General features: G+C 39.2%; 61 protein-coding genes, 1 pseudogene, 1 riboswitch and 1 other annotated feature (1 of these 64 cut by a window edge). Of the genes and pseudogenes, 20 read left to right on the top strand and 42 right to left on the bottom strand.

Annotation, left to right across the window (positions count from 1 at the left end):
• From CZ487_RS26975 to CZ487_RS21235, 4 genes and pseudogenes are all read right to left on the bottom strand, one after another.
• Positions 1-718, bottom strand: a pseudogene (locus CZ487_RS26975) (hypothetical protein); the annotation flags it as partial.
• 183 nt (positions 719-901) lie between these two features.
• A complete protein-coding gene (locus CZ487_RS21225; protein ID WP_084783342.1) occupies positions 902-1702 on the bottom strand; it encodes a DUF1444 domain-containing protein in 801 nt (266 codons plus the stop codon).
• A gap of 92 nt (positions 1703-1794) precedes the next feature.
• Entirely contained in the window at positions 1795-2109 is a 315-nt protein-coding gene (locus CZ487_RS21230; RefSeq protein ID WP_077215414.1) for a thioredoxin family protein, read from the bottom strand.
• A gap of 153 nt (positions 2110-2262) precedes the next feature.
• Entirely contained in the window at positions 2263-2778 is a 516-nt protein-coding gene (locus CZ487_RS21235; protein ID WP_077214275.1) for a hypothetical protein, read from the bottom strand.
• 178 nt (positions 2779-2956) lie between these two features.
• Here CZ487_RS21235 and CZ487_RS21240 point away from each other — a divergent pair, with 178 nt between their 5' ends.
• Entirely contained in the window at positions 2957-3400 is a 444-nt protein-coding gene (locus CZ487_RS21240) for a YtoQ family protein (protein ID WP_077214276.1), read from the top strand.
• 56 nt (positions 3401-3456) lie between these two features.
• Here CZ487_RS21240 and CZ487_RS21245 read toward each other — a convergent pair whose 3' ends face one another.
• A complete protein-coding gene (locus CZ487_RS21245) occupies positions 3457-3975 on the bottom strand; it encodes a DUF84 family protein (protein ID WP_077214277.1) in 519 nt (172 codons plus the stop codon).
• Between the two features lie 375 nt (positions 3976-4350).
• On the bottom strand, positions 4351-5424 hold the full coding sequence (locus tag CZ487_RS21250; protein ID WP_077214278.1) for a M42 family metallopeptidase: 1074 nt from the start codon (positions 5422-5424) through the stop codon (positions 4351-4353).
• Between the two features lie 250 nt (positions 5425-5674).
• On the opposite strand from CZ487_RS21250, the gene CZ487_RS21255 reads away from it, so the two are divergent.
• On the top strand, positions 5675-5986 hold the full coding sequence (locus CZ487_RS21255) for a PepSY domain-containing protein (protein ID WP_077214279.1): 312 nt from the start codon (positions 5675-5677) through the stop codon (positions 5984-5986).
• 53 nt (positions 5987-6039) lie between these two features.
• Here the strand turns inward: CZ487_RS21255 and CZ487_RS21260 are convergent, their stop codons facing one another.
• The 5 genes from CZ487_RS21260 to CZ487_RS21280 all read right to left on the bottom strand — a co-directional run bounded on the left by CZ487_RS21260 (position 6040) and on the right by CZ487_RS21280 (position 11053).
• Complete coding sequence (locus tag CZ487_RS21260; protein ID WP_077214280.1) at positions 6040-7464, bottom strand: NAD-dependent succinate-semialdehyde dehydrogenase; 1425 nt, start codon at positions 7462-7464, stop codon at positions 6040-6042.
• A 70-nt stretch (positions 7465-7534) separates the two neighbouring features.
• On the bottom strand, positions 7535-8233 hold the full coding sequence (locus tag CZ487_RS21265; protein ID WP_077214281.1) for an alpha/beta fold hydrolase: 699 nt from the start codon (positions 8231-8233) through the stop codon (positions 7535-7537).
• Positions 8233-9399, bottom strand: a complete 1167-nt coding sequence (locus tag CZ487_RS21270) for an acyl-CoA dehydrogenase family protein (protein WP_084783343.1) — start codon at positions 9397-9399, stop codon at positions 8233-8235. The genes CZ487_RS21265 and CZ487_RS21270 overlap by 1 nt, the downstream gene beginning before the upstream one ends.
• A 32-nt stretch (positions 9400-9431) precedes the next feature.
• Positions 9432-10280, bottom strand: coding sequence for a 3-hydroxybutyryl-CoA dehydrogenase (locus CZ487_RS21275; protein ID WP_202617896.1), 849 nt, complete (start codon positions 10278-10280; stop codon positions 9432-9434).
• A gap of 8 nt (positions 10281-10288) precedes the next feature.
• On the bottom strand, positions 10289-11053 hold the full coding sequence (locus tag CZ487_RS21280; protein WP_077214283.1) for an enoyl-CoA hydratase/isomerase family protein: 765 nt from the start codon (positions 11051-11053) through the stop codon (positions 10289-10291).
• 244 nt (positions 11054-11297) lie between these two features.
• On the opposite strand from CZ487_RS21280, the gene CZ487_RS21285 reads away from it, so the two are divergent.
• Positions 11298-12122, top strand: coding sequence for a hypothetical protein (locus tag CZ487_RS21285; RefSeq protein WP_077214284.1), 825 nt, complete (start codon positions 11298-11300; stop codon positions 12120-12122).
• Between the two features lie 21 nt (positions 12123-12143).
• Here the strand turns inward: CZ487_RS21285 and CZ487_RS21290 are convergent, their stop codons facing one another.
• From CZ487_RS21290 to trmB, 3 genes are all read right to left on the bottom strand, one after another.
• Entirely contained in the window at positions 12144-12941 is a 798-nt protein-coding gene (locus CZ487_RS21290) for an enoyl-CoA hydratase/isomerase family protein (RefSeq protein ID WP_077214285.1), read from the bottom strand.
• 129 nt (positions 12942-13070) lie between these two features.
• Positions 13071-14444, bottom strand: a complete 1374-nt coding sequence (locus tag CZ487_RS21295) for a sigma-54 interaction domain-containing protein (protein WP_077214286.1) — start codon at positions 14442-14444, stop codon at positions 13071-13073.
• Positions 14445-14621: 177 nt separating this feature from the next.
• Entirely contained in the window at positions 14622-15260 is a 639-nt protein-coding gene (trmB, locus tag CZ487_RS21300; protein WP_077214287.1) for a tRNA (guanosine(46)-N7)-methyltransferase TrmB, read from the bottom strand.
• Between the two features lie 245 nt (positions 15261-15505).
• Between trmB and CZ487_RS21305 the strand changes: the two genes are divergently transcribed.
• Positions 15506-15784: a YtzH-like family protein gene (locus CZ487_RS21305; RefSeq protein ID WP_077214288.1), complete on the top strand. Its 279-nt coding sequence runs from the start codon at positions 15506-15508 to the stop codon at positions 15782-15784.
• A gap of 5 nt (positions 15785-15789) precedes the next feature.
• Here CZ487_RS21305 and CZ487_RS21310 read toward each other — a convergent pair whose 3' ends face one another.
• From CZ487_RS21310 to thpR, 4 genes are all read right to left on the bottom strand, one after another.
• Complete coding sequence (locus CZ487_RS21310) at positions 15790-16566, bottom strand: phosphotransferase family protein (protein WP_077214289.1); 777 nt, start codon at positions 16564-16566, stop codon at positions 15790-15792.
• A 332-nt stretch (positions 16567-16898) separates the two neighbouring features.
• Positions 16899-19046, bottom strand: a complete 2148-nt coding sequence (gene pulA, locus CZ487_RS21315; protein WP_077214290.1) for a type I pullulanase — start codon at positions 19044-19046, stop codon at positions 16899-16901.
• Positions 19047-19158: 112 nt separating this feature from the next.
• Positions 19159-20145, bottom strand: coding sequence for a nuclease-related domain-containing protein (locus CZ487_RS21320; protein WP_077214291.1), 987 nt, complete (start codon positions 20143-20145; stop codon positions 19159-19161).
• 85 nt (positions 20146-20230) lie between these two features.
• A complete protein-coding gene (thpR, locus tag CZ487_RS21325; protein ID WP_077214292.1) occupies positions 20231-20800 on the bottom strand; it encodes an RNA 2',3'-cyclic phosphodiesterase in 570 nt (189 codons plus the stop codon).
• A 232-nt stretch (positions 20801-21032) separates the two neighbouring features.
• Between thpR and cysK the strand changes: the two genes are divergently transcribed.
• Positions 21033-21962, top strand: coding sequence for a cysteine synthase A (gene cysK, locus CZ487_RS21330; protein ID WP_077214293.1), 930 nt, complete (start codon positions 21033-21035; stop codon positions 21960-21962).
• Between the two features lie 47 nt (positions 21963-22009).
• Here the strand turns inward: cysK and pepV are convergent, their stop codons facing one another.
• On the bottom strand, positions 22010-23428 hold the full coding sequence (gene pepV, locus CZ487_RS21335; RefSeq protein ID WP_139339597.1) for a dipeptidase PepV: 1419 nt from the start codon (positions 23426-23428) through the stop codon (positions 22010-22012).
• Between the two features lie 419 nt (positions 23429-23847).
• Here pepV and CZ487_RS21340 point away from each other — a divergent pair, with 419 nt between their 5' ends.
• Entirely contained in the window at positions 23848-24069 is a 222-nt protein-coding gene (locus CZ487_RS21340) for a DeoR family transcriptional regulator (protein WP_077214294.1), read from the top strand.
• 42 nt (positions 24070-24111) lie between these two features.
• Here CZ487_RS21340 and CZ487_RS21345 read toward each other — a convergent pair whose 3' ends face one another.
• A complete protein-coding gene (locus CZ487_RS21345) occupies positions 24112-24825 on the bottom strand; it encodes a pseudouridine synthase (protein ID WP_077214295.1) in 714 nt (237 codons plus the stop codon).
• Between the two features lie 102 nt (positions 24826-24927).
• Between CZ487_RS21345 and CZ487_RS21350 the strand changes: the two genes are divergently transcribed.
• On the top strand, positions 24928-25128 hold the full coding sequence (locus CZ487_RS21350; protein ID WP_077214296.1) for a hypothetical protein: 201 nt from the start codon (positions 24928-24930) through the stop codon (positions 25126-25128).
• A gap of 55 nt (positions 25129-25183) precedes the next feature.
• On the opposite strand, the gene CZ487_RS21355 is transcribed toward CZ487_RS21350, so the two are convergent.
• On the bottom strand, positions 25184-26800 hold the full coding sequence (locus tag CZ487_RS21355) for a putative polysaccharide biosynthesis protein (protein WP_077214297.1): 1617 nt from the start codon (positions 26798-26800) through the stop codon (positions 25184-25186).
• A gap of 221 nt (positions 26801-27021) precedes the next feature.
• On the opposite strand from CZ487_RS21355, the gene CZ487_RS21360 reads away from it, so the two are divergent.
• A complete protein-coding gene (locus CZ487_RS21360; protein ID WP_077214298.1) occupies positions 27022-28296 on the top strand; it encodes a BaiN/RdsA family NAD(P)/FAD-dependent oxidoreductase in 1275 nt (424 codons plus the stop codon).
• Positions 28297-28329: 33 nt separating this feature from the next.
• Here the strand turns inward: CZ487_RS21360 and CZ487_RS21365 are convergent, their stop codons facing one another.
• The 6 genes from CZ487_RS21365 to CZ487_RS21390 form a co-directional block, all read right to left on the bottom strand.
• Positions 28330-28515, bottom strand: coding sequence for a sporulation protein Cse60 (locus CZ487_RS21365; RefSeq protein WP_077214299.1), 186 nt, complete (start codon positions 28513-28515; stop codon positions 28330-28332).
• An 80-nt stretch (positions 28516-28595) separates the two neighbouring features.
• The gene (locus CZ487_RS21370) at positions 28596-28904 is read right to left on the bottom strand and encodes a rhodanese-like domain-containing protein (RefSeq protein WP_077214300.1); all 309 of its coding nucleotides are present in this window, start codon (positions 28902-28904) and stop codon (positions 28596-28598) included.
• A 129-nt stretch (positions 28905-29033) separates the two neighbouring features.
• Complete coding sequence (leuS, locus tag CZ487_RS21375; protein WP_077214301.1) at positions 29034-31451, bottom strand: leucine--tRNA ligase; 2418 nt, start codon at positions 31449-31451, stop codon at positions 29034-29036.
• Between the two features lie 158 nt (positions 31452-31609).
• Positions 31610-31833, bottom strand: a binding site (T-box leader).
• A 140-nt stretch (positions 31834-31973) separates the two neighbouring features.
• The gene (locus CZ487_RS21380) at positions 31974-33155 is read right to left on the bottom strand and encodes an MDR family MFS transporter (protein ID WP_077214302.1); all 1182 of its coding nucleotides are present in this window, start codon (positions 33153-33155) and stop codon (positions 31974-31976) included.
• Between the two features lie 148 nt (positions 33156-33303).
• On the bottom strand, positions 33304-33486 hold the full coding sequence (locus CZ487_RS21385; RefSeq protein WP_077214303.1) for a glycogen biosynthesis protein GlgD: 183 nt from the start codon (positions 33484-33486) through the stop codon (positions 33304-33306).
• A 13-nt stretch (positions 33487-33499) separates the two neighbouring features.
• Positions 33500-33763, bottom strand: coding sequence for a YtzC family protein (locus tag CZ487_RS21390; protein WP_077214304.1), 264 nt, complete (start codon positions 33761-33763; stop codon positions 33500-33502).
• 185 nt (positions 33764-33948) lie between these two features.
• Between CZ487_RS21390 and mnmL the strand changes: the two genes are divergently transcribed.
• Together mnmL and mnmM are read left to right on the top strand one after the other, a co-directional pair.
• A complete protein-coding gene (gene mnmL, locus CZ487_RS21395) occupies positions 33949-34917 on the top strand; it encodes a tRNA modification radical SAM protein MnmL/YtqA (RefSeq protein ID WP_077214305.1) in 969 nt (322 codons plus the stop codon).
• On the top strand, positions 34914-35486 hold the full coding sequence (gene mnmM, locus CZ487_RS21400) for a tRNA 5-(aminomethyl)-2-thiouridylate-methyltransferase MnmM (RefSeq protein WP_077214306.1): 573 nt from the start codon (positions 34914-34916) through the stop codon (positions 35484-35486). The genes mnmL and mnmM overlap by 4 nt, the downstream gene beginning before the upstream one ends.
• Before the next feature lie 70 nt (positions 35487-35556).
• Here the strand turns inward: mnmM and CZ487_RS21405 are convergent, their stop codons facing one another.
• Together CZ487_RS21405 and CZ487_RS21410 are read right to left on the bottom strand one after the other, a co-directional pair.
• Positions 35557-36636, bottom strand: coding sequence for a tetraprenyl-beta-curcumene synthase family protein (locus CZ487_RS21405; RefSeq protein WP_077214307.1), 1080 nt, complete (start codon positions 36634-36636; stop codon positions 35557-35559).
• A gap of 15 nt (positions 36637-36651) precedes the next feature.
• The gene (locus CZ487_RS21410; protein ID WP_077214308.1) at positions 36652-37455 is read right to left on the bottom strand and encodes an alpha/beta hydrolase; all 804 of its coding nucleotides are present in this window, start codon (positions 37453-37455) and stop codon (positions 36652-36654) included.
• 183 nt (positions 37456-37638) lie between these two features.
• Here CZ487_RS21410 and CZ487_RS21415 point away from each other — a divergent pair, with 183 nt between their 5' ends.
• The gene (locus tag CZ487_RS21415; RefSeq protein WP_077214309.1) at positions 37639-38151 is read left to right on the top strand and encodes a gamma carbonic anhydrase; all 513 of its coding nucleotides are present in this window, start codon (positions 37639-37641) and stop codon (positions 38149-38151) included.
• A 103-nt stretch (positions 38152-38254) separates the two neighbouring features.
• On the opposite strand, the gene asnB is transcribed toward CZ487_RS21415, so the two are convergent.
• Together asnB and metK are read right to left on the bottom strand one after the other, a co-directional pair.
• Positions 38255-40171: an asparagine synthase (glutamine-hydrolyzing) gene (asnB, locus tag CZ487_RS21420; protein ID WP_077214310.1), complete on the bottom strand. Its 1917-nt coding sequence runs from the start codon at positions 40169-40171 to the stop codon at positions 38255-38257.
• A gap of 206 nt (positions 40172-40377) precedes the next feature.
• Positions 40378-41577, bottom strand: coding sequence for a methionine adenosyltransferase (gene metK, locus CZ487_RS21425; protein ID WP_077214311.1), 1200 nt, complete (start codon positions 41575-41577; stop codon positions 40378-40380).
• 218 nt (positions 41578-41795) lie between these two features.
• Positions 41796-41989, bottom strand: a riboswitch (SAM riboswitch).
• Between the two features lie 337 nt (positions 41990-42326).
• Here metK and pckA point away from each other — a divergent pair.
• Entirely contained in the window at positions 42327-43913 is a 1587-nt protein-coding gene (gene pckA, locus CZ487_RS21430; RefSeq protein ID WP_077214312.1) for a phosphoenolpyruvate carboxykinase (ATP), read from the top strand.
• Between the two features lie 113 nt (positions 43914-44026).
• On the opposite strand, the gene CZ487_RS21435 is transcribed toward pckA, so the two are convergent.
• Together CZ487_RS21435 and CZ487_RS21440 are read right to left on the bottom strand one after the other, a co-directional pair.
• Complete coding sequence (locus CZ487_RS21435) at positions 44027-44269, bottom strand: DUF2584 domain-containing protein (protein WP_077214313.1); 243 nt, start codon at positions 44267-44269, stop codon at positions 44027-44029.
• A gap of 73 nt (positions 44270-44342) precedes the next feature.
• Positions 44343-45131, bottom strand: a complete 789-nt coding sequence (locus CZ487_RS21440; protein ID WP_077215417.1) for an alpha/beta hydrolase family protein — start codon at positions 45129-45131, stop codon at positions 44343-44345.
• A gap of 166 nt (positions 45132-45297) precedes the next feature.
• On the opposite strand from CZ487_RS21440, the gene CZ487_RS21445 reads away from it, so the two are divergent.
• The 3 genes from CZ487_RS21445 to CZ487_RS21455 all read left to right on the top strand — a co-directional run bounded on the left by CZ487_RS21445 (position 45298) and on the right by CZ487_RS21455 (position 47934).
• Positions 45298-46293: an ABC transporter substrate-binding protein gene (locus CZ487_RS21445; RefSeq protein ID WP_077214314.1), complete on the top strand. Its 996-nt coding sequence runs from the start codon at positions 45298-45300 to the stop codon at positions 46291-46293.
• A 71-nt stretch (positions 46294-46364) separates the two neighbouring features.
• On the top strand, positions 46365-47135 hold the full coding sequence (locus tag CZ487_RS21450; protein ID WP_077214315.1) for an ABC transporter ATP-binding protein: 771 nt from the start codon (positions 46365-46367) through the stop codon (positions 47133-47135).
• On the top strand, positions 47122-47934 hold the full coding sequence (locus CZ487_RS21455; protein WP_077214316.1) for an ABC transporter permease: 813 nt from the start codon (positions 47122-47124) through the stop codon (positions 47932-47934). Before CZ487_RS21450 ends, CZ487_RS21455 begins: the two co-directional genes overlap by 14 nt.
• A 19-nt stretch (positions 47935-47953) precedes the next feature.
• On the opposite strand, the gene ytkD is transcribed toward CZ487_RS21455, so the two are convergent.
• Together ytkD and CZ487_RS21465 are read right to left on the bottom strand one after the other, a co-directional pair.
• The gene (ytkD, locus tag CZ487_RS21460; RefSeq protein ID WP_077214317.1) at positions 47954-48442 is read right to left on the bottom strand and encodes an RNA deprotection pyrophosphohydrolase; all 489 of its coding nucleotides are present in this window, start codon (positions 48440-48442) and stop codon (positions 47954-47956) included.
• A gap of 147 nt (positions 48443-48589) precedes the next feature.
• A complete protein-coding gene (locus CZ487_RS21465) occupies positions 48590-48919 on the bottom strand; it encodes a hydrolase (protein WP_077214318.1) in 330 nt (109 codons plus the stop codon).
• A gap of 160 nt (positions 48920-49079) precedes the next feature.
• On the opposite strand from CZ487_RS21465, the gene CZ487_RS21470 reads away from it, so the two are divergent.
• On the top strand, positions 49080-49328 hold the full coding sequence (locus tag CZ487_RS21470; RefSeq protein ID WP_077214319.1) for a DUF6154 family protein: 249 nt from the start codon (positions 49080-49082) through the stop codon (positions 49326-49328).
• A gap of 96 nt (positions 49329-49424) precedes the next feature.
• On the opposite strand, the gene CZ487_RS21475 is transcribed toward CZ487_RS21470, so the two are convergent.
• Positions 49425-49862: a Dps family protein gene (locus tag CZ487_RS21475; protein WP_077214320.1), complete on the bottom strand. Its 438-nt coding sequence runs from the start codon at positions 49860-49862 to the stop codon at positions 49425-49427.
• Positions 49863-50025: 163 nt separating this feature from the next.
• Here CZ487_RS21475 and ytzI point away from each other — a divergent pair, with 163 nt between their 5' ends.
• Positions 50026-50199: a YtzI protein gene (gene ytzI, locus CZ487_RS21480; protein ID WP_077214321.1), complete on the top strand. Its 174-nt coding sequence runs from the start codon at positions 50026-50028 to the stop codon at positions 50197-50199.
• Positions 50200-50220: 21 nt separating this feature from the next.
• Positions 50221-51681: a cardiolipin synthase gene (cls, locus tag CZ487_RS21485; protein ID WP_077214322.1), complete on the top strand. Its 1461-nt coding sequence runs from the start codon at positions 50221-50223 to the stop codon at positions 51679-51681.
• 32 nt (positions 51682-51713) lie between these two features.
• On the opposite strand, the gene CZ487_RS21490 is transcribed toward cls, so the two are convergent.
• Positions 51714-52187 (bottom strand): S-ribosylhomocysteine lyase, encoded by a 474-nt coding sequence (locus CZ487_RS21490; protein WP_077214323.1) that lies wholly within the window; start codon positions 52185-52187, stop codon positions 51714-51716.
• A 130-nt stretch (positions 52188-52317) separates the two neighbouring features.
• Here CZ487_RS21490 and yidD point away from each other — a divergent pair, with 130 nt between their 5' ends.
• A complete protein-coding gene (gene yidD, locus CZ487_RS21495) occupies positions 52318-52548 on the top strand; it encodes a membrane protein insertion efficiency factor YidD (protein ID WP_077214324.1) in 231 nt (76 codons plus the stop codon).
• Between the two features lie 14 nt (positions 52549-52562).
• Here the strand turns inward: yidD and CZ487_RS21500 are convergent, their stop codons facing one another.
• Complete coding sequence (locus CZ487_RS21500) at positions 52563-53126, bottom strand: beta-class carbonic anhydrase (protein ID WP_077214325.1); 564 nt, start codon at positions 53124-53126, stop codon at positions 52563-52565.
• Between the two features lie 201 nt (positions 53127-53327).
• Between CZ487_RS21500 and CZ487_RS21505 the strand changes: the two genes are divergently transcribed.
• Positions 53328-54275, top strand: a complete 948-nt coding sequence (locus CZ487_RS21505) for a metal ABC transporter solute-binding protein, Zn/Mn family (protein ID WP_077214326.1) — start codon at positions 53328-53330, stop codon at positions 54273-54275.
• 43 nt (positions 54276-54318) lie between these two features.
• Here CZ487_RS21505 and CZ487_RS21510 read toward each other — a convergent pair whose 3' ends face one another.
• From CZ487_RS21510 to menD, 4 genes are all read right to left on the bottom strand, one after another.
• The gene (locus CZ487_RS21510; RefSeq protein WP_077214327.1) at positions 54319-55788 is read right to left on the bottom strand and encodes an o-succinylbenzoate--CoA ligase; all 1470 of its coding nucleotides are present in this window, start codon (positions 55786-55788) and stop codon (positions 54319-54321) included.
• A gap of 81 nt (positions 55789-55869) precedes the next feature.
• A complete protein-coding gene (gene menB / locus CZ487_RS21515) occupies positions 55870-56688 on the bottom strand; it encodes a 1,4-dihydroxy-2-naphthoyl-CoA synthase (RefSeq protein ID WP_077214328.1) in 819 nt (272 codons plus the stop codon).
• Positions 56689-56747: 59 nt separating this feature from the next.
• Positions 56748-57557, bottom strand: a complete 810-nt coding sequence (menH, locus tag CZ487_RS21520) for a 2-succinyl-6-hydroxy-2,4-cyclohexadiene-1-carboxylate synthase (protein WP_077214329.1) — start codon at positions 57555-57557, stop codon at positions 56748-56750.
• Positions 57554-57671, bottom strand: partial view of a 2-succinyl-5-enolpyruvyl-6-hydroxy-3-cyclohexene-1-carboxylic-acid synthase gene (gene menD, locus CZ487_RS21525; RefSeq protein WP_077214330.1) — the 3' portion only. It continues 1637 nt past the right edge of the window; the window shows 118 of its 1755 coding nt (coding positions 1638-1755); the start codon falls outside the window, past its right edge; it ends in the stop codon at positions 57554-57556. The genes menH and menD overlap by 4 nt, the downstream gene beginning before the upstream one ends.

Raw genomic sequence — 57671 nt, forward strand, 5'->3', positions numbered from 1 at the left:
CTGACTCCTCGGTGTTTACAGCTTCGTCAATCGCCTCTACTGGCTGTTGCGCCGGTTCTTTGTTTTCTTCAACCACAACCTCTACTAGCTCTGGAACCTGTTCCTCATTCAATTCATTCTCATTTATATGTTGTTCTTTTAATTTATTTTGATCAGGCAACGTTTCTTTTTGGCCTTTAAGATTAAAGTTACTTAATTCAAATTCAACGGTCTCTGTCTCTATCTCTGTCTTCACCTTGATTGGTTTCCGTTCAAATCCGTAGACAGGTGACGGGATTTCAGTTGGTTTGAATGGCCTTTTAGAATAATCATTCCGTTTGATCTCTGTTTGAGCTCTCTGTTTCTCTTTCTGTATCTTATGTACTTTTTGTTCTTTTTGTACTTCGCGCTCCTTAACCGGAGGCTTTTCAAACTTTTTCTCGGGACCTGCTTCTCTTTTCGGCCTTCCAGGTCGATTTGATGCAGCAGGAGCTGCTCGGCCTTCATCCTGTTTTTTCGGCGGTCTCCTTTCACGCTTACCTGCTTGTTCATCAGGAATCAGCGGAAACCTGAATTGTCCCTTCGGATATTGATAAACCACCTTCGCATCCATATCCCGGTTTTTATCATTACCAGGAATTTTTTTCGGTTGTTGGGGTTCATCGTATTGAAAGGCTTTCTCTATGTAGTCATCATCTTCTTTCTTAAACATTTGCAGTAGCTTCTTTATCCAACTCAAAAAAATCACTCTTTCCACTTTCTACGTTCTATTCACAATTTTATTGTATCAGTAATTTAGAAAAATTGGAGACAAAATAACAGAATGAGTATATTATAAGTCCTTCCACAATTATTCTGGGGCTTTCGCCTTCATTTTCCCATGATAAAAAGGGTACATATCAATGCACCCTTTCCTATAAGGCTAATCCTTTTTCTTATTTTTTCCTAAAATAAAGATCGGTTCTAATTCTCCTTCTTCAAACAAGAAGGAAAGAGCAGTAATCGGCACTCGCCCGCTTGCAAAAAAGCTCATCGTCATTTGAGCCAGAATGTCATAGCCCGTATCATTTTGGATATCCGCAATGATTAGCACATCCTGATGAGGTACTGCTACGGCCATAGAACCATTTAATTTCTGTTCCATTTCTTTTAAAAATGATACGTTTAAAATTCTGCTGGCATCGTATCCGTCATTTTTATTTAAAAAATAAAAGGTATTTCCTGCGACTTGGTCCGCCTTCATCTCTGTCGATAGAGATCGAACATTAAATAAGGCGATTTCCTTAATTCGATCGCGATTCCAGCCTTCCTTTTCAACTAGCTTTTCATCAATCAACCGATACGTTTTGTCCAAATCTAATGCATAATATATTCTTGTTTCGGCTGTATGCTCATCATGCAATAATTCCACTCCATCTTGAGCAGTTGGGAAAGAAGTAGAACGGATGACAGGAAAAATTCTTTTTTCATGGCCTTGGAGCTGAAGCTCTTCTGACATCGCCTGAAGCCCTTCTTCCACATAATAAACAACCGCATCAATTGCTTTTTCTTTCTGTTCTTCCCATTTTCCTACGATTCCAGGTAAAGAAATCGTAATTCCTTTTCCAGTTTCTTTATTTTCAATACGAAGCTGGTCATTTTTTTTATCATAAGAAAAACTGCGATTAGGATGCTCTAATCGTCTTTCCAGTTCTTTTCTCATTTTATTGCTATCCATTTTCATTTCCATTTTCCTCCCCTAATGTAGGAGTTTTTCTAAAACCTATAATACATGAAAAGTCCCTCCACCTCAAAAGAGCTGGAGGGACTGCTTTTTTAATTTAAGCCTTCAATAAATTTCTCAATTTCCTCTTGTGTTTTTCGATCTTTACTCACAAAGCGGCCCAGCTCTTTACCGTCTTCAAAAGCAACAAAGCTCGGAATTCCAAACACATCCAACTGAGCACATAAGTCAATAAAATCATCTCGATCAATATGTACAAAAGTATATTGATTAAACTTAGCTTCTACTTCCGGCATAAAAGGTTCAATGAACCGGCAATCCGGACACCATCCAGCAGAAAATAAAAATATATGTTTTCCATTATCACGCATCTGCTCAAACTGTTCTACACTCTCAAGCAACTTCATTTCCACTTTTTCCACTTCCCCCTGACTAATTAACCTAATAGTCATATTATCACACCTAAGGTACCAGGTACCACAAAAAGACATTGTCCACTGTAGGCGGACATAGAAAAAGTTAAGTTGGGTCGAAGTGCTCTTTTCTACCCAACTGAACTTTTAATCTTGTTTATTAACGACAGAGTTTGCGATTATCATCATGGTGCTTGCTTCGGATTTAATATTCCTAGCCTTTACTTCGCTGGTTACTTTCACTCCGCCAATCCCCACCGTTAATTCGTAGCGGTCATCACCGATCTCTTTCAGCAGGAAAAACCCAAATTTTTGGTCATCCTGATAGAGTTCATTCATATCATATTCTTTCTGTTTGATGGTAGCCTCATAGACGACTTCACTATCTGCTTCTTCTTGCTGATTATAAAATAGAATATATGTTTTTGATCCATTTTTTAAAATGATATTATTTGGCGTCGATTCATCTTCGATTTCAAAACCAAATGGAAGATAGTATTGAATATGTTCATTTTCATTATTCGCTTCTTTTGCCTTGCTGTTAAACGCTTCCTCTACAGCAGGTCTCGCTTCTTTCAGTTCCTCGTCAATAGAAACCGAGCAGGCACTTAATAGTAAGAGAAGCATCAAGAAAAGGAACATAGATATATAGCGTGTTTTCATCCCTCATTTCCTCCTTGCCCAGGAATTAAATATCCTTTTCTATCATACCCTTATCCCTATCAACTGACAACCCATCTCATTCGAACATAATGATGAGTACTTCAACTATCACAGCAAAGAATGTACAGTTTCTAAAAAAATGGTAATATAAAGAAAACTCTACTAGGAGGGCTCTAAAATGAATTTAACAGTATATTTAGCAGGAGAAATTCATAGTGATTGGCGCAATGAAATTAAAACGAAAGCAAAGGCACTACAGCTTCCGATAGAATTTGTAGGCCCAATGGAAAACCATGATCGATCTGACTTAATTGGAGAAGAAATCCTTGGAACACAGCCAGACCCTATCTATCGTGATGAAGCTGCCTCAAGTATTAATAATTTAAGAACACAAGTGTTAATGTCTAAATCCGACTTGGTGATCGCATTATTTGGAAAAGAATATAAACAATGGAACACAGCAATGGATGCAAGCGCAGCGGTCTCCTTAGGAAAGCCTTTGATTCTCGTAAGACCTAAGGAGCTACATCATCCACTAAAAGAATTATCGCGAAAAGCAAATGTCACAGTCGAAAATGTCGACCAAGTGATGAAAACATTATCCTATATTTTTGAAGAATAGATTTTATTATTATGGCGTGAAGAACGGCTCTCAACTAAGGGGGGCCGTTGCTTGCGTCATGATTTTCTTGCATTCCGATACTCAAACTGACCAATTAATAGTTTCACAATATGCGAAAACATTTCAGAGCGGTTCACCCATTGGTTGGTAAAAATCCCCACAGCTCCCTCCTGCTTGCGGACATTTTCTTTTTTGGCGAAATCCTCCATAACCGGTCCAAGCTCTTCTCCCGCTAACAATTTACTCGAAATTTCTTCAGGGAGCGGGATTCTGGCTCCTCCTCCAAAAAGCGGCGGCTTGCCTTCCTCTGCCAACACCCCCCAATTGCATAGAAATAGACCATTTTCATGCTGCTGAACGCCTCCTTCTAAGCCAATCCCAATATCCCCCTGCCCTGCCTCTAAAGCAGCCCATGCACGATTCATAGCCCCTTTCATTGTTTCTTCATCAGATAACGGCTGTTCACTCACCCCAGAAGGAACACTTAAAGCGATTATCTCCGGCTTATATTTTTCAAATACCTCTTCTACAGCCTTTATTTTGGCAGGATTTTTAGAACCAATGACAATTTTCATCTCTTTATTTCCTTTCTATGGTTGAATCCTTTTCACATTTTCTTTACTTAATAATAAATCGCTTGTCTTACAATGAAGATTTTTCCAATAAATTACACAATTTCATCCAAAATATCTTCATTAAACAGCTGCCTTCCAATATGTTACATATTTTCGTTGAAAAAGACTTTTATAAACAAAACATTCCCAATAAATGACATATTTCTATTTAAAAATCCTCTTTCCACAAAATTCCTCCATTTATCCCACTTAATCAACCATCGTTGTCAGCATCAGCTGTGGTATTCTCGAGCCGATAAAAGCACAGCACGCGGGTACAATTTTTATTTTAACATAACGAAAAGACAGCCCGCGGCTGCCTATCACTGAAATCATTTAGCTATTTTGAAGGATACTGTCAACAGTTGAACGATCGCAAGCTTTCACTAGCTTTACAATCATTTCTTTTGCGGCTGCATAATCATCCACATGAATGATTGAAGCACTTGTATGAATATAACGGGAACAAATCCCCACTACTGCACTTGGTACACCTTGATTTGATAGATGAACCTTCCCTGCATCCGTTCCACCCTGTGAAACAAAATATTGATACGGGATATTATGGGTTTCAGCAGTATCAAGAACAAATTCTCTCATACCACGATGTGTCACCATCGATCTGTCAAAAATCCTTAATAGTGTCCCTTTTCCAAGCTGGCCAAACTCTTTTTTATCACCAGACATATCATTGGCCGGGCTTGCATCCAATGCAAAGAAAAGATCAGGATTAATCATATTAGCAGCCGTTCCAGCACCTCTAAGGCCAACCTCTTCTTGTACTGTTGCCCCTGAGTAAAGGATATTTGGCAGTTTTTCGTCCTTAACATCTTCCAGCAGCTCAACCGCTAATCCACAGCCATAGCGATTATCCCAGGCTTTCGCCATAATCTTCTTAGGATTGGCCATTGGAGTAAAGGGACAGATAGGAACAATTTGCTGACCTGGCTTAATCCCAATTTTTTCTGCATCCTCTCGATCGTCAGCTCCAATATCAATGAGCATATTACTCATTTCCATCGGTTTCTTTCTTTTCGCTTCATCTAATAAATGCGGAGGAATAGAGCCAATGACACCCGTTACTGGTCCGTTGTCCGTAATAATCTCAACACGCTGTGCGAGAAGAACTTGACTCCACCAGCCGCCCAATGTTTGAAAACGAATCATGCCGTTATCCGTAATCGAGGTAACCATAAACCCAACTTCATCCATATGACCTGCTACCATAATCGTTGGCCCGCTTTCGTCCCCTCTCTTGACTCCAAAAATGCTGCCTAATTTATCTTGAACAATTTCATCACTGTACTGAGAAAGCTGTTCACGCAAAAATTTCCGGACTGCATGTTCATTCCCAGATGCACCTGGAAGTTCTGTTAATGTTTTAAAAAGCTGCAACGTCTTCTCGTTCATTTTCTCTACTCCTTTATTAAAAATTTACTAAATCAGCTGTTATCAAAAAGGAACCCGCTTAAATTTGAGCATTATCCTACATCTCATACAATATGTATCAATACCATTTTACATAACTTTTTTAACACTTACCACTTACAGCCATGAATCCTCTTTATTAAGCATACGCTAAGAATAACGGAAAAACTTATCTATCTTTATTATTTTTTGCTATGATGGAAGGAGACTCTTTTTGATAGGAGGTAATGACTTGAATTGGAAATCTTTTTTATTAGGACTAGGCGTGGGGATCATGAGTGGTTATGCAACGAAAGAATTATTATCACAAAAGACCTATGTTTCTCCTGAAAAAGCTCTAGCGAATGCTAAAGCGGCATTTAAACAGGCCGGACCAATCAGCGGTTCTTGGATTCAAATGAAGCCGGAATCTTATGTAAAACAAGATTTATTGTATACAGTTTATAAAGGCGGAATTTCTAGGTCGACTCATAACGATATCGAACAATTTGAGTTTATCGCAGACGCACATACCGGTTCGATCATTGAAACGGTGAGACTGTAAAAAAATCCCTCTTTAACAAAGGGATTTTTTTACGTCGGTCAGGCTATAGGAAATTAGATCGAAAACCCGCCAAGCTTCGTTTCCAAATACTCGTCGATGCCCTCACGGCCGCCTTCTCTTCCTAAGCCGCTTTCCTTCATGCCTCCAAATGGAGCTGCTGCGGCGGTGGGATTAATGTCATTGATCCCGATGATGCCAAAATTCAGCTGTTCGAAAGAAGATAATGCCTTAGAAAGGTTTTGAGTATAAACATAAGCAGCCAGGCCATAATGGGTATCATTTGCCATCTCTATTACTTCTTCATCATGATCAAACGTAATAATCGGGGCAACCGGCCCAAACGTTTCTTCCCTATAAATACGCATTTCCTTCGTTACCCCAGAAAGTACAGTTGGTGAGTAAAATAAGCCCTTATCTAAGCCGTTATCGTTCAGCCTTTCTCCTCCAAGTTTAATAGAAGCACCTTTTTCCAAGGCATCTTGCACTTGAAGATGAACTTTTTCAATTGCCGCCTCATCGACTAAGGGACCAATTGAGACTCCTTCTTCCAATCCGTTTCCAGCCTTTAACTTCCTTACTCTGTCCATTAAGGTTTCGGTAAATGTTTCCGCTATCGAGCTGTGCACAAATATCCGGTTCGGACTGATACAAGCTTGACCTGTATTTAAAAATTTCACCAATGATACGCCTTTCGCTGCATGTACTGGATCGGCATCTTCAAATACGATGAACGGTGCATGTCCTCCCAGTTCCATTGACACTCTTTTCACATTACGTGCAGCCATTTCGGCAATATACTTTCCAACCTCGGTAGAGCCAGTGAACGTAATCTTCTTAACATCCTGATTTGTCAACAGTTCTTCCCCGATGACTGCAGGCTGTGAAGACGGAATTAAATTTACCACTCCTTTTGGAATTCCAGCATCCGCTAACACTTTAAATACTTCAATTGCACATAAAGGAGTTTGCTCAGCAGGTTTTAATACGACCGTACATCCTGCCGCCAATGCCGGTGCCACCTTCCGGGTAATCATAGAAATGGGATAATTCCATGGTGTAATCGCGCCCACAACACCAACCGGCTGACGGATAGCAATAAACCTCTGATCTTTCCTTGGTGCAGGAATAACCTCTCCATAAATCCGCTTAGCTTCTTCCGCATACCATAGTAAAAAATCTGCTCCGTATTGAACTTCATTCCGGGCTGCTTTTAACGGCTTGCCTTGTTCCAATGTCATCAACCGGGCAAGATCCTCTTTGCGCTCCATCATAATTTCGTATGCTTTATATAAGTAGCGGGATCTTTCATAAGCAGTGAGCTTTGACCAAGAGGCAAATGCTGTTTTTGCTGCCTCAATCGCATTTTTCGTATCGCTTTTATTGCCATCCGCTGCTGTGCCAATGACTTCTCCATTTGCTGGGTTATATACATTAAATTCACTTTCTGACTTACGCCATTGCCCATCTATATATAACAAGTGACAACCCCCATTCTCATAACCTATTACGATATTAATTTCCTTCGTTCTGCTTCTGAGATTTCAGTATCTAGTTTTTTTCTGTCTCTCTCACAAATTCTACTAACTTTTCACAAAACGCCTCCGGCTTCTCCACCATCACGTAGTGCCCAGCCCCTTCAATAACACATACCTTCATGTCAGGCTTTTCTTTCTCGAATGCTTCTACAGCACCTTTTGGCAGAAGACGATCCTCAGAACCTAAGATTGCATAAACAGGGATTTTGAGGGATTTCAATGTTTCCAAACCTTCTTTATACTGATTCGTGGCTCGAAAGTCAGCATATGTAACACCTATCGGCACAAGCTTTAGCTCTTCCTTTTCAACTTGCAAAATTTCAGAATCTGTATCCTTGCCATAGGATGCATGAAATAAAGATTCCGGAAATTCATCGTTTGCCAATTGTTCCAAAAGCTTTGGATGAACAGGCAGTTCATAAAAACTAGCAGCCAATATTACTCCTTTTACTTTCGGATTCCTGGCAGCTAACTCAAGGGCAACGAGACCTCCCATAGAATGCCCGACAACAATCGTATCATCATGAATGTCTCTTGTGACATAGGATGCGTAATCTTGAATAGAGGTAATCGCATTATACTCATTATCACCATGACCAGGTAAATCAATTTTTTCGCAAGTAAATTTGTCTGCAATATACTGATCGATTGCCCTCCATTTGCTTTTCGTGCCTCCTGCACCATGGATGAATAGAAGTTTCATACTCCCCATTACCTTCCTCCTAATATGGTTCTAGCAATAATCTGCCTTTGAATTTGATTCGTGCCTTCATAAATTTGCGTGATTTTTGCGTCTCTCATCATTCGCTCCACTCTATACTCATGAATAAATCCATAGCCGCCCAAAAGCTGTACAGCATCGGTCGTCACTTTCATTGCAGTATCGGATGCGAACATTTTAGCCATGGACGAGGCTCGCGTTAACTCTGGGTTTTTACCGGTCGAAGTCAATTCATTTACCTTTGAGGCAGCGCGATAGACCAGGCCTCTGGCAGCTTCAATTTGAGTAGCCATGTCTGCGAGCATAAATTGGATGCCTTGAAATGAACTAATAGACTGCCCGAATTGTTCTCTTTCTTTGACATATTCCAGCGCAACATCATAGGCTCCTTGAGCAATTCCAAGTGCTTGGGCAGCCACAGTTGGTCTTGACTTGTCAAACGTCTTCATCGCGATTAACCAGCCTTCGCCTTCCTCTCCAATCAGATTCTCAGCAGGGATTCTGCAGTTTTCAAAAAAGAGCTGAGCCGTTGGTGAACCTTTTATCCCCATTTTCTTTTCAAGTTTTCCAACTTCAAATCCCCTTGTATTACTGTCAACAACAAATACGGATAGTCCTTTTTCTGTTTGCGCAAAAACGGAGTATACATCCGCCACTCCTCCGTTGCTGATAAACATTTTTTGTCCATTCAAAATATAGAAATCGCCATCTAGCTCTGCCCGGGTTTTTAAGCTTTTTACATCAGAGCCTGCGTTCGGTTCAGTTAGAGCGAATGCAGCAATTTTCTTACCCGAAGCCAGGTCTGGAAGATATCTCCTTTTTAAACTCTCACTTCCCCCAATCATGATTGGCAGCGAGCCCAGCTCTTGCACCACTGCAACCTGCGATGACGAAGCACAAACACGGGAGATCTCCTCAACAATAATACAAAAGCTGAGCATATCTAAACCTGCACCACCATATTGAACAGGCATATTAGCTCCGATATAGCCATGAGCTGAGAGAATCTTAAGAATATCAAAAGGATATTGCGCTTCTTCGTCAATCTCTGTTGCTCTAGGCTTAATCTTTTCCTGCGCTAAACGATGTATTCCCTGTTGAATATGACGATATTCCTCCGATAATTCAAAATAATTAAATGACCCTTCTATTTTCATTCCCTCCCATCTATTTTTTTAGTAATCTATCATTAATAATCGTAGAAGCCTTTTCCTGTTTTTCTGCCGAGATGTCCTGCTCTTACCAGTTTTCTCAAAAGAGGAGCTGTGCGATATTTTGAGTCTTGTGTCTCCTCATAAAGTGAATCTGCTACAAATAACAATGTATCTAACCCAATTAAATCTGCTAAAGCGAGCGGACCAATTGGATGATTAGCTCCAAGCTTCATGCCTTTGTCGATATCCTCCGCTGTCGCTACACCTTCCTGAAGGACAAAGATTGCTTCATTAATCATCGGAACTAAAATACGATTAACAGCAAATAAAGGAGATTCTTTTACAGCAATAGCTTCCTTTCCTAGCGATTCTACCAGCTGTTTTGATTTTTGAAATGTCTCTTCTGTTGTATCATAACCTCTGATTAATTCTACAAGCTTCATGACTGGCACCGGATTAAAGAAATGGAAGCCCATTACTCTTCCTGAGTTCTCTAGTACACTTGCCATTTCTGTAATACTGAGCCCAGAAGTATTACTTACAATGATCGTCTCTTCTTTAACAAACTTCTCAACCTTTCTAAATACTTCTTTCTTCAATTCGATATTTTCACTAACCGCTTCAATTACGAAATCTACACTAGCTAACGCTTCCCATTCTGTAGTTGTTGTCAGCAGCTGATTGTTCTTATTGCGGGTGTCTTCATCCATTTTTCCTTTTTGTACAGCTTTATCCCAGTTTTTTTCAATTTGCTTTAACCCGCGGCTAAAATAGCTTTGATCAACTTCAACTGCCACTACCTCGTAGCCCGCTTCTACACATACTTGCGCAATGCCTGAACCCATCGTCCCAAATCCAATTATTCCAATTCTCTTCATCCTCAGTTTCCTCCTTATTGTCCTGTGAAATTTGGTTCTCTTTTTTCGATAAAAGCGCTGACGCCTTCATTTTTATCACTTGTATCACAACATTCTCCGAATAGCTTTGCTTCTATGTCGAGCCCTTTTTCTAGTGTTGTACCAAGCCCGTTTACAACTGCTTCCTTAGCCTTTTGAATCGCAAGCGGTCCCCTTGATGCGATGACTTCAGCGAGCTCCACTGCTTTACCGAGCACATCACCTTCTACAACTTCTTCAATCAAGCCGCAGCGATAAGCATCTTCCGCTGTTATAAAATCACCAGATAAAATCAATTTCATCGCTTTCCCTTGTCCAATCAGTCGAGGTAGTCTTTGTGTACCTCCATACCCTGGAATAATTCCGAGTTTTACTTCTGGAAAACCGAACTGAGATCCCTTCGATGCGATTCTGATATCACAGGCTAATGCCAGCTCCAGTCCTCCTCCAAGTGTAAATCCATCAATCGCCGCTATCACCGGCTGTTTCAACTGTGCTAAGGCATTAAAGACGTTCTGGCCTCTTTTCACAAGCGCTTCACCAGTTTCTGCAGTCAATTCTGGGAATTCCTTTATATCCGCTCCCGCAACAAAAGCTTTAGTACCAGCACCACTTACGATGACAACACTCACATCTTTTCCTACTTTGCTAACTGCGTCTTCAAGTCCATTGATGACCTCTCGGTTTAAAGCATTCACAGGTGGTGAATCAATCGTAATGAACCCAACCTTATTTTTCTGTTCATACAAAACTTTTGACATATCATTTCCTCCTTCAGGCTTAATATCCCATCAATTTCTTTGCAAATACCATGCCAAAGTGTATATTCATAGGAACCAACATAATTATTCAGAAAATACAGACAACTGTTTCCGAAAGAAACAACCGTTGTATCCTTTGGAAACAGTTGTCCCTTTTGGAAACAATTGTTGAAATTCATTGAATAAACCTTTCATTGAAAATATAATATTAAAAAACTCTAAATCTCTAAAAAGGATGAATTTTATGGAAGTTTTCGCGTTAAGCGGTGCTAGCGGTACCGGGAAAAGTACGATTGCTTTATCATTTGCCCATGAAAAAAAAATACCTGCCATTATTGATGACGGCTTACTTATTTTTAATGGTCATCGCATCGCTGGAACTTCAGCAAAGTTTGAAAAAAACCCGATTACGGCCGTAAAAAGAGCAGTGTTTTTTGACATCGGGCATAGACAAGAAGTGCAAGCTGCAATAGCCGCTCATTTCATTAACAAAATTTTGATTATCGGCACTTCTGACAAAATGGTTAAGCAAATAGCGAAAAACCTAGGGTTAGGAGAAATTAAACAAATCTATCATATCGAGGATATACGTACTTCCAGCGAAATCAAGATGGCCCAGTTTATTAGAAAAACAGAGGGCAAGCATGTCATTCCCATTCCGTACAGGCAAGTTGAACAAAACTTTTTTAAGAAATTAATCCAAAAAGGGATGAAAATCTTCACTCCCAAAAAAGAAATGATCGGTGAAACAACAATCGTTCATCCTGATTTTCAACGTGGACACATCACAATCCATAAAAATGTCTTTAAAGATATTGTGGAAGACGTTTGCTTGCGCCATAAAGATGTCTACGAATGTAAATCAATCCAAATAAGCATGAAGAGTGTGCCCATTCTCAAATTAAATATTGTTCTGCACACCCCTCTCGATAGAAGTATCAATGTGGTGAAAATGACAGAGGATCTTCAAAAGGAATTATTTGATGTGTTTAAAAAAATCTTCCACATCGAATTGTACTCGGTAAACCTGCACATCCAAATGGCATCAAAAAAAATGGAAGTCCCTTGAAAAGAGGACTTCCATTTCTAATTACATTTTTCTGTTTGCAAAACGCGGCGGTCTTTTCTCTACAAAGGCGGCTACCCCTTCAGGAAAATCTTGTTGGTCCACAAAAGGAGTAGAGCCTTCCCAAAGCTTTGGAACGCTATTGACACATTCATTTACTGACTTCTTAATCGCAAGCAGTGAGGCAGGGGACTGGGATGCCACTAATTTTCCCATCCTTATCGCGTATCGATCAAGATTATCTCCGCTCACCAAGTAATTTAACATTCCCAAGCGGTGTGCTTCTTCTGCTTTCAATACTCGGCCAGTGTACACGAGATCCTTTGTTAAGCTTGGGCCGATCAAATTGACCAGTCTCTGAGCAAATTTATTATTTAGCGTAATCCCTAGTTTCCCCACAGGTATTCCTAATTTTGATTTTTCAGACCCAATTCTTATGTCGCAGGCAAGAGCCAGTTCTAATCCTGCTCCCATCGCCGGTCCATTTATGACACCAATCGTTGGAATCATTAGATTTTCAAAGGTAGATATTGCTTTTTCCATAGTAGTGAATGATTCCTCTGCTTCTTTAAGAGACATTTGATGAAACTCTCCAATATCAGACCCTGCTGTAAATTGTTCGCCCCAGCCTCTAAGCAGCACGACCTTATTTTTCGGATTTTCAAGAACAGATTGACCAATCTCAGATAACTGATTCCACATATTTGCCGTTAACGCATTACGCTTTTGAGGTCTTTTAATCGTAATGATTGCTAACCCAGCACTTTCTTGAAGGACGATTTTTGCTTGTTCTTCTTCCATTCTTTTAATATTTACCTTCATTTCTCCATCTCCCTCATTAATCTTGATTGAATTCCACTTCTATTTTCATTATGAACGTACGACATATGAGAAAATGGTTCAAAATTTGACATTCCTATTTATCTAATAAATACAGTGAAATAACCGGCCTTATACCATATCGTATTTTTTTAGTTTTGCGTAAAATGACTTCCGGCTTATTCCTAACGTTTTAATTGCCTCGGTTTTGTTTTTTGTATTTTTCAGCACATAGTCAATATGCTCTCTCTCCAGTCTTTCTAATAATTTCTCGAGAGGAGGAATTGACTCAGAGGGACTCTCCTTCAACATCCATCGTTCTTTTAGTGCAGGATCAGTCAGACTTTTATCGCTAATAAATGGTTCCGGGATATCTGCTAAACTTAAATATGGCTTGTTACAAACAGCGATCATTCTTTCCAGGACATTCGAGAGTTCACGTACATTTCCCGGCCAATCATAACTTTGCATCCATGAGAGCACTTCATCATCTATCCATACATGCTTTCCATACTTTGCACACAATTCGTTTAGTATATTTTGTGAAAGATATTTTAAATCTTCCTTCCGCTTTCTCAGTGGAGGAATATGAATGGGGACAACGTTCAACCGATAATATAAATCTTCCCTAAATTGTCCAGCCAGCATCATTTCCTCTAGGTTGCGGTGTGTTGCACAAATAATTCTGACGTCGAGAGAATGCAGAGCGGTCCCGCCGACTTTCTGATATTTTCGTTCCTGAATTACTCTTAGGAGCTTTGACTGCATATTAAGCGACATTTCACCAATTTCATCTAGAAAAAGCGTTCCCTTATCTGCCAGTGCCAAGAGACCCTTTTTCCCACCTCTTTTTGAACCAGTAAAAGAACCCTCTTCGTAGCCAAATAATTCACTTTCGAATAAAGACTCGGGGATGGATGCCATATTAATAGCCACAAATGGTTTGTCATTCCTGCCGCTAGCCTCATGAATGGCTCCAGCAAAGATTTCCTTTCCCACTCCACTCTCTCCATGCAAAATAATCGTGGCATCTGTATCTGCTACTTGCTTCGCTAATCCTACAGCCTTCTGCATAGGAAATGACTGTGACTTTAATTTTGCAAATGTCCGCTGTTCTAATTTTTCTTGCAGCTCCGTTATATTGTGTTTGTAATTGTTAATTTCTTTTTGCAGGTTCGTGACCTCTGATATATCTTTCATGATCGTTACAACACCAATCATTTCACCATTTTCCATCAAAGGCGTGATATTTGCACAAACATCTTTGTTAAGGGAATGAACATAACTGAAGTCATTAATCAGGGCTTTCCCATTCTTAAGAACATCAAGGATCCTAGAATTTTTTTCAATTTCAGATAGTTTCCTGCCAATGATTTTCTTAGCAGGAACACCAAATTGTTTCGTGTACGCTTTATTTATATATACGATCGTACTATCCATAATAATGATAATGACAGCATCGTGAAGAGATTCTAAGATAGAAATTAAATGTTTTTCCAGCCTCATACAAATCCACCTTTTCTATCTTGCTGATTCATGACGAGTTCTTTTATTTTTTTAATATACTAAATAGACAAAAAATTAATCTTATAATTAATGATAACTCTATTAAGCATGGATTACAATTACAGGAAAGCTGCAAACACAAATAAAGCCTGCCCTGGAAACGGACAAGCTCATCTATTATTGATATTTTACCTCACAGCGGTAAATCCTGCTGCCTTGCTGAGAGAATTTCTCTTCATATTCTGTCATGATATTTCCCTCGAAATCACTTTTATGAAAATCTAAGCTAAGGTACTTTAACAATAATCCATACTCTGAAAAACTCATCAGCGAAAATTCAAATAACCCTTGGTTATCTGTCTTAAAATGAATTTCCCCTTTATCGACGAGAATTTCTTCATATAACTTTAAAAAGTTCTCATGTGTTAGACGGCGCTTAGCATGCCTCGTCTTAGGCCACGGGTCTGAGAAGTTCAAATAAACTCTATCTACATCTCCCTTTGCGAAATACTCCGTTAGCTTTTCAGCATTCACATTAAGGAGTTTTACATTTGGCAGGTTCGCCTCTATTAAACGATCGAGCGCTACCACAATTACACTTTCATACAGCTCAATACCCAAATAATTAATATGTGGATTTGCTTTCGCCATCTCTGTAATAAAACGGCCTTTTCCAGTTCCAACTTCTATATGAAGGGGCTGGTCTTTTTCAAAAGCTGTATTCCATTTACCTTTATATTGTTCCGGCGAAAGGATAACAAATTGCGGATGTGATTGCAACATCTCTCTCGCCCATGGTTTATTTCTTAAACGCATATGTACACCCCTAAAAAAATATTCGTTCAAACCATATCATGCTGCAGGTGTTCCTGCAACCATTATTGGCCGCATCTCATTTGTCTTATTACTATTATTGATGGTGTGAAAAAATTTAACCAGGAATCAACACAAAACAAAATCTACCATCACTGTATAATTGCAAAAAGGAATTCACAACCTACATATGAATTCCTTTTTCCTTCACTTTAAAAGTTTCACCACTGTAAGAAAGGGTGTTGGTTATGCCATTAAATGAACAGGATCAAATGAATTTATTGAAAGATATTATTAATAACCATCAGTTAGATTGCTGCGGGTCTGTTTCAGAATGCGAACAGCTTGAACGATTAGTAAAATCCCTCATGGTTAACAATAATATAAACCAAAATGTAAAAACTGTGTTAGAAGAAATCTATAACTACAGTCAAAACGGCATCAATTCTAGTAATTTAGATCAGCATATTGAATCACACCAGCAAGATTTATCTCAGTGGGTCAACGACATGAATCAGTACACTTAAAAGAACTAAACAATTGCTATTAGAGCACGAATAGATTTTTCCATTTCTTCCTGACGATTTTTATTCTTATTCCACTGTACGAATGTCAGAACTTGTGCAATAAAATACCATTTCATCCTTACCCTTAAATGGTTAGTCTGTTCTATTCCATATAATTGAAGCCAATTATCCCATTGATCTCTTGGAATGTAAGAGTAAAGCAGCATACCTAAATCCATGGCAGGATCACCGATCATCGCACCATCCCAATCAATCAAGAACAACTGGTTGTTATGAGTGAGCAGCCAGTTGTTATGATTAATGTCACCATGACAAACAACCGGAAAATCATATTCAATATAAGTTAAATACTTTTTCATAAAGTTAAGTGATGACTGTATTACTTCAATTTCTTTCGTTTCATCATCCAATTCCTTCTCCAGCATGTGAAGAATGGTGATCGGTTCGATCGGGGTTTTTCCCATTCTTTTTAACATTCCAAGAAGTGGTTCAGAACAATGTATTTTTTGAAGAAGCTTCGCGATTCTTTTCTCATTCATTTCAACTGGTTTGAGTTCTCTTCCCTCCAGCCATTGCTGAGCTGTAATCACATCACCATTTTCCAGCCTCTTCGTCCAAACGAGCTTTGGAACAATTCCTTCTGCTGACAGAACAGCGAGGAATGGAGAAGAATTCCGCTTTAGAAAAAGCCGTTGATTATCATGTTGTGCAAAGAATGCTTCTCCGGTCGCTCCTCCTGCGGGAACAATCTCCCATTCTTCTTGTCCAAATAAGTCTTCCAAAATTGTTCACCTTCATCTTTTCATGTTATTCTGCTGAGGATAGGATCGTTTAACACGAAAGTTTTTAACAAAATTATCGGAAACGAAAGACGCAGCTGAGTTGACCCTAAAAGCCATACAGCTAAGGTCTTAAGTATACATTTACATTCTTTTCGTTCAAATAAAAAACAGCTATTGAAGCAAATTACAACAATAGCTATCCTACTAAATTTTATCCCCTAATGGTATTTTTCGTCAAGCGTAACTAAAATAACATAAAAAGTTATTTTTCATTTTAAATTTATATACTGCTTTAACAGATCGAAGATAGACGCCAGAGTTGGGTTTATCCCTTACTTTACAAGCACATTAGTGCTGCACGGTTTTAAAACAATTTGGCTGTCTGAGAAGGTTTCTATAGGCTTAACACTTGCAAACAGATCATTAGCCAGCACTTTCCAGTCTTTTTCCGGGAGATCAACACAGAATTCCTTTTTTGCTGGATTAAAAAGAACCGCAATTTTATTCCACGTTCCAAATCTACCCACATCGTCTAATAAATAAGCGATTACCGGCCTTTGCACCGAAAGAAATTGCATATGCCTTCGAATCAATTCAGCGCAATTAAATCGGAAAGCACGGTGAGATTTCCTGATCTGAATAATTCCCCGAAGGTATTGTACGTTCTCCCAATTCACTCTGCAGGCATCCCAATCCAACTGATTGATTTCATCAGGTGATCGATAACTATTTCCGTGTCCCTGTTTACTTCGGAAAAACTCCTGGCCGCTGTGAAGAAAAGGAATGCCTTGAGATAATAAAACGATGGAAGTAGCAAGACGGTGCCTCTTTTTAATCCAATCCTCTGATTCATTTGCTTCACAGACTTTTAATTTATCCCATAGTGTGTGATTATCATGTGATTCAATATAATTAACACTTTGGACAGGTTCTAGAAAAAGACCTTTCTCACTTTTTTCAATCCCGATACTGCCTGCGATTACTTGTTTAGCAGCCTCATAATAATGTTCGTTTTCTAGGATATATCCGCGGTCATGTAAATTAAAGGTGCTTCCCTTAATAGAATCCCGAAACCAGTCATTAAATTGTCCTATTCTTGGAAGTTTGGCTTGATTTCGGATGCTCGCCTTTTGTTCAACCGGGATAGGCGTATTTAAATCCCAGCCTTCCCCAATCATTAAGGTTTGTGGATCGATCTCATCAAGCATGTTTCTAATCTGGGTCATGGTCTCAATATCTAAAATCCCCATTAAATCAAAGCGAAATCCGTCAACATGATATTCTGACTTCCAGAACTTAAGGGAGTCGATGATAAACTTCCTAACCATGAGACGTTCTGAAGCAACATCGTTTCCTACACCTGTTCCATTCGACGGCAAGCCATGTACATCGTGACGGAAATAATAGCCTGGCACGATTTTTTCAAAGGAAGATTCTTCTCTTTTATAGACATGGTTGTATACAACATCCACTATTACCCTTAGACCTTGATCATGAATCGCCGCAATTAATTTTTTCAGCTCAATGATTCGCGCATATGGGGCAGTTGGATCACTTGAATAACTTCCATCAGGAGCATTGAAATGCAGGGGATTATAGCCCCAATTGTATTCCTTCTTTTCCCCTAATTCATCAACCCCTTCAAAATCATGAAGTGGAAGCAACTCAATATGTGTGACTCCCAAATCCTTTACATAAGAAAGACCAGTGGATGTCCCATCTGTATTTTTCGTATTTACCTCTGCAGCGCCGAGGTACTTTCCTTTTTCCTTTACACCACTATGAGGATGAATGGTAAAATCTCGAATATGTGTTTCATAGATGATCGCATCTACAGGATGGTCTAACGGAGGCAACGAGTTCTTCTCTTCTATCTTGGCCTTATTTAAATCAATAATGACCCCTAGTTGTCCATTTGCCGTTACACTAACGGCATAAGGATCTACAGCTTCCTTCCATTCTAAATTGACACATACAAGATAAGAATAGCGGAAGTATTCTAAATCTCCTTCAACTTCCACAATCCAAACGCCACGATCCGCTAAACGCATTTCGACAGGGTCAAGCTCTTTTAGCTCAGGAGAATACAGCTTTAGTTTAACTCCTGTTGCAGTAGGTGCCCATAATTTGAAAACAGTTTTATCCTTATCATAGCTGACCCCTAAGTCACCATCATAGTAAAACTTTTGATCAAATTCATCACTGCGAATAACGGCTCCGATTTGAAGATCTGTTTTTCCGCCATGCTCATCACTTATCCAATACGTTTTCCCAAGCATTGGTTCACTTTCACATGAACATATATATTTAACAGCGTCATCTAAATCAATCGTTTCTCTTATTTGCAAAGTTACACACTTTTGTTCATCATGTATCTGAAAATGCGCTGAGCGGCCTTCATGATAGGTTTTAGGCAGTAAAATGGTAATCAATTTCATTTCATCTAGATATGCTTGAAAAATTCGTTCAATGATAATCATTTGTTTACAGCCCCTTTACCCCTTTAACACTTTTTATTCCCTGAATGAACAAAAGAAACACCTGCAAACAAGCCCTAATATATGTTCAGGGTCTTATCTTTTAATATCAACTTTACCCATTATCCTGCTTTGTACTGATATCCCATTCCACCCTGCGTATGCTCGTAGTTTGACAATATTGCAGCAAAGCCTGTGCCGCCTTTATTTGTACATGTTTTAAAGGAGAACGATTCAATCTCATCGATTGAAACCACTTGTCATAGTTCCTTCTTTCAATAAGATTGATTCCATGTGGTGCAGCGGGATAATCGATGTACCCATTACGGCTTAACACTAGTTTATGTATGGGCAGTTCAATTTCGTACAGTTGCAAAATATTCTTTATAATTTTTTCAGTCCTGTTCAATGATATCAATGGATTTAAGACTTTTTCTTCTTTTTGCTGATTTCTTTTCAACCAAAACCGTTCATTCGACCCAACAAAGACAGCTGACTCTTCCTTTTCTAAAAAAGAAATACACCAAATATCAGTAGGAGAAATTAAAATAGTCTCAACCTCAACAGGCGCTTTTTTTAATAAAAAAATAGGATTGTATAAAACAAGAAAGGTATCTGGAAATCTCTGAAGGAAATATTTGAGACGCTCATCGTAAAAAAATTTCTTATCCACAAATGACTTTTCTGTCAAGGTGGTGCTTGCCCATTTCATTTGGTAAGAAAACAGCTGATCAAGAAAATGCCGTTTCAAATCTTCTTCTGAGTTCGGCCGGACTGAAAATGAGGGGGTAAATTGAAATGGATCTTCTTCTGCTGATATACTCTCTGTTCCTTCCTCTGTTTCAACTATGGTCTCACTTTCTTTTTTCCTAAATTTAAAAAATCCCTTCGCTCTTTCACTTAACGGCACTTTCTCTTCTTCATACCAATCCGAGAGTGCGGGCTGTGCAGGAAGTTCTTCAAACACTTGATTGCCGCTTTCCCAGGAAGATAGCAGTTTTCCCCATTGCTGCTTTTTTAACCTAACATAGCGAGAAGGATACAAGTATATATTCTGTTCGTATCTCGATACATAATCTTGCAATTTAATTAACTGACCCATACGGATTGACCTGCCTTGTAATATTTCTAAAACATATTTTTCTTTGTACCTAGTCTGAACACCAAATTTTTGTAGAACACATTCATTATTCACTAAAAGGAAATACTTGAATGGATTCATATTTTGGTTCACGGTCCAAGTGGGTTTGATATAAGACCACTTCTGTCGCTGAAAATTGTATAGGGCTGGCTGCAAAGGGATCAATTGAAACTAGCTTTTCTTTAGCGAACTCATTCTCCCCTTTCCATTTCCGTGCCAAAGTAATGTGGGGAGAAAACGGCCTGCTTTCCAACTTGAACTGTGCTTGGTAACAAGCTTCATAAACTAGTTTTCTTACTTCATGCAATTTATCTTCATTCGCTGCTCCAGCCCAGAAAATCCGCGGGGATTCTTTTTTCCCAAATACGCCAAGGCTATTTATAGAAAGCTTAAAAGAACTTACATCCATCAATGCCTTTTGCACGTATGCTGCTGACTGTTCTAATTGACTTTTTTCCGCATTTCCTAAAAAAGCTAATGTAATATGATAATCTTCATGGTGCACCCATCTGCCAAAGTGGAGCTGCTGCTTAAGGCGATCACATTGTTCCTTGAGCAAGATTTTCGTTTCCATCGGCAAACGGAGGGCATAAAAAAAATGAGCATTCCTATTCATTTTATCGTCCTTTCAGTCATCCTTTTCATATTGTAGCAAATATATCCTTCTATTTAAAAATTGCAGTATTTATTCCATCTGTATTGATTGGAATAGTGTATATTAGATATGATAGGAAAAGAACTATATTATGATTTTTAGATTTCCTTAAATAGGAGAAATTAATCGTAGTAAAGAAAATTATCTATTAGATTATTCTGCCATCATAGGCTACTTTAGAAAGGAAGATTGTATGAAAGTTGTTCATAATATCTCAGATCTTATCGGGGAAACTCCTTTAGTTAAATTAAACCACCTTTCTCCAGAAAACGGTGCCGACATTTATTTAAAACTGGAATACTTTAATCCAAGCAAGAGCGTTAAGGATCGTGCTGCTTTTAATATGATTATCCAAGCAGAGAAACAAGGTCTTCTAAAAAAAGGAGCTACGATTATCGAACCAACAAGCGGCAACACAGGAATTGGTTTAGCAATGAATGCTGCTGCACGCGGGTATAAAGCCATTTTAGTCATGCCTGACACAATGACTCAGGAAAGAATTAATTTATTAAAAGCATATGGTGCTGAAGTTGTCTTAACACCAGGTGATGAAAAAATGCCTGGTTCTATAAGAAAAGCAGAAGAACTGGCTAAAGAAATTCCTAACAGCTTTATCCCGATGCAGTTTGAAAATGACGCAAATCCGGATGCTCATCGCCGTTCCACTGCATTAGAGATCATTGAAGCCATGAAGGAACTAAATAAGCCTTTAAGTGCTTTTGTTGCCACTGCCGGAACGGGTGGGACGATTACAGGAACGGGAGAAGTACTAAAAGAACATTTCGCAGGTATTCAAGTACATGTTGTAGAACCCGCTGGCTCTCCTGTTTTATCAGGCGGAAAACCAGGAAAACATAAGCTCGTCGGGACAAGCCCTGGCTTCATCCCTGACACATTAAACACAAATGTATATGATAAGATTCATAAAATTGAAGATGAACAAGCGTACGAAATCACACGCAGATTAGCAAGAGAAGAAGGAATTCTAGTTGGTCCTTCATCCGGTGCTGCATGTTATGCAGCTATAGAGGTTGCTAAAACCCTTGGACCTGATGATGTCGTCGTCAGCATTGTTTGTGATACCGGAGAAAGATACTTATCAAGTGATTTATTTAGGGAATGAACAGTAAAGGAGAACCGCATGAGGGCGGTCCTCCTTTTTAATATCTCTTATTTGGCCAGTTCATAAATTGCTTGGGCATAAATGGCGGCTGCTTTCAAGAGATCCTCAATGATGATATATTCATCCTTTTGATGCGCAATGTCAGGTCTGCCGGGAAAAAGAGGTCCAAAAGCAACACCTGATTTTAAGGAGCGCGCATAAGTTCCCCCTCCGATTGATAAAAGCTCTGCCGCCTCGCCTGTTTGTTCTTCATAGACTTTCTTTAACGTTTGAATGAGGAATTCATTTTCATCGACATGATGCGGCTTTGAATCAGAAAAGTTTTGAAGTTCAAACCCCTCTTGAGCTGTTTTTTGTTCTAACTGTTTTTTTGTTTCATCCATATTGGTGGTAACAGGATAACGAAGATTTAGACCAATTTGTCCTCCGCTTTCTCGGGTATAGGTGAATTTGCCGACGTTAATCGTTAAACTCCCCGTTATATCATCAGAATAAGAAATACCTAGACCTTTTCCCCGTGAATCATTAAAAAAGTACTTTGAGACAAACTGAAAGTAATTCTCTGCTCTTTGATCAAGATTCAGACTAGAAAGAAATAACGATAAAAACAACCCGGCATTTTTACCATGATCAGGTTCCATTCCATGGGCGGATACTCCCTCTATTTCAAGAACAAATTCTCCTTTATCGACAAAGGCTTTCCCTTTTAGGTCGTGTTGTTTAATAAATTCGTTAAACTCCTGCAGTACTTCTGTCTGAGTATTCCCCGTATTTAAGACAGCCTTGGCATAGTCGGGAACCATATTATATCGCCTGCCTGATTGGAAACTAATCACTTCTACTTTATGATTATTAGAGCCTTGCACTTCCCCGCTTTTTTGAACAAGATCAAAATCTGCTATCCCTTTTTCTGCATAGATAATAGGGAAGTCAGCATCAGGAGCAAAGCCCAATGCCGGCATTTCTTCATGCTCAAAGTAATGATCGACACAACGCCAATTACTTTCCTCATCAGTGCCAATAATCATGCGAACACGCTTATTTAGAGGCAATCCTAGTTCTTTTACAATTTTCATCGCATAGAAGGCAGCAATTGTTGGACCTTTATCATCTATTGCCCCCCGTGCAAAAATTTTCCCATCACGTATATCTGCTGCAAACGGATCGCTGCTCCAGCCGTCCCCTTCAGGAACAACATCGACATGACATAGAATTCCGAGACATTCCTCACCTTGACCAAACTCCAAGTGGCCGGCTAAATTCCCCACATTCTTTGCTGTAAATCCATCTTTCTCTCCTAATTCCAGCATAAATTGCAGAGCTTCTTTAACTCCTTTACCTAAAGGTGCTTCGGGACTTGTATGTTCTTCATCTAAAACACTCTTAATTCTTAATATATTTTGTGTGTCACGTATGATAGCGTCTTTACGTTTACTGACTTCATTCATCCAATTAATAGCTTCCAACTTTCCGTTTCCTCCTTGTACGCTTTATCATCAATATGCATCACATGATCTCATATTATAGTTATGTTATGCAGGAATCAAATCGATACACGCTAAGAACTTGCGTCATAATCACTGTCCAATTTTTACAATTTTCAAATTATATTCATATTTTCTTTGTCTACTCCCATATGTATAAATAAGGAGCTGGCAAAGGGGGAATGTCAATACTTAGATATGTTAAGATTTTACTAAATCTATCAATAAAGTAGAAATTATTTGAAAATACGGTTATTATAGTAGTAAGAGTATTTCGAAAAACTTAAAAAGGGGTTGTCTACCGAGAAGAAGACTACATAACTCCGAGATTCGTTCTCTGGAAGAAGCTGTCGGTTGTAGGAAATGCCATAGGTTTGAAAAAAGGATAGGGAGTGGTTTTTTTGAAACCTTCAACTAACCGGATGTTAAACCGAATCAAGTCTATCTACATGTTTATCAACCAAAGGGGAATTGTTACAACCCAAGAACTTGTGGAGGAATTTGATACAACTCCTCGGACAATCCAACGAGATTTAAATGTCTTAGCTTATAATGATTTGGTTAAGAGTCCAAGCCGAGGCAAATGGACAACGACACAGAAAAAAGTAAAAATGTCATCTTAATAGTAAACCGCCCGTCTACTGTAGACTGGGCGGTTTTTTTGATCATTGGTTATTAATGAGAAGTTCGATCTCCTCATCTGTCAGCTCCCGATATTCTCCGAGTTCAAGTGATTCATCAAGCTCGAGCGGCCCCATCGAGATTCTCTTCAAATACACGACTCTTTTGCCTACTGCTTCAAACATCCTTTTCACTTGATGAAACTTCCCTTCCGTTATGGTCAATTCAATATCTGAATGAATACCGGATTTTAGAATCTTAAGAATGCCTGGCTTTGTTTCATATCCATCATCCAAGATAACACCTTTTTCAAAGGCAAGCACATCATCTTCTGTAACTTCCTGATCAATCACAGCAAAATAAGTTTTCGGTACATGCTTTTTCGGTGATAGCAGTCGATGAGCCAGCTGACCATCATTTGTGATTAACAAGAGGCCTTCCGTATCTTTATCGAGACGCCCCACAGGAAATGGTTCATACACCATGTCTTCTACCTGTAATAAATCAATCACTGTTTGATCATATTGATCCTCTGTGGCGGATATGACTCCAGGAGGCTTATTCATCATCAAATAAATGAACTCCTTATACTCAATCACTTCTCCGTTAAGTGTGACGGTATCACTTTCCGGGTTCACATGCTGTTTCGCATCTTTTATCACCACATCGTTTACTTTTACAGCTCCGTCTTTTAAAAGTTTCTTTACTTCTTTTCTGCTTCCAAAGCCAAGATTCGCAAGCATTTTATCTATTCTCATCATCTTCCCCCATTTCATCGTTAAAAAACTAGGCATCTGTCCGTTTCAGTGAGCAAACAGCTGACATAGACTGATATCACGAATACATAAGGAGGTGATTTTATGTATTATCGTCAGCAAGGCCAACCACAATTTATACCTGGATTCCCAGGATTTCCAGGCGGCGGCGGTGGCGGAAATGTAGACCGCCGATTAGAGCGCTTAGAACGGCAATTAGACCGGCTTGACAGACAATTAAACCAGCTAGAGCGCCGTGTTGATCGTATTGAAAGAAGGCTAGGTTTCCGACACGATCAATTCTAATACATCTAACCTCGTAAGAGTGAAAAAACGGGGTCTCTGCAAAGTGCAGAGACCTTTACCCTTTTAAACGCAGCTTTTGTTTTAGTTTGTCCACTCTTGAACCAAATAAGAAGTAGACAAGTTTTGATTTTAATCCTAAGAAAAAATAAACACCCGCCCCAACTAGAGCACAAATGGCCACAATAATAATCGATTGGAACTCCGATTCCGGCGTTAAGAAGAGCAGCAATATTTTATACATGATTCCCGCAGCGATAAACATGACTGCAGTGAAAATTACAATTAATAGACCTCTTCTAAACACTAAGCGGTATCGATAAGACGAAAACTTACTAATTATAAAGAGATTAATAAGAATAGCGGTTCCATAGCCAAGAGCTGTAGCAAGAATGGCTCCATCTGTTTGCAAGAGTTTAATCAGCGGGATATTTAAGCTTAATTTTACTAATATCCCAGTGAGCAGACTTAAAATCGTGAATTTTTGCTGATCAATTCCCTGCAGGATCGCTGCCGTAACAGAATATAGCGCAAACAGCATTCCAACGGGAGCATATGCCCTTAATACTTCACTGCCTAACATATCATGCTCATAAAAGACCGTATACATGGGCTCTGACAATAAAGAAAGTCCCACGGCTGCAGGAAGAGTCAGAAACAGCAGCACCTGAAAGGTTTGATTTAATTGTCGATTAAAACCAATCGTGTCTTGGTTAACATATGAATTCGTGATGCTTGGAACCAATGTCAAAGAAAACGCCGTAGCCAATGACACAGGGATGATGACAAGCTTATGGGTTTGGAAATTCAGGATCGACAGCGCATCCTCTGACATCGATGTTAACCCAATCGAAACCATTGCCCGGTTAAACGTTAACTGATCGATAAATTGAAACACTGGATTTGCAATACCTACCAAGATAAAAGGAATAGAATAAAGAATAATTTCTTTATAAATATCCTTAAGTGAGACATCAGCTGTCCCCTTATCTTTCTCAAGGAGTTCATCCAAGTATGGTTTTCGTTTAAACCAATACCAAAATAAAACCCCTAAGCCGCCAAGACCTCCAATAAAAGCCGCAAACACTGCAACACTTACCGCCGTTGTCACACTTCCATCGAGAATGTTAATGACAACATAGGCTCCAGCGAGCACAAAGAGAATTCTCACAATCTGTTCAACCACTTGCGAAACAGCAGTAGGTCCCATCGACTGATGGCCTTGAAAGAAACCTCTTATTAAACTCATGAAGGGAATAATAATTAAAGCAAAACTCACCGCTCGAATAACTGTGATTACATCTTCATGATTTGAAATCAAATCATCATCGCTGATAATTATTCCAGCCAGTACAGGTGCTAAAAAATATAAAATTAAAAAAGATACAACCCCGCTAATGAGCATCAGAACAAGACCCGATTTAAAGAGCTTTCTGCCGACAGCATATTCATCGAGGGCATTATATTTAGATATAAATTTGGAAACCGCCATCGGAATACCAGCGGTAGCAATGCTAATAAAAATGGTATACGGTACATAAGAATATTGATAAAGAACGGTCCCGTGATTCCCGACAATATCAAAAAAAGGTATGACATAAAACAAGCCAATAAACTTAGAAATAAACGTCCCAAGTGTTAAAATAAACGTACCCCTTAAAAGCTTTGAAGACATAATATCCCTTCCTAATACGCAAAGCAGGAGCGCAGCTGTCGCGCCATAGCTAAACAATTAATTTATGTAGTCAATCCCTAATGAAATATTCTACCATAAAGTCTCGGCATCACTGTACTTTTTGTTAATGAAGGTCGATTTTTTTATATTTCACATAGAAAATTGCATGCTTTCACATCTTTGCTTTATACTTAGTGAAGTTAAATAAAGTAGGTGAAAACATGCGTTATGATGTTGTTGTCATCGGCGGCGGACCATCTGGGTTAATGGCAGCTATTGCCGCAGGCGAAAACAAAGCGAAAGTCCTGTTAATTGATAAAGGAGACAAGCTCGGCAGAAAGCTTGCCATCTCCGGCGGCGGAAGATGTAATGTAACCAACCGTCTCCCGATTGATGAAATTATTAAACATATTCCCGGTAATGGCCGATTTTTATACAGTGCTTTCTCGATTTTTAGTAATGAAGATATTATCTCTTTCTTTGAAGATTTGGGAATACAGCTCAAAGAAGAAGATCATGGCCGAATGTTTCCTGTCACAGATAAAGCACAATCAGTTGTTGATGCCTTATTAAGAAGAATGCAGGAACTGAAAATAGATGTGAAAACCAATGCACCGGTTGATGACCTGCAATACAAAGATGACCGGGTAGTTTCTGTACTTTTAAAAAATGGCGAACAGTACGAAGCAAATGCAATTATTATTGCAGTTGGCGGTAAATCCGTTCCACATACAGGTTCAACTGGAGATGGATACGCTTGGGCAAAAAAAGCAGGACATACAATTACGAACTTATTTCCAACCGAAGTACCTGTGACATCTTCTGAAACCTTTATTAAAGAAAAAGCTTTGCAGGGTCTTTCACTGCGGGATATTTCTTTAAGTGTGTTAAATCCTAAAGGAAAACCTCTTATTACCCATAGAATGGATATGATTTTTACCCATTTCGGGATTAGCGGGCCGGCTGTGCTGCGCTGCAGCCAGTTTGTTGTAAAGGCGATGCAGAAATGGAATTTAACAGAAGTAACCATGTCCATTGATGCCCTGCCAGATCAAAAGGAGGAACCTCTTTACCAAGAGATATCCTCTTCTGTAAAAAAGGATGGAAAAAAGGCAATCAAAAATACATTAAAAGGATTGCTTCCTGAACGATATTTATTATTTTTACTGAACACAAATGGCATTGACCCCAATGCGCAGGGAGCCACCATTGCAACAGAAAAAATCAGAAACTTTGTACGGAGCTGCAAACAATTTCAATTTAAGGTAGATGGCACATTATCCCTTGAAAAAGCATTTGTAACAGGCGGTGGTGTGTCTGTAAAAGAAATTGAACCACAGACGATGGCTTCAAAGAAAATGAATGGACTGTATTTTTGCGGAGAGGTTCTAGATATTCACGGCTATACAGGAGGTTATAATATCACCTCTGCTCTTGTTACGGGAAGGCTCGCAGGAACTAACGCGGCCGCATTCTCCATAAAAAATAAAGGCTGATGACCATCATCAGCCTCTATTTTTTTGGCTTCTTTAAGCTCGATAAATAACCATAGCAGAAAAACAATAAATCTGCTCCCCATCATCTTCTTCCGGAAGGGCAGCAATATTATATTTAATATCAAGAAGCTTCTTATCCTCTAATTTTTCTAAGAACCGATTAACTTCCTTCTCTAAATCTTTTTCATGCTCCTGGTCAAATAACTTTACCTGGATCACACTTCTCTCCCTCTCTGTCCTTTTTAATCATTCTTGACAGATTGGAGATTTTTCAAACTTTTCAAATAAATACAAACTCCTTAAAGGACCACTTCACCTTTCCAATTCATCATGCCGCCAGTCATATTTCGGACTTTGTAACCTTGATCTTGTAAGTAATAGCAGACGTTTTCACTGCGGCTTCCCGAACGGCAAATAAAAATATACTCTTTGTCTTTATCAAATTGATCTAAATTCTCAGGGATTGTTCCCATACGAATATGTTTGGCACCAGGAATCATTCCTTGTGCTACTTCCTCATCTTCTCTCACATCAACTAGATTTAGTTCTTCGCCTTTCTCCAGCCTTTTTTCTAATTCTTCTGTTGAGATCACATTAATTGGTTCCATTATGTCAGCTTCCTTTCTTTTTCACTTGAGTTTACAGCTATTTTATCATGCGTATAGGAAAAATACCTTTTATAGGTTTTGCAAAAAACACACAAGGTATTAACACCTTGTGTGTGATTGCAGCAAACTTTAATTAGCTACGATATTTACTAACTTTCCAGGGACAGCAATTACTTTACGAATAGTCTTGCCGTCAATTTGTTCCTTAACTTTCGTATCATCCATGGCAATTTGCTCTAAATCTTCTCTGTTTGCACCAGCTGGTACCATTAGCTTTGCTTTTACTTTTCCATTGATTTGAACAACGATTTCTACTTCATCATCTACCAGTTTTGCTTCATCATACGCTGGCCATGCTTCATAAGAAACCGTTCCACTGTAGCCGAGCTTCTCCCATAATTCTTCTGCAATATGCGGAGTAATCGGAGCAATCAATTTGACAAAGCCTTCTGCATATCTTTTCGGAATAACAGCCGCTTTATATGCTTCATTAATAAATACCATCAATTGCGAAATCGCGGTATTAAAGCGTAATCCTTCAAAATCCTCGGTTACTTTCTTCACCGTTTGATGGTAAACCTTTTCTAATGACTGATCACCATCGTTGTCCTGAATTTTTGGACTTAGTCTGCCATCATCTTCCACAAACAAGCGCCAGATTCTATCCAAGAAACGTCTTGAACCATCTAATCCATTTGTGGACCATGCGATCGAAGCGTCAAGCGGCCCCATGAACATCTCATAAAGACGAAGAGTGTCAGCACCATGGCTTTCAATAATATCATCAGGATTTACAACATTTCCTTTTGATTTACTCATTTTTTCGTTGCCTTCGCCTAAGATCATTCCTTGGTTAAATAGCTTTTGGAATGGCTCTTTTGTAGAAACAACTCCGATATCATATAAGAATTTATGCCAGAAGCGGGCATACAATAAATGAAGAACAGCATGCTCAGCTCCACCAATATAGATGTCGACCGGCATCCATTCATCAAGCTTTGCTTTATCTGCTAATGCCTGATCATTCTTCGGATCGATATAACGAAGATAGTACCAGCAGCTGCCCGCCCACTGCGGCATGGTGTTCGTTTCACGGCGGCCTTTTTTCCCTGTTTCAGGGTCTACTACATTCACCCAATCTTCGATATTAGCTAATGGTGATTCACCTGTACCAGAAGGTTTAATCTCTGTTGTAACAGGCAGCTTCAACGGCAGCTGATCATCTGGAACAGCAGTCATTGTACCATCTTCCCAATGGATAATTGGAATTGGTTCACCCCAGTAGCGTTGACGGCTGAACAGCCAATCGCGCAGACGGTAGGTTACTTTCTTTGTACCAATCTTCTTCTCTTCCAGCCAAGAAATCATTTTTGCAATAGCATCTTCTTTATTTAATCCATTTAAAAAGTCGGAGTTTACATGTTCCCCATCACCAGTGTAAGCTTCCTTTGTTACATCTCCGCCAGCAACAACTTCCCTAATCGGCAATTCGAACTTCTTAGCAAATTCATAATCTCTCTCATCATGAGCTGGAACAGCCATAATTGCTCCGGTACCATAACTAACTAGGACGTAATCAGCAATCCAAATCGGCATTTTTTCTCCATTCACAGGATTAATCGCATAAGCTCCTGTGAATACACCCGTTTTGTCTTTTGCTAAATCGGTACGTTCCAAATCACTCTTGCTCTTTACTTCATCCAGGTAAGCGTCTACTGCCGCTTGTTGTTCAGTCGTTGTAATTTTTTTCACGAACTCATGCTCAGGAGCAAGAACCGCATATGTCGCACCGAACAAAGTGTCAGGTCTTGTTGTAAACACCGTAAACGTTTCATCATGGCCATCAATATTAAACGTGACTTCTGCTCCCTCTGAACGGCCGATCCAGTTCCGCTGCATTTCTTTCAGACTTTCAGGCCAATCTAATTCTTCCAAGTCTTCCAGCAAACGATCAGCGTATGCTGTAATTTTAAGCATCCATTGTTTCATCGGACGACGTTCAACAGGATGACCGCCGCGTTCACTTTTTCCATCAATGACTTCTTCATTCGCTAAGACTGTTCCAAGTGCAGGACACCAGTTAACTGCCACTTCATCAATATAAGCCAAGCCTTTTTCAAAAAGCTTTAAAAAGATCCATTGTGTCCATTTATAATATTCAGGGTCAGTTGTATTAATTTCGCGATCCCAATCATAGGAAAATCCTAATGCTTTAATTTGACGCTTAAATGTTTCAATATTATGCTTCGTAAATTCCGCAGGATCATTTCCTGTATCTAAAGCATACTGTTCAGCCGGTAACCCAAACGCATCCCAGCCCATTGGATGAAGCACATTATAGCCTTGAGCGCGCTTCATTCTTGAAAGAATATCGGTGGCTGTATATCCTTCTGGATGTCCCACATGAAGACCAGCACCAGATGGATACGGGAACATATCTAGTGCATAAAATTTACGTTTCCCTTTATCTTCACTTGTTTTGTAAGTTTTCTTTTCTTCCCAGTAGTGCTGCCACTTTTTTTCAATTGCTTGATGATTAAAACTCATCGTCATTTCCTCCTAAACTAAAAAGGTATATTTCTGTATGTACAACTATCAGTTTTCATAGGTCTAAACTCCGTTAACTGGTACCATAAAAAGTCCATTTATAAGAATGACTAGTAAAATTATACACTTTTTTGACTATTAAAAAACCCCCCATCCCTAAAAGGGACGAGAGGTTTATGTATTCTCCCGCGGTACCACCCACATTAATGACCTGTGTCATTCACTTCATTCAGCCTTAACGCGGTAAACGGCAAGCATTACTAATAAACTTCACACTTGCGACTCGAAGGCGAGTTCGTGATGCTCCTGGTTGACTTTCACCAGCCGTCAACTCTCTAAAAACAGGATCTACAACACTACTACTCCTTTTCAACGTCTTTCTATAGAAAATGATACGGTTATTGTATAAAATTTCGCGATTAGATGCAAGTCATGACGATATACGTTATATCCTATGATAAAACTCCCGAGACCGTTCATCATTACTCAAAAAAACAATGAACAGCTTCGGGAGTGCCAGGCTTACAAAGTAGATGCTATGCTAGTTTCCTTTTTTAATTTATGATCGTATATAACGGTTGTAAAAATAGCAATGATAATTAGGCCAACAAGAACATTAAATAACATCGACATGCCATAAAGATCGACCAATATTCCTCCCAATAGCGGTCCTACCATCCTACCTCCTGTTGCTGTGCTATTTACCATTCCTTGGTAAAAGCCTTCTCTTCCTTTTGGTGCCAGCCCATCCGCAATGGTTGGAACCGCAGGCCAAACGAGCATCTCACCAATGGTCAAAATCACCATCGCCGCAACAAATCCCGAGAATGCTTGAGCTTGCCCTGCTACTATAAACGATACAATGAAAATAACCATACCGATGATCATTTGTTTTTTGATGCTTTTGGCAAAAAGTCTAAGCATGCTGTTCACCAACGGCTGACCCAGAACAATTAATGCACCGTTTATCGTCCATAGTAAGCTATACTGCCTTAAGGAAATATTTAATTCCTGTGTATAAGCAGAAATCGTTGCCTGCCACTGAGTGTATCCAACCCAGCACAATAAGTATCCCACACAAAGAGTAAGAAGAGCATATAACTTAGCATGATTTTGGATCCCCTGCTTCTCCTGCAGACGATTGGTGTCTGTAGAAAGAGTTTGGATTCCTCTGTATCCAAAAATAGCAATAACCAAGAAGACGAAAAACATCAAAGCGTTGGCTAGAAAAATAAGATGAAATGAGTAAGAAGCCACCAAACCACCTAATGATGCACCTACCGCCACTCCGACGTTTTGTGCGACGTAAATCGCATTAAACGCCTTTCTCCCACCTTCTTTCCAGACATTTCCTGCCATTGCGTACATAGGCGGAAAAATCATTCCTGATCCAAACCCAATGATGGTCAGAAAAATAACGTAGGGAAGGAACCCATTCCAGATCGTTAGTCCGATTAAGGATGTCAGGGTAATTACCGTTCCCAACATAACCGTTTTATACCCGCCGATTTTATCATAAAGACTGCCGCCAAACAGGTTGCCAATCACACTGGCTCCTGAATTGAACATGAGTACAAGTCCAGATACGGATAGTGTTTTCCCAAGATGTTCTGTCATATATATGGCATTTAACGGCCACAAAAAAGAAGAGCCCGTAACATTAACGGCCATTCCAATTACTAAAAGCCACAAAGTACGCGGCAAAGTAACTCCCCCTTAATTACAAAAAAATATTTCGAGTGCCAAAATAATATAATAGTGCGTTTTCCTTCATTGTTCAATAAGATTTTTTCAATTTTTCTCGACAGAAAAGTAAAGCCCCAATACAAAATTGTATTGAGGCTTTCTATTCTTATCGCGATTGTTCAGGTTCTGGGTGGAATTTTGATTTTACCGGCTGCCCGCCCATGTTTTCATATTTCTTTTTGGATGTTTTGACTGGATCATACTCTTTACCGAACTCAACGTCTTGGTTATTGATTCCATTTCTTGTTTTTTGCTCAGGGTTATTTTGCTTTGAACGTTTTTTTACCATTGTCTTCCTCCCCTTAATGCAAGTTTAATGTCATATTATTTTGAACCTGCTGTAATTGAAGTCTCATGCGGTGCAGCTGATCGCGCTGCTGCCCATTAGCACTTAGCGCCAGCTTGGCCAAATCATTATAGGAAGCTTCAAGCTGCTGCATTGCTTGTGTGTAATTATCGTCATTATAGTGCTCTTGCAAGCCACTTTCTTTATATTGCTCCTGGGCAAAGCGTATTGCATCCTCACATTGTTGAAGAAGGTTTTCTACAGATTGACGAGTTGCCATCTAACGAACCCCCCTGCTATTTTTAAAATAATGAAGCATCCATGCAGCTTCTCCATTAGTTTGTTCATTTTACACACGATAAACGTATGCCAATTTGAAACAATTACAAATAGATAACGATCCTGTATACTGTTATAATTCTTTTTATGTAATGACGAAAAAAATTAGGCAAGGAGGTTATCTGTTTGAATCAGAACAACCCTTTTCCATATGCAGTAGATCAAAAACGGTATCATACTTGGAATTACCATCTTCGAAATCAGTTTGGTCATAAAGTGTTTAAAGTGGCTTTAGATGGTGGTTTTGATTGCCCCAATCGGGATGGCACGGTGGCACATGGCGGTTGTACGTTTTGCAGCGCCTCAGGATCAGGCGACTTTGCCGGCAATCGTGCCGATGATTTAGAAATACAGTTTTTGGAAATCAAAAATAAAATGCATGAGAAATGGAAAGATGGCAAATATATGGCCTATTTTCAAGCTTTTACAAATACACATGCTCCGGTCGAGGAACTACGGGAAAAATATGAAAGAGTTCTTAAACAAGAAGGCGTTGTCGCTCTATCCATCGCGACTCGGCCAGACTGCCTGCCTGATGATGTCGTTGAATATCTCGCTGAATTAAATAAGCGTACCTATCTATGGGTAGAACTAGGGCTGCAAACGGTTCATGAAAAAACTGCTTCCTTAATCAATCGGGCACATGATTTTCAGTGTTATGTGGAGGGTGTTGAAAAGCTTCGCAAGCACGGAATCCGAATTTGTTCACACATTATAAACGGGCTTCCGCAAGAGAATTATGAGATGATGATGGAAACAGCACGTGAAGTTGCCAAGCTTGATGTCCAAGGAATTAAAATCCACCTCCTTCATTTGCTTAAAGGAACACCAATGGTCAAGCAGTATGAAAAAGGCATGCTTGAATTTTTAACCTTTGAGGATTATGTGAATTTAGTATGTGATCAGCTAGAAATCATACCCCCGGAAATGATTGTTCATCGGATAACTGGTGACGGACCAATTGATTTAATGGTTGGACCGATGTGGAGTGTGAACAAATGGGAAGTACTAAATGCGATAGATAATGAATTAAAACAACGAAACAGCTGGCAGGGAAAATATTATAAGCCTAGTACATTGGAGGCAAAATTATGAAGCTCGAGAGGGTGCTGCCTTTTAGCCGGACTCTTTTAAAAAAAGCCGTACAACCTGGCGCTATTGCTGTGGATGCAACGATAGGCAATGGTCATGATACCCTATTATTAGCTGAGCTAGTTGGAGAAGACGGGAAAGTGTATGGGTTTGACATCCAAGAAGAAGCCCTCATACACACGCAAGAACGTTTAAAGGAACATAAACTCCTCGACCGTGTTGAGTTGTTTCAAAAAGGACATGAAGAGGTGCAGGCAGTCATTCCATCCATTTACCATGGCAAGGTAACAGCGGCCATCTTTAATTTAGGATACCTGCCTGGCGGGGACAAAGCGGTTGTCACAAGGCCGGAAACAACCATCTCAGCGATACAGCAGCTGATTGAGCTGTTAGCTCCCGAGGGCATGATCGTACTCGTTATTTATCACGGCCATGAAGAAGGGGCGCTTGAAAGAGACGAATTGCTTCAGTTTGTACAAAAACTAGATCAACAGCAAGTCCATGTCCTTCAGTATCGTTTCCTCAATCAACAAAACAACCCGCCCTTCATTGTGGCAATCGAAAAGAGATAAAATTCGAACAGGATCTTGTTTCCGATCTGCAGTGAGAAAGGCTGTCCAATAAGTGGATAGCCTTTTTTGTTTAAGCACCCTCACGCGGCACCCATTTTTGAAAACTGCGATATAATCTGCCATTGATATAGAAAAACAAACTGATCATGCCGCTGCTTTTGATCATCTCTTTCGCTAATGCTTTGACAGACCTCTGTTTACGAACTTTTTCATCGGAAAGATACAAACCAAGAAGACCTCTGTTAATTAAGCGATGAAACCTTTTATCCGGAAGCCCTTCGATATGCCGATCTGCTTCCTGAACAAAATGCTTGAGACGCTGGAATAAACTTTTTTCATCTTCATAATAAAAACAAAAATTTAAGTCTCCACCCAGACGATCCTCTTCTTGATCAATAAAATAGTCTAACAAGATATGAAGACCTTGAACATACGGAAAATACCCATTACGGATCCTAACGGCATGCTCTTCGTTAAATTCTTTATTCATAGCATAAGATACAAGGCAGAAAATGCCCAAAGTGGAACCTGAGCAAGCGGAGAATTCATACCATTCCATCTGTGGAATCTTGCTTTTATATTGATCAAACCAGTTTTTCAGACGCGGTACCCGTTCCTCCACCTTGACATGCTTATGTATTTGCAAATCGCAGTAGTAACGACACAGCTCCAGCAAATAATCCTTTATTTTCTCATAGTGCTCCATTTCCTTGAGGACATTTTTACAAGTATCTGCAAGCTCTTGCAAATAGCCGCCATCATCCTTTTCTTTGCGAAATTGATAATAATCTTCATGAGCTTTATTAACGGATAATGCAGCTTCCATGGACACATGCAGTCTTGAAAAATCTACTGGGTCCAAGGAGGTGCTGCGATCACAGAGATTATCCAAATAATCGCTTATCGTTTGATAGGCAACAATAAATTTAATACTTTCATTGACTTTTTTACCAGCCATCAAGGCCAAGATGGCCCCGCCTTCGCAATGAAAGGTTTTATTCTCGATACTCGCAAGCGCTTGTTTCCGCAATTCTGAATCAGGAATCTGCTGCGCACGCTTTTTCCAGTACGATAATTCCCTATGGACAGCTGGAAAAATTTTTCGGTAGACCTCTGTCATTAGGCTAATGGGCATAGTCGGAATTGCCATTTACCTGCACCTCTTTTACACAATATAACCAATTGCTTTTAACTGACTTTGAACAAAGTCCTTTGCATATTCGAAAATTTCTTCTCTTTCTGGTTCATTAAAAATCTCATGATAACACTTCGGCCACTCTTTAAATCTTTTCTCTGAGAGCGGTACATGATTAAACCAATCTTTGACATTGACTTTGTTAACAATCTTGTCGTCTCCGCCCTGCATGGCCAGCATTGGAACATCTTGAATTTTGTCTATATTGGTGAACGCAAGCTTGATCGCCTGTGATAATTCACGGTACCATCTTACAGATACCTTTGTCACATATAATGAATCATTGGAATCTGCTTCCCTCACATCTAAATTCCGTGTAGCCATTTCGACTGTCAGTCCCGAATTTATTCGTAAGCTTGGCATGAAAATATTCAAACCATACGAAATCAATTCAACAAGTTTGGAAGGACTGTGGATTAACCCTAAGCATGGTGACGAGAGAATGACTCCAGCTAAATTTAAGCGTTGTTCCTGGAGCAATCTAATCGTTATCAGCCCGCCCATACTGTGACCAAGCAAGAATACAGGCAAATCAAATTGATAGGCCGTTTGTACCCAGTCCTTGACTTCGATGATATATTCATCAAAAGAATCAATATGTCCTCTTCTAGACCTTGATGTCAGACCTTGCCCCGGAAGATCCCCCATAATCACATGGAAGCCGGATGATCGCCACATTTCGATTAGCCAGCCATAACGACGATGATGCTCCATTGCACCATGAACCATCACAATGACACCCTTCGCTTCACCATCCGTTTCCCATTTCCACATTTTCCTTCCTCCTACACAAAGTTACCAATCATAGTATTATTTTAGCGATAATTTCATGAATTACCAGCATCTATTTTTCCTAAGAAAACGCCTGCATTTTTTCAAATAGTAGAAATATATTGACAATCCTCTTATACCTTCCGTTAAAATCTAATTATAAGACGAAAAAGGAGAGTTTGCATAATGATTTATCCTTATCACGATAAGTATCCAAAAATATCTTCCTCAGCTTATATTGCTGACTATGTCACCATTACTGGAGATGTAGAAATCGGTGACGAGTCCACCATCCTATTTAATTCAGTTATTCGTGGTGATGTGGCCCCAACGATTATTGGAAATAGAGTAAACGTACAGGACAATAGTGTTCTGCACCAAAGTCCTAACAACCCGTTAATATTAGAAGATGAAGTCACGATAGGACACCAGGTTATTTTACATAGCTGTGTGATTCGAAAAAAAGCTTTAATTGGCATGGGCTCCATTGTTCTGGACAATGCCGAAATCGGTGAAGGAGCTTTCATCGGCGCAGGAAGTCTCGTTCCTCAAGGGAAGAAGATCCCGCCAAACACATTAGCTTTTGGAAGACCTGCTAAGGTAATTAGAGAGCTGAATGAAGAAGATATAAAGGATATGGAAAGAATCGTCCGAGAGTATGCCGAAAAAGGGCAATATTATAAATCTCTTCAAAAGTAATTTTCATAAAGGGAAAGACAGTATTTTATAGTATCCCAAGCACTTGCTGGATTATGTAAAAATAAAACACCCATACTCTAATAATATGGGCGTCTTATCTATATTATGAAGTTTGAAGAACATTCACTGCGTTTTCAAAGTCTAGCTTCTTATGTTGGTTTACAAAGTCAAATGAATAAACCTTTTCTACATAAACTTGATGCCAGACCATAAACATAAGAACTGTCCAAATTTTTCGGCTGTGATCTGCCTTACCTTGACAGTGCTCTTCTAGCAGGTTAAGAATGTACGATTTATTTATTAAATGATCCGTGTTACTTTCACGGATTATTTTTTTTGCCCATTCGTTCATCTCATCTTTTAACCAATGGCGGATCGGCACTGGAAACCCAAGCTTCTTCCGATTTAATACATGGTCCGGGACAATTCCTTCTGCCGCTTTGCGAAGAATATACTTCGTCGTACCATGGGAAGTTTTTAAGCTCGAAGGCACCTTTGAGGCCGCTTCAAACACCACTTTATCTAGAAACGGAACACGAAGTTCAAGTGAATGAGCCATGGTCATTCGATCTGCTTTTAATAAAATATCACCGCGCATCCATGTATGAATATCAATATATTGCATCATGTCTACAGGATCATAGCCTTTGCTTTCCTTATACAAATGTTTCGTGATGTCTTGATAAGTCATTCCATTTTGATAGCGCTGAAGAAGACCCTGCTTTTCCCGCTCGGAGAAAATTTTGGCATTGCCAATATATCTTTCTTCTAATGGAGTTACGCCGCGCTCGATGAAGCTTTTCCCTTTCACTCCATCTGGTATGATCTTTGCAAGGTACCGTAAGACGGTTTTAATGCTGTTAGGGATTTTATTAAAGACGGCAAGTGACTGGGGTTCGCGATAAATATTATAGCCTCCAAATAACTCATCTGCGCCTTCTCCTGAGAGCACAACAGTAACTTCTTTACTAGCTTCTCTAGCAACGAAATACAACGGCACACACGCTGGATCTGCCAGTGGGTCATCCAAATGCCAAATGATTTTTGGAATTTCCTGCATATATTCTTCAGGACTGATGAGGTAACTATGGTTTTCTACACCAAGCTTCTCTGCTGTTTCTTTAACAACATCGATTTCACTAAAGCCATTTTGGTCAAAACCAACAGAGAAGGTTTTAATAGCCGGATGAGCTTGTTTTGCAATTGACGCAATAATCGTTGAATCAATACCGCCCGACAGAAATGAACCAACGGGTACATCACTTCTCATATGGATATGAACAGATTCAATTAGACTTTCTCTAATTTCATTCAGGAAATGATCTTCAGAATGATAAACTGGGTTAAATGCCGCTTTCCAATAACGCTTGATTTCAAGCGGTGCCCCTAGCTTTTTAATAAAGTAATGTCCAGGTTCCAGTTTTTGAATCCCTTCCGTCATCGTATACGGTTCAGGGACGTATTGATACGTTAAATAGTGCTGAAGCGCCTTTTCATTTACAATCTGATCTTCCATTGCTAATAAAATACTTTTCTTTTCAGAACCAAAATACATTTTATCGTCATCATGATAGTAGAAAAATGGCTTGATCCCAAACATATCTCTAGCCCCAAACAGCACTTTCTCTTCCTTATCCCAAATAACGAAAGCAAACATCCCTCGCAGCTTTTCAACTGCTTTTTCTTTCATTCTGCTGTAAAGCGCAATAATTACCTCTGTATCTGACTTGGTACGAAAGGAAGCCCCTTCCTTCACAAGCTCATCATACAGTTCAATATAATTGTATATTTCGCCATTAAAAATAATCCAATAGCGATCATCTTCATATGATAGAGGCTGATGTCCCGCTTCAACGTCAATAATACTCAAACGACGAAACCCTAAAAAGACATTCTCATCGAAAAAATAACCGTCATCATCTGGCCCGCGGTGTGTGATGAGATCGGTCATTTTTTTGAGCATTTCCTCTTCTTGAAAACTTTGTTTGTTTTCATATATACACCCAATAAACCCGCACATATTAGTCTCTCCTACTTCTGTTTTATCTTTTGTAACAATATATGTTCGTCCACAGTAATCTATTTAAAAAAAGACGATAAATTCATTTTACATCGATTTGAAATCTTTTCAATCGATATTAATGCTCAAAAAACACCCACAAATGATTAGACGAGGAAAAAAAAGAGAAGTTACACGAAACCTATAACTTCTCTTTCTTCATATCATTATTTTAAAGCTTGCTCGCGAAGTACGTCTGCTTTGTCTGTACGTTCCCAAGGAAGGTCAATGTCAGTACGTCCAAAATGTCCGTACGCAGCTGTCCTTTTGTAAATAGGGCGGCGAAGGTCTAACATCTTGATGATTCCTGCAGGACGAAGATCAAAGTTACTGCGGACAACCTCAATCAATGTTTCCTCATTTACTTGTCCCGTACCAAATGTATCAATTGAGATGGAAACAGGCTGCGCTACTCCAATTGCATATGCCAGCTGAACTTCTACCTTTTCTGCCAGGCCGGCAGCAACAATATTCTTCGCAACATAACGCGCAGCGTATGCAGCTGAACGGTCAACTTTTGTCGGATCCTTACCAGAGAACGCACCACCGCCGTGACGCGCATAGCCTCCATACGTATCAACGATAATTTTACGGCCTGTCAGACCAGCATCTCCTTGAGGTCCGCCAATAACGAAACGGCCTGTTGGATTAATGAAATATTTTGTGTTTTCATCGATTAGTTCTTTTGGAACAACCGGATTAATTACATGTTCTTTTACGTTGCGCTGAATTTGCTCTAACGTAATTTCTGGGTGATGCTGAGTTGAGATTACGATCGTATCAATTCGAACTGGCTTATCATTTTCGTCATATTCAACTGTTACTTGAGTTTTTCCATCAGGACGCAGGTAAGGAAGAATTTCTTCTTTACGAACCTCTGTCAGACGGCGTGAAAGCTTATGTGCCAATGAGATCGGCAGCGGCATAAGCTCTTTTGTTTCATTACAAGCAAATCCGAACATCAAACCTTGATCTCCCGCGCCGATTGCTTCAATCTCTTCATCTGTCATTTGCCCTTCACGTGCTTCTAATGCCTGGTCGACACCCATCGCAATATCTGGTGACTGCTCATCGATTGAAGTAAGCACTGCACATGTCTCAGAATCAAAACCATACTTAGCACGAGTATAGCCGATTTCTTTAACTGTTTCGCGAACGATTTTTGGAATATCTACATATGTAGAAGTTGTGATTTCTCCAGCTACTAATACAAGACCAGTCGTTACAGAAGTTTCTGCAGCCACACGTGCATTAGCATCTTTCTCTAAAATTGCATCAAGAATTGCGTCAGAAATTTGGTCACAAATTTTATCAGGATGACCTTCAGTAACTGACTCAGAAGTAAACAAGCGTACATTTCTTGACATCTGATTTCCTCCTCATTTATCTAATAGGCGAGGATTTCACCCCTCGAATTGATACGGTACTCATTCCCTATGTAGTATGAAATAAACAGGGAGTTTTTATGATATTAAAACTCTCTTTTTATACTTTTTGTCAAAAAAAGGTTGATCGTGTTAACAAAATTAAAAAAACCTTCCTACCTGCGAGGAAAGGTTTGCGCAAACTTGATCAAAGCCTTTCACTCTTATCGTTCAAGGACTAAATCCTCGCTTCAGGCTAGCACCTTTTCTTTCGTCGTCTGTTCTTTAAAGCTTACGAGAAGCTTCAAGGTAAATAGTCATCATTGCTGCAGACTAAAAACCTATCGTGAACATCTCCAAAAAGCAGGTTGCTGGGTTTCATCGGGCCTGTCCCTCCACCAACTCGGGATAAGAGAGTATCCGTTCAAATGTAAATCATATCGAACGTGTCGAACAGTGTCAACAATTTTCATCGAAAATCAACAATCTATATTTAAAAGTGAAATATAGTCGATAAAGGAGAATAATTCTTTAATCTTCAATCCCAAAATGTAGTTCTTTGAATATAGATAATATATTACATTGATGTGAACAAATTAGGATCAATCATATACTCATACAAGTCCAATATTTAAAATAGCGTTAACAAAAGAAAATTTTCTGTGAATTTTCTCAAATAGTATAGACTAATAGAATGAATGTGTTATACTATTTTTAACTTAAAAATTTCGGTGAAGGAAGGGTTTCATCAGATGAATTCAGTTAGCCTATCTAATGAATTAAACAGTTTACTACAACAGAAAAATGTGTCCATTCAACTATCTGTACCACAGTTAGTTGAGAAGGTTTTAAAGCGCAATGAAGGGGTGTTAACATCAACAGGTGCAGTCTGCGCAACGACTGGAACCTATACAGGACGTTCACCTAAAGATAAGTATATAGTAGAAGAAAGCGCTTCTAAAGAAAAAATTGAGTGGGGATCCGTTAACCAGCCAATTTCTGAAGAAGTTTTCGATAAACTTTATAATAAAGTAATTAACTACTTAAAGCAAAAAGATGAAGTATTCGTTTTCAAAGGATACGCTGGAGCAGATAAGAAACATCAGCTTCCTATCCAAGTAATCAATGAATATGCATGGCATAATCTTTTTGCTCATCAATTATTCATCCGTCCAACTGAAGAGGAACTTTTAAATCATGAATCACAATTTACTGTAATTTCAGCTCCGGACTTCAAAGCTAATCCTGAACTAGACGGAACAAAATCCGAAACATTTATTATTATTTCTTTTGAACGTCGCACAGTACTAATTGGCGGTACTGAATATGCTGGTGAAATAAAGAAATCTATTTTCTCAATTATGAACTATCTCCTTCCTGAATCAGGCATCCTATCCATGCATTGTTCGGCAAATGTTGGTCAAGAGGGCGATGTAGCATTATTCTTCGGCCTATCTGGTACAGGAAAAACAACTCTTTCTGCAGACGCACACCGCCGCTTAATTGGAGATGATGAACACGGATGGTCTCCTAATGGTGTATTCAATATCGAAGGCGGCTGCTACGCTAAATGTATTAATCTATCAGAAGAAAAGGAACCGCAAATCTTTAACGCGATTCGATTCGGCTCTGTTTTAGAAAACGTAGTTCTTAATAAAGAAACACGTATCGCCGATTATGATGATGGTACATTGACAGAAAATACACGCGCAGCTTACCCGATCCAGGCAATTGATAATATCGTTGATCCTAGTGTTGCCGGTCATCCAAATACCATTGTATTCTTAACAGCTGATGCCTTTGGAGTCCTTCCTCCAATTTCTAAATTAACGAAGGAACAAGCCATGTATCATTTCTTGAGTGGTTACACTTCAAAACTTGCTGGTACAGAGCGTGGTGTTACGTCTCCAGAAGCAACGTTTTCAACTTGCTTTGGATCACCATTCTTACCGCTGCCTGCCACTCGATATGCAGAAATGCTTGGAGATAAAATTGATGAACACAATGCTCAAGTCTACCTAGTGAACACCGGTTGGACTGGCGGAGAATACGGCGTAGGCAGCCGGATGAAGCTCCAATATACAAGAGCAATGGTTCATGCTGCTCTTGAAGGAGAACTAAACCATGTAGAAACAGTGAAGGACGATATTTTCGGTTTAAATATTCCGTTACATGTACCAGGTGTACCTGATGAAGTTCTTCAACCAAATAAAACTTGGGCTGACAGAAGCGCTTACGAAAAGAAAGCGAAGGAATTATCAGCTAAATTTAAAGAGAACTTCAAAAAATTCTCAGACGTTGCAGCTGACATCCGTGAAAAAGGCGGACCAATTGCCTAAACTATATACACGCATCAAAAAGATCGGCCAATTCGGCCGATCTTTCTTTATTATGCCAGCTTATGTCCACCCCATACAAACAACTGTCCACAAACGGTACCAGGTACCTTGTTTTAGTTGCTTGTGTGCAGGGAGATGAGTTGGTATGTGATTTGGGTTGTGTTGTTTTCCCATTGTACTTTTTTGATAAGGGCGTTTCCGGATAGTTCACCATCGATCGTTCTTTTGACTTCAATTGGAATATCAAGCGGATACAATCGATAGCCTTCTTTAGTCAAGGTAAACAGATTTTCCTCTTTTCGTTCTTCTCTTCCCTTCGTAACAATCATCGTATTTAATTCCAAAGGCATTCCCATCTTTTTCTCTCCTTTGTCATTTCATTATCACCATTTTATCGCAGGTTACCGCCATGAGAAAAGCACACAATTTTTACGGTTCATCATTTTGACTTTTCATCCATTTTGTTAAATCTGAAACGACTTTGCGGTTGATAGCTGGAGGAAAGTAGTGGGTAAAATCATCAAAATACCAACTTTCGACCTTTTTATTCAGTGATTCCAACCTCTTTTCCAAACGATGAGCGTGCTCAACAGAGACATTGTGATCATTAACACCATGAATGATAAGTAACGGCGCTTGCAATCTATCAATATGAAATAAAGGGGTGCGATAACGGTAACGTTCCGGAAATTTAGTCGGTGTTCCGCCAATCACCCTCTTCATCATTCTGCGCAAGTCTTTCCGTTCCACATATGTTAAAAACATATCGCTCACACCACCCCACGTCACGATCGATGAAGTTTCCTGAAACTCTATCGCTGTTAAAAGAGCCATGACACCGCCCCTTGAAAATCCAAATACATGAATATTTTTCACTTCTTGATGATTTTTTAACAATTGAAAAGCAGAAAAAGCATCCTTGCGGTCGTCACCCGCAAAATCTTCATTTCCTTCCCCGCCTTGATTTCCCCGATAAAATGGGGCAAAAACAATAAAGCCCTCAGAGGCAAATTGAATAATTCTCCCCGGGCGCACCTTCCCCACATTCTTAATCCCGCCTCTTAAATAAAGAAAGCCATCATGTATCCCCTCTTGCTTTGGTTCAGCAAGCAATCCTTTTACTTTTAGACCATCAGACCAATAGGTCACGATCGATAGTTCAATATTGGGATTTGCTGAAGGAAATCTCTGCTTTTCGATCATTTGGCCATCAGCCATTCCATTCATCTTATCACCTACTCTAACTTTGTAATCAAAACTAAACTGGGATTTCAATTTCATTTTTCTAGGCATTCACACATTTTTTAACTTTTTCATACGATGTGTTAAGCGTATGTATTATTGGAATCGTACAACGTCACGATTACTGAGGAGGTAACAAGCCATGAAAAAATGGTTAAAAATCAGCGTTACATTATTTCTAGCGGCTATTCTTAGTATAACTCTTGCCGCCTGCAATAATGAAAAAGTTCAAACGGTTAGATTATCAGAGGTAACTCACTCGATATTTTACGCACCTCTCTATGTAGCCTTGGAGAAAGGATTTTTTGAAGAAGAAGGATTAAATGTTGAATTAACCTTAACCCCAGGCGGCGATAAAGTGATGACCGCACTTCTTTCTGATGGTGCAGACATCGGCTTAGTCGGACCTGAAACATCTATATATGTATCAACACAAGGCTCCAGTGACCCTGTATTAAACTTTGCACAGCTTACACAGACAGATGGAACATTTTTAGTTTCTCGAGAAAAGGTCGAAAACTTTACTTGGGACCAGTTAAAAGGGACGACATTTCTAGGACAGCGCAAAGGCGGTATGCCTCAAATGGTGGGCGAATTTGTTTTAAAGAAACATGGAATTGATCCTCATGCAGACCTAGATCTCATTCAAAATATTGATTTTGCCAATATTACTAGCTCATTCGCATCGGGCACAGGAGATTATGTTCAGCTATTTGAACCGCATGCAACCGTGATGGAGCAAGAAGGCAGAGGCCATATCATCGCATCATTCGGTGAAGAATCTGGCCGTGTTCCATATACCGCTTTTATGGCGAAAGAAAGTTTTATGGAAGATAACAGTGAAACCATCGAAGCCTTCACACGAGCTATTTATAAAGCTCAACAGTGGGTTGAAGAAAATAGCGCGAAGGACATTGCGGCAGCCATTCAACCACAGTTCGCAGATACAGACCTTGAGATTATCGAGATGGTTGTTGACCGCTACAAGAGCCAAGGCTCCTATGCAACAGATCCTATCTTAGATGAAGAGGAATGGAATAATTTGCAAGATATTATGGATGAAGCCGGTGAACTACCAGCACGTGTTGATCACGGTTCACTCGTCAATACAGACTTTGCAGAAAAAGTAATGAAATAGGCTGTTTAATCAGTTTAGTACTTCCCCCTAAACGGGAATAGAATGCAAAAACCAGAAGAGGAGGCCGCATAATGGTTTTCTTAAAGATCGATGGAATTCACCACACTTATTTCACAAAAAACTCTGCAACAACGGCCCTCTCCGATATTTCACTAGAGGTCCGGGAAGGGGAATTTGTTTCCTTCCTTGGCCCAAGTGGATGCGGCAAAACAACACTACTTTCGATTATTGCAGGGTTAATCAGGCCTACTGAAGGAACCGTATCATTAGAAAATCAACCTGTTCATAAGCTTAATAATCAAATTGGCTATATGCTTCAACAGGATTATCTGTTTCCATGGAAGTCGATTAAAGAGAATATTTTACTCGGCTTAAAAATTTCTAATTCATTAACAGAGGAAAAAGAACAGTACGCTTTTAATCTCTTAGAACAAATGGGACTTGGTGGTTTTGAAACTCAATACCCTTCTCAGCTTTCCGGCGGAATGAGGCAGCGTGTTGCTCTCGTACGGACCCTTGCAACTGAACCGAAGCTGTTGATGCTTGATGAGCCTTTCTCAGCTCTAGATTTCCAAACAAAATTAAAACTAGAGGACCTCGTCTCCGATACGCTTAAGACCTTTGGAAAGACAGCTATCCTTGTAACCCATGATATTGGCGAGGCCATTGCTATGAGTGACCGCATTTTTCTATTTTCTCCGAGACCAGGCAGGCTGCACAAAACATTTGAGGTACCAGAACAGTTAAAAAATTTAGCTCCCTTCCAAGCTAGAAATCACGAAGCCTATCCTGAACTATTCCAAAGCATTTGGAAGGAGTTGGAAAACATTGAAGCAAAATAATGAAATAGAACTCCTTCATCAACAATATATTACCTCTTTAAGAAGAGAAAAAATATGGGTACGTTTCTATCAAATACTAATCTTTATTGTTTTCTTCGCCGGCTGGGAAGTCGCAAGTCAAAACAAATGGATCGATCCCTTAATTTTCAGTTCACCATCAAAAGTTGGCGGGCTGCTTAAAGATAAAGTGCTGGATGGGTCTCTTTTCGTGGATCTAGGCTACACCGTAACCGAAACCGTTTTTGGATTTCTTTTAGGTACACTGCTCGGAACACTCTTAGCAGCAATACTCTGGTGGTCACCGAGACTCTCGAATATCCTTGATCCTTACCTAGTCATCTTAAATTCAATGCCTAAAGTAGCATTAGGACCCATTCTGATTGTGGCCCTTGGACCAAATATGACCTCGATTATCATGATGGGGATTCTTGTTTCGGTCATTATCACCACCATTACAGTCTATACTTCATTCAAGAATGTTGACCCGAACTATCTTAAAGTACTAAAGACATTCGGGGCTACACGTTATCAGCTTTTTAAAGAAGCCATATTACCTGCTTCCTTCCCAACGATTATTTCCACCCTTAAGGTAAATGTGGGGCTTTCTTGGGTTGGTGTAATTGTTGGAGAATTCCTCGTCTCAACAAGAGGATTGGGCTACATGATTATTTACGGCTTCCAAGTATTTAACTTTACACTTGTCTTATTATCCTTAGTCGTTATTGCTATTTTTGCCACCATTATGTATCAGTTAGTGGCGCTGCTTGAAAAAATTTTAATAAAGAATGGATCAACATAAGCTGAATGAGGAACCTAGTTTAGTCCAAATAACTGGTTCCTCTTTTTATGTCTTGAATTCGCTTAAGACTGTGCTCAATAACCATATCTTGCATAATAAAGCTGAACTCGCTTCCAGATCGATTTTCAAGGATGTTGTCATCAACAAGGACAGGTCCATCGGTTTCGAAAAAATGTTCGCTCTCTTTCATCTTCTCAACTTCCCCATAAAAAATGCTCTTCACAAAGAATTCTTCATCTTTGCGGACTTCGTACTCGCCAATATGAATCAGATTGCTAATAATTCCTCCCGTTTCCTCTAGTACTTCTCTTTTTGCAGCCTCTTCTAACGTTTCGCCTGCCTCCACTTTCCCGCCAGGAAATTCTAACCCCCGTATTTTATGCTTTGTTAAGAGCCACCTATTTTTATAACGGCAGAAGACAAGTACATGCTTTGCTCTGGCAGAAAAAGCATCTTGAGCAAATGCCAAACTAACATTAAAGCCATTTTTATCATAAAATTTATACATATTTAACTCTCCAAGTATGAATGATGGTATTTCTATTATACATAATTCCAATCAATAGGATGAAACTAACCGCTTTGCATACCAACATTTATAAACCTAGTCTAGATATAAAAAATGCCGTTCTCCTCTTTCGAGAACGGCATTTTTTCATTGAAGTTCACTCCCCAATATTCCCATGCTTTCAATATGTTTTCTAGCTTCTTCATCTCCGAGTTCGTAAATCATTCCATAAATTTTTTTCATTGTTTCATCGTACGCATCGTTTTCACGATCATAGTGGTATTGAACATAAGGAACATGAGCCCTGAAGAAGTTTTGCCATTCTGTTGAATAATTTTGGTCGAAATATTCCCTTAAAGCAATGATTTCATCATCTGTTGCTTCTATCTTAAAATTCCACGCTGAATCGGTACGGCTCTGTGTGATTTCACCAGATCCTACCGTGATATAATACGTCTTTTTTTCTTCTTGAGTCACTTTTTAGTCACCCCTTTTCCAATAGCTTTCGTCATTGCTGAACATTTTAATCAAAATATATTAATGAACACGAAAAGTGTTTTTTGTTCCATATTCGCATAGACTAGGAATACAAAACGGGAAGCTGCATAAATTTAATGAAAAAATGGGGGTATGTGCTATGAAGCTCGTGGATGAAATTTATGAATTTTACCGTGACAAATTAACAGGTGATGAAGAAGATATCGATATGCTCGCTTTCGCTTTTTTAGAGGAAATGTCTTATGACGACTTAATCAGCATTATTAAAGATTTAGAACAACAAGAACTATATGATTTAGTTGGCCTCTACTTAATCGAGGCTTTAAAAGTAAAGTTTGCTCAAGAGGAATACGGACAAAGAAATGCACGTCTCCGCCATTTGCATTAATGATACATAGAGATTCATGAAAAGTAGCTGGCTTATAATAGCCAGCTACTTTTCATCCTATGGCGGTAAAGGCCCCCCACTAAAGGAAGTTCCCCTTTATCCTAGGAATGCTTTTAACATCCAAATATGTTTTTTAAGACTTTGTTTAATTCCAATCAGCATATCAGCTGTTCCTTCATCATCGGCTTGTCCTGCAAGCTCTATGCCTTCCTGCAGCTCATTGACCAGCATCTCAAAGTCGCTGGCGATGTTTCGAACCATTTCTTCTTCTGTTTCACTCCCGGATGCTTCTTTAACGGAGGCAAGCTGCAAAACATCCTTCATTGTAGCAACAGGCTTTCCTTCCAGTGCCAAAATTCTTTCAGCGAGTTCATCAATATATTGATTTGCCTCGTTATAAAGTTCTTCAAATTTTTCATGGAGAGTAAAGAAATGACGGCCTTTTATATACCAATGATAATTATGAAGCTTTACATAAAGGACCGTCCAGTTTGCCACTTGTTTGTTAACGGCTTGTCCTAATTCCATAGACATGTTATCAACCTCCCGATATTAGAATGCCCCATAATTTTCGGATAAAACACGGCTGTTGAAATAAGTTTTGTTAAATTTTTATAAATTCATGATAGAATAGCCTTGACGTATGTATTTCAATTAACAGACAAACTGAACTGAAAAATAAAGAAAGGGGTACACTATGACAACCGTATTAATCATCTCAATCATTATTATCTTTGTCGTAATGCTTCTGGCTGTTCTGACGACAAGTAAAGCTTACTCTTTTAAGCATTCTGTCGATCCACTCGAGGAGAATCCTCATATTAATCAAGCTGAAAATGAAAAATCAGAGGATGTGCGTAATAAAAATTAACTTTTCTGTGAGGAAATCATTATGAGTATTGGTTTTAGTATCACTTCTATTCTTATTGGTCTTATCTTTCTACTTAATATGATTTTCGCCATAATCGTTATCTTTATGGAAAGAAGGGACCCTGGGGCAACGTGGGCTTGGCTGCTTGTACTCTTTTTTATCCCCGGTCTAGGTTTCCTTATGTATTTGCTTTTAGGACAAAATCTAACAAGGAGTCGACTTTTTCAGTGGGAGGATCAAAAGAAGGTTGGCATCGCTCAATTAATCTCCAACCAGCTGCTTTCTATCTCAACAGGGAAATTCCTTTACCGAAGTAAAATTGAACAAAAGTATCATGATTTAATTTATATGAACCTCGATCATAATGACGCCGTCTTAACACAAGATAATGAAATTCAAATCTTTACTGACGGGAAAGATAAATTTCAGACTCTTTTTGAAGACATTAAAAATGCAAAAGATTACATTCATTTGCAATACTACATCTATAAGAGAGATCAAATTGGAAATGAATTATTAAATCTGCTTACCGAAAAATCAAGAGAAGGCGTGAAAGTTCGGTTACTATACGACGACCTTGGTTCAAGAGGAATTTCTAAAAGATTTTTTAAAGAACTTCGAGAAGCTGGCGGTGAAGTGGAAGTGTTTTTCCCTTCAAAACTACCACTCATCAATTTACGTATAAATTACCGTAACCACCGCAAACTTGCGATTATCGATGGAAAAGTGGGCTATGTGGGAGGTTTCAATATTGGTGATGAATACTTAGGCTTAAATCCCAGGTTCGGATATTGGCGAGATACACATCTGCGTATAAAGGGAAGCGCCATATACGCGATTCAAACACGGTTTATTTTGGATTGGAATCAAGCATCTTATCGGCATGATATCAATTATTCACCGAATTTATTTCCTGAACACAACTCACGCGGGAATGTAGGCATGCAAATCGTAACTTCTGGCCCAGATTCTGAGTGGGAGCAAATCAAAAATGGCTACATCAAAATGATTTCCTCAGCGAAGAAAACCATTCTTATCCAAACTCCTTATTTCATTCCTGACGCTAGTTTGTTAGATGCAATCCGGATCGCTGCTTTATCGGGTCTTGATGTAAAGCTCATGATCCCAAACAAACCAGATCATATGTTCGTATATTGGGCAACCTATTCCTACGTTGGAGAACTTCTTAAAGCAGGTGCGAAAGTTTATGTTTACGATAACGGCTTTATCCATGCAAAGACAATTGTGGTAGACAACGAAATTTCTTCTGTTGGCACAGCTAATATCGACGTAAGGAGCTTTAGATTAAACTTTGAGGTAAATGCTTTTATTTACAATGAGGAAATTTCTCACCAATTGACATCAAGTTTTCAAAAGGATATGGAATACTCTTGGGAGCTGACCTTGGAGAAGTATTTACAAAGATCTTCAAAAATTCGCTTTAAAGAATCTATTTCAAGATTATTATCACCAATTCTTTAAAAAACCGGGGAAGCCCCGGTTTTTATTATTTCTTATGCAAATACTTGTTTTAAATCTTCTTTTGTTTGTTGCAGCCAAAAACGCATTAATTTCTTTGCACCCTCTAAATCATGAAGCTTTGCCTGTCCACATTGCTTTTCATTAGCTGCAGGAATATCAACAATTTCAACTGCACTCTTCATCGTATCTTCAAGAAGATCAATGATTTCCTCAACTGCAGGCTCGCCGCTTACGACTAGGTAATAGCCCGTTTGACATCCCATTGGTGAAATGTCAATGATATCAAAATGGTCATATTTCTCAGCATGCTCACGAATATTAAAAGCCAGCAAATGTTCTAATGTGTGGATAGAATCTGGTTTCATCGCCTGCTTATTGGGCTGGCAAAAACGGATATCAAATTTATTTACGACACCGTCTGTTCCTACTTTATGAACACCACAATGTCTGACATACGGAGCTTTCACCGCATTATGATCTAGTTCAAAGCTTTCTACTGAAGGCATATTGAAACACTCCTTTGTTTGTTCTAAAGCCATCCATTAAAAAATAGCTAAAATGATAGTCATAGACTAAAATAACATATTATGTTATCTTTTTTAAGAAAAAGTGATTGGAAAGAGAGACGAATTTAGGATGTTAAAAAAAATTATGCTTGGGTTAATTCGCTTTTATCAAGTTGTCATCTCACCGTTAAAACCACCAACCTGCAGGTTTTACCCAACCTGTTCCCACTACGGATTCGAAGCAATCAGCAGATTTGGTCCTGTTAAAGGCGGATGGCTGACACTTAAAAGATTATTAAAATGTCATCCGCTGCATCCGGGCGGATTTGATTATGTACCAGAAAAGCCTCCTAAGAAATAGGATACTTTCCTAAACTATTGATCATAACCATTTACAACTAGGTCTAGTTTGCCTGTTGCTGGATCGATCACAAGACCATGAACAGCAACATCATTAGGTAATAAAGGATGTTTCTTAATCATCTCAACACTATGGGAAACGCTCTCGCTCACACTGCTGAAGCCTTCCAGCCAGCCGTTAACGTCAACGCCAGAATAGTTCAACATTTCAAGAACTTCTTCATTTATTCCTCTTTCTTTCATACTTTCAATCATCACATCTGCTTTCATACCAGACATTCCACAATCATGATGACCAATTACCAATACTTCTTGTGCCTGCAATTGATAGACAGCAACAAGGATACTTCTCATAATACTTCCAAATGGATGAACGACTAAGGCACCCGCATTCTTAACGAGTTTGGCATCTCCGTTTCCAATATTTAATGCTTTTGGAAGTAATTCGATTAATCGTGTATCCATACAAGACAGGATGACCATCTTTTTATTTGGATATTTTGACGTGGTAAACGCTTCATATTTTTTCTCTTCTACAAATTCTGAATTATGTTTCAATATTTGATCCAACATTCTCATCTTACATCACCCTCCTAAATTTTATTGCTTCTTATAGAATACATAAAAACTAGGGAAAAGAACAACCTTTTACTTGCCTTCCCACCATAAATGTTATAAGATACTAAAGTAAATCGGAATCATTACGTATTATACGAATATACTAAATAGATCGTATTACTAGATTTATAAATATATATGGAAAATAAAGAGGAGTCTGACATGAAAAAATTATTATCGCTTGTAACGTCAGTGTTGGTAATTGGTTTATTCTTAGCTGGCTGCGGTTCGGAAACGGAAACGGAACAGGAACCGGAGAATTCAAATCAAGGCCTATTAAAGATTTATACAACCGTTTATCCATTACAATTTTTCACAGAAGAAATCGGAAAAGATTTGGTGGATGTCTCCACGATTTATCCACCAGGATCTGATGAACATACGTTTGAACCATCCCAAAAGGACATGATGCAGCTAGCAGATTCAGATTTATTTATTTACGTCGGCTTAGGATTAGAAGGATTTGTAAACAATGCTGAAAAAACATTAAAAGATGAAGACGTTATTCTATTTCCAGCAGGAGAAGGAATTCACTTAGATCCCCACGAAGAGGATGCTGATGGGCATGATGATCACGGACATAATCACGATGTTGACCCTCATGTCTGGATTGACCCGGTATATGCAAAGGAATTAGCAGAAGGAATAAAGAATGAATTAATTAAACAATTGCCGGATCATGAACAACAGCTGGAGGAGAACTACGCTGCCCTATCTGACCAGCTGGATCGTCTTCATGAACAGTTTGAGACTACCATCAAGGAAGCGAATAAAAAGCAAATCATCGTCTCACATGCCGCCTATGGATATTGGGAAGAACGCTATGGACTTGAACAAATTAGTGTTTCCGGTTTGTCTTCATCAAGTGAACCTACCCAAAAACAATTAGAGAACATTATTTCAACTGCTAAGGAGCATGACTTGAAATATATTTTCTTCGAACAAAATGTCAGCTCTAGATTAACAGAAACAGTTCAAAAAGAAATGAATGCTGAATCTTTAGTCCTCCATAATTTATCTGTGCTGACCGACAAAGATATTAGCGAGAATCGTAATTACTTTACCATTATGGAAGATAACTTAAACGCAATCAAAACAGCTTTATATTAAATTGTACATGACAAGAACTCCCTTCCTCATCGGAAGGGAGTTCTTATTCGTTTTCAAGGTATTCCCTTAAGACTCTTCTCAAGAGCTTTTTCGAAGCGTTGCGAGGGAGTTCGTCCACAAAATAAATTTCCTTAGGCACTTTATATTTTGCCAGCTTCTGATAACAAAGATCTATTATCTCCAGCTCACTTAAACTGCCTTCTTTAACAATAAAAGCAACAGGCACCTGCCCCCAAGCATCATTATTTTTACCGATGACGCCTGCATCAATTACGTGAGGATGGGACATTAAAACACCTTCAATTTCGGCCGGGTAAATATTTTCTCCACCAGAAATGATCAAATCAGAACGGCGGTCTTGCACATACAAAAAACCTTCATCATCTAAATAACCAATATCCCCCGTCTGAAACCATCCATCTTTCATTTTTCTTTTTGTTTCTTCTTCTCGATTTAAATAGCCGATTGTCACATTCGGCCCCTTAACACTAATCTCACCAGATTGAAAGGCTTCCAGCACATTGCCTTCCTCATCGATGATTTTTAATTGCGAGGGAAATAACGGTTTCCCTGCTGAACCAAGTTTGGAAATACTATACTCAGGTGAAAGCGTAACAATTTGCGAAGCCGTTTCCGTCATTCCATAGGACTGAAACACCGGAATAGATCGATCGACACATTTTTCTAATAGCGGCAATGGAGCAGGTCCGCCTCCTAACAACATACATCGAAAATATGAAGGGAGAGCTTCCTCATGGAGCTCCTCCACTAATCTAGTCAATGTTGTGGTCACAACGGACATTATTGTCACTCTTTCCGATTTTATATCTTGAAGAGTTTGCTGTTCATTAAAGGACTCATGGAGCACCATTTTCATTCCATAAATTAAGCTTCTCATTAAAATAGAATATCCGCTGATATGGAACAAAGGAACAGAACATAACCAGCAATCATCTTCCCTTATTCCTATATTTAAGGCCGAACCAGTCGCACTCCACCAATGATTACCGAAGGTCTGCAATACCCCCTTTGGATGCCCCGTTGTACCCGAAGTGTACATAATCGAACAAACATCACTGAGATGTACCTCTTTCATGATTTCAGGACTTTTAAAAGCAGTCTGGTTCAGATCCTCCTTGGTCAAACAAGTAACAGCAGAAATCTCCTTTACCTTTTCTTCAAGTCGTTCTTCTGTGATTAAGTAAGATGCCCCGGAGTCATTCAGCTGCCAAGATAGTTCCTCAGATGTTAGACGATTATTTAAAATAACTGCTTTTACGCCAAGTAATTGCAGGGCCAATAAGATTACCACCGTATCGATGTGATTTTTCAACAAAACACCAATAAATTGATCCTGTCTTACCCCGCTTTCGGTCAAACGGCCAGCCCGGTCAAAGGCAAGGTCATAAAGCTCTTTAAAGGTAAATTCCCTGTCTTTAAAGCGAATCGCAGGACGATCTGGTGTTAGAAATGCTCTTTTAAGCAATGGATTTGGAATCTGTTCTTGTAACATCAGAATCCCCCTTTCAAAATGATAAAAAACAGCTTGATGGATCGATGCCACCAAGCTGTTCCGTTGGAATTTGGACAGAAATCAAGGGAAACGAGGAAATTGTCCAAAGTCAGGCTTACGCTTTTCTTTAAAGGAATCGCGACCTTCTTTCGCTTCATCTGTTGTATAGTAAAGAAGGGTAGCATCTCCAGCAAACTGTTGAATTCCTGCAAGACCGTCTGTATCAGCGTTCATTGCTGCTTTCAAGAAGCGAATCGCAGTTGGACTTTTTTCGAGAATTTCTTCACACCATTTAACCGTTTCTTCCTCGACCTGTTCAAGAGGAACAACTGTATTAACCAAGCCCATATCAAGAGCTTCCTGCGCGTTGTATTGTCTGCAAAGATACCAAATTTCTCTTGCTTTCTTATGACCAACAATTCTTGCTAAATAACCTGAACCGTACCCAGCATCAAAGCTTCCCACTTTAGGACCTGTTTGACCAAATACAGCATTTTCTGCAGCAATGGTTAAATCACATACAACATGAAGAACATGGCCGCCTCCAATTGCATAACCTTTTACCATTGCGATGACTGGTTTAGGAATAACACGAATCAAACGTTGTAAATCTAACACATTTAAGCGGGGAATTTGATCATCTCCGACATAGCCCCCATGTCCGCGTACAGACTGGTCTCCACCAGAACAGAACGCTTTATCTCCAGCACCCGTTAAAATGATAACGCCTACATTCGAATCATCACGTGCATACGCAAATGCGTCAATTAATTCCATTACCGTTCTAGGTGTAAATGCATTATGTACTTGAGGACGATTGATTGTTATTTTGGCAATGCCATTGTATGTTTCATACATAATTTCTTCATACTTTTTGCCAGGAATCCATTCTATTGTCATGATTATAGCCTCCTTTTAATATGTTGGTTTTTAATCGAACTTTATCATTTTGTGTCATCTTATGTACTCGACAAAAACCTACTTACTATTGTACCAAATTTTTCACTATCTTCCACATGTATTGCATGCCCGCAGCCATCAATGTTTTCCCAGCTGACATTTTTAAGCTCTTTCGCCATTTCTGCTGCGATATTGCAAAACTTCTGATCACTTGATCCTGTGATCAATAGGACCTCATGATGTAGTTCCGAAAGATTATCCCACCAGGAGGGCTGTGCCCCTGTTCCCATTCCTTCAAGACTAAGCGAAAGCCCTATTGAAGAATTTCTCAATCTCTGTTCTTTCAGTTGAGCTTGAATTGTTGGGGGCAGCTTTTCTTGAGTTTGAAACAAAGGAATGTTTCCCCAGTATTCTACAAAGGCTTCTATTCCTTCTTCTCTTATAAAAGAACTAAGCTTACAATCTTGTTCCACGCGTGCTTTTCGTTCTTCTTCCGATCTTAAGCCAGGAGAGGTACTTTCAAGTACGATTTTTCTAACCTTTGTTGGATATTTAAGAGCAAAAGAAAGGGCCAATCTTCCGCCCATCGAATAGCCAATAATATCCGCTTTCGGTATGCCTAGCTTTTCCAACAATAAAAATAAATCATCACACACAGAAAGCATTCGATAACGGCCTGCATCTTCTGGTGAATCAGTTTTACCGTGTCCAATAATATCAACTGCATACAGTCTTGAATGTTGTCCCCATTTTTCAAAAAAGGGGTCCCAGGTGGTTGAATCTCCCGTAAAGCCATGCAATAAAATAACGGGAAATCCATCACCAGCCTTTTCCACATTGTAACGAACCCCATCAATAACATGCCTCATCGCCATTCCCCATTTACTAGCTGACTTATTTCCTGGGAAACAAAATCCCACAAAGTTCGATGTTCTTTTAAGTTTTCATCACGGTTTGTTGTTACCTCGAGAACATTTAACCCT

The organism is Robertmurraya dakarensis, from assembly GCF_900156875.1.
In the GTDB taxonomy this organism is placed as follows: Bacteria; Bacillota; Bacilli; order Bacillales; family Cytobacillaceae; genus Robertmurraya; species Robertmurraya dakarensis.

Coding starts and splice junctions, on each gene's coding strand:
- CZ487_RS21415 (WP_077214309.1), top strand. CDS start 37,639: ATGATTTATCCTTATCACGATAAGTATCCAAAAATATCTTCCTCAGCT.
- CZ487_RS21320 (WP_077214291.1), bottom strand. CDS start 20,145: ATGGGTCAGTTAATTAAATTGCAAGATTATGTATCGAGATACGAACAG.
- CZ487_RS21350 (WP_077214296.1), top strand. CDS start 24,928: ATGTATTATCGTCAGCAAGGCCAACCACAATTTATACCTGGATTCCCA.
- CZ487_RS21475 (WP_077214320.1), bottom strand. CDS start 49,862: ATGTCTATGGAATTAGGACAAGCCGTTAACAAACAAGTGGCAAACTGG.
- cls (WP_077214322.1), top strand. CDS start 50,221: ATGAGTATTGGTTTTAGTATCACTTCTATTCTTATTGGTCTTATCTTT.
- CZ487_RS21280 (WP_077214283.1), bottom strand. CDS start 11,053: ATGTCAAAAGTTTTGTATGAACAGAAAAATAAGGTTGGGTTCATTACG.
- CZ487_RS21490 (WP_077214323.1), bottom strand. CDS start 52,187: ATGCCTTCAGTAGAAAGCTTTGAACTAGATCATAATGCGGTGAAAGCT.
- CZ487_RS21270 (WP_084783343.1), bottom strand. CDS start 9,399: ATGAAAATAGAAGGGTCATTTAATTATTTTGAATTATCGGAGGAATAT.
- CZ487_RS21440 (WP_077215417.1), bottom strand. CDS start 45,131: ATGGCTGATGGCCAAATGATCGAAAAGCAGAGATTTCCTTCAGCAAAT.
- leuS (WP_077214301.1), bottom strand. CDS start 31,451: ATGAGTTTTAATCATCAAGCAATTGAAAAAAAGTGGCAGCACTACTGG.
- CZ487_RS21235 (WP_077214275.1), bottom strand. CDS start 2,778: ATGAAAACACGCTATATATCTATGTTCCTTTTCTTGATGCTTCTCTTA.
- CZ487_RS21505 (WP_077214326.1), top strand. CDS start 53,328: ATGAAAAAATTATTATCGCTTGTAACGTCAGTGTTGGTAATTGGTTTA.
- CZ487_RS21470 (WP_077214319.1), top strand. CDS start 49,080: ATGAAGCTCGTGGATGAAATTTATGAATTTTACCGTGACAAATTAACA.
- CZ487_RS21305 (WP_077214288.1), top strand. CDS start 15,506: ATGCCATTAAATGAACAGGATCAAATGAATTTATTGAAAGATATTATT.
- pulA (WP_077214290.1), bottom strand. CDS start 19,046: ATGATTATCATTGAACGAATTTTTCAAGCATATCTAGATGAAATGAAA.
- CZ487_RS21500 (WP_077214325.1), bottom strand. CDS start 53,126: ATGAGAATGTTGGATCAAATATTGAAACATAATTCAGAATTTGTAGAA.
- menH (WP_077214329.1), bottom strand. CDS start 57,557: ATGAGGCATGTTATTGATGGGGTTCGTTACAATGTGGAAAAGGCTGGT.
- CZ487_RS21240 (WP_077214276.1), top strand. CDS start 2,957: ATGAATTTAACAGTATATTTAGCAGGAGAAATTCATAGTGATTGGCGC.
- trmB (WP_077214287.1), bottom strand. CDS start 15,260: ATGCGTTTAAGAAATAAACCATGGGCGAGAGAGATGTTGCAATCACAT.
- CZ487_RS21385 (WP_077214303.1), bottom strand. CDS start 33,486: ATGGTAAAAAAACGTTCAAAGCAAAATAACCCTGAGCAAAAAACAAGA.
- asnB (WP_077214310.1), bottom strand. CDS start 40,171: ATGTGCGGGTTTATTGGGTGTATATATGAAAACAAACAAAGTTTTCAA.
- CZ487_RS21510 (WP_077214327.1), bottom strand. CDS start 55,788: ATGTTACAAGAACAGATTCCAAATCCATTGCTTAAAAGAGCATTTCTA.
- mnmM (WP_077214306.1), top strand. CDS start 34,914: ATGAAGCTCGAGAGGGTGCTGCCTTTTAGCCGGACTCTTTTAAAAAAA.
- pckA (WP_077214312.1), top strand. CDS start 42,327: ATGAATTCAGTTAGCCTATCTAATGAATTAAACAGTTTACTACAACAG.
- yidD (WP_077214324.1), top strand. CDS start 52,318: ATGTTAAAAAAAATTATGCTTGGGTTAATTCGCTTTTATCAAGTTGTC.
- CZ487_RS21360 (WP_077214298.1), top strand. CDS start 27,022: ATGCGTTATGATGTTGTTGTCATCGGCGGCGGACCATCTGGGTTAATG.
- CZ487_RS21245 (WP_077214277.1), bottom strand. CDS start 3,975: ATGAAAATTGTCATTGGTTCTAAAAATCCTGCCAAAATAAAGGCTGTA.
- thpR (WP_077214292.1), bottom strand. CDS start 20,800: ATGAATAGGAATGCTCATTTTTTTTATGCCCTCCGTTTGCCGATGGAA.
- CZ487_RS21435 (WP_077214313.1), bottom strand. CDS start 44,269: ATGGGAATGCCTTTGGAATTAAATACGATGATTGTTACGAAGGGAAGA.
- CZ487_RS21390 (WP_077214304.1), bottom strand. CDS start 33,763: ATGGCAACTCGTCAATCTGTAGAAAACCTTCTTCAACAATGTGAGGAT.
- CZ487_RS21445 (WP_077214314.1), top strand. CDS start 45,298: ATGAAAAAATGGTTAAAAATCAGCGTTACATTATTTCTAGCGGCTATT.
- CZ487_RS21345 (WP_077214295.1), bottom strand. CDS start 24,825: ATGAGAATAGATAAAATGCTTGCGAATCTTGGCTTTGGAAGCAGAAAA.
- CZ487_RS21405 (WP_077214307.1), bottom strand. CDS start 36,636: ATGGCAATTCCGACTATGCCCATTAGCCTAATGACAGAGGTCTACCGA.
- metK (WP_077214311.1), bottom strand. CDS start 41,577: ATGTCAAGAAATGTACGCTTGTTTACTTCTGAGTCAGTTACTGAAGGT.
- CZ487_RS21265 (WP_077214281.1), bottom strand. CDS start 8,233: ATGGGGAGTATGAAACTTCTATTCATCCATGGTGCAGGAGGCACGAAA.
- menB (WP_077214328.1), bottom strand. CDS start 56,688: ATGACAATAGAATGGATTCCTGGCAAAAAGTATGAAGAAATTATGTAT.
- ytkD (WP_077214317.1), bottom strand. CDS start 48,442: ATGTATAAATTTTATGATAAAAATGGCTTTAATGTTAGTTTGGCATTT.
- ytzI (WP_077214321.1), top strand. CDS start 50,026: ATGACAACCGTATTAATCATCTCAATCATTATTATCTTTGTCGTAATG.
- CZ487_RS21250 (WP_077214278.1), bottom strand. CDS start 5,424: ATGAACGAGAAGACGTTGCAGCTTTTTAAAACATTAACAGAACTTCCA.
- CZ487_RS21295 (WP_077214286.1), bottom strand. CDS start 14,444: ATGAGGCTGGAAAAACATTTAATTTCTATCTTAGAATCTCTTCACGAT.
- CZ487_RS21285 (WP_077214284.1), top strand. CDS start 11,298: ATGGAAGTTTTCGCGTTAAGCGGTGCTAGCGGTACCGGGAAAAGTACG.
- cysK (WP_077214293.1), top strand. CDS start 21,033: ATGAAAGTTGTTCATAATATCTCAGATCTTATCGGGGAAACTCCTTTA.
- CZ487_RS21290 (WP_077214285.1), bottom strand. CDS start 12,941: ATGAAGGTAAATATTAAAAGAATGGAAGAAGAACAAGCAAAAATCGTC.
- CZ487_RS21230 (WP_077215414.1), bottom strand. CDS start 2,109: ATGAAGTTGCTTGAGAGTGTAGAACAGTTTGAGCAGATGCGTGATAAT.
- CZ487_RS21450 (WP_077214315.1), top strand. CDS start 46,365: ATGGTTTTCTTAAAGATCGATGGAATTCACCACACTTATTTCACAAAA.
- CZ487_RS21225 (WP_084783342.1), bottom strand. CDS start 1,702: ATGAAAATGGATAGCAATAAAATGAGAAAAGAACTGGAAAGACGATTA.
- CZ487_RS21410 (WP_077214308.1), bottom strand. CDS start 37,455: ATGTGGAAATGGGAAACGGATGGTGAAGCGAAGGGTGTCATTGTGATG.
- CZ487_RS21355 (WP_077214297.1), bottom strand. CDS start 26,800: ATGTCTTCAAAGCTTTTAAGGGGTACGTTTATTTTAACACTTGGGACG.
- CZ487_RS21370 (WP_077214300.1), bottom strand. CDS start 28,904: ATGGAACCAATTAATGTGATCTCAACAGAAGAATTAGAAAAAAGGCTG.